This window comes from Flavobacterium sp. W21_SRS_FM6, assembly GCF_052119645.1.
Classification (GTDB): Bacteria; Pseudomonadota; Gammaproteobacteria; order Enterobacterales; family Alteromonadaceae; genus Paraglaciecola.
This window is the reverse complement of sequence record NZ_JBGQOM010000011.1, coordinates 57,672-115,342: the sequence shown is the minus strand read 5'-3', so window position 1 is coordinate 115,342 and position 57,671 is coordinate 57,672. Positions and strand designations below refer to the sequence as shown.

Sequence of the window (57,671 nt, the reverse complement as noted above, 5' to 3'; positions counted from 1 at the left end):
ATTATATTGTTATCGAAGGCTAATTTAAGAATGTCCGGCGCATGGTCTGCCGCTAATAAAAAGGCCGATTCTATGGGGATAAACAACAGCACGTAATCCAAACTGCGCAATCCTTTTAAGTCTTGGTAATCCTTTTTGCCCAACTCTTTAATGTGACTGCGCAATGAATTCACATGTTCTTTTAAATGTAATGCACGCGCTAATTCATCGTCTTGTTGATTGAAATAACGTTCGTAAGCCGCCAAAGACACTTTTGAGTCAATCACCACATCTTTGTCATTGGGTAGATGCACCACTACATCAGGTTGATAACTTTTACCTGCTTCATTTTTTAACGCAACTTGCGTGTCAAATTCATGGCCTTCCCGCAGACCTGATTCTTTGAGTATACGTTCAAGCACCACTTCGCCCCAATTACCTTGGGTTTTGTTATCGCCTTTAAGGGCTTTGGTTAGCGCCGCCGCATCTTGGGTGATCTGAAGATTTAACTCTTTTAGCCCCATGATCTCGGTTTTAAGTGAGGCTCTCTCCTGCCCTTCTTTTACATATTGATCGGTGACTTGACGCTTAAAACCCTCAATCTGCTCTTTTAAAGGCGACAGTAAACTGTCTAAGCCAGCTTTGCTGGCCTGACTAAATTTTTCGTGTTTTTGCTCAAATATCTTATTGGCTAAATTCTCGAATTGACTTTGCAAACGCTGCTCAGCTGACTCAAGCAACTGCAGTTTTTCTTGACTGGCGATTTGCTCTTGTTCAAAACGCGCCGCTTGAGATTCAAGCTGAGTACGCAGCTCTGCAGCTAATTGATTTGCTTGCTGGTACTGGTGTTGCCATTGCTGTTTTTCATGCTCTAACTGACTCATGCGCTCAACCTGTTGGCTTAACTGGCCTAATCGTTTTTGGTCAAGCATTTGCTGATTGCGTGCTTGGTTTTGCTGTTCGAGCAAAAGAACGAGTTGTTTATCTTGCTGGCTTATTTGGTGTTGTAAGTGCTGTATTTCTTGCTCAGCTAAGGTTCGTTGTTGTGACAAACTATTTACCAAGTGCTTTTTAGCCATTAATCCTTTAACCAGCGCACCAAGCACACAGCCGAGAAGCACGAGCGCGGCGAGATAAATAAAAAGTAAGGGATCAGTGGATGCAGGTAAGTGTGGCATGTAAGACTCTTTTAAATAAAAGGAGAAACAGCAAGAACAAAGAAAAGAGGCCCGAGAAACAACAGTGGTTTACTCGGGCAAAAACAATAAAACTAATTACGCGTTTGCTTCAGCAATTTTGACTTTCCAAATAGCTGGGCCAGTTTCATGGGCATTAGCGCCCGTGCTATCAACCGCAACAGTGACTGGCATATCTTCCACTTCAAACTCATAAATGGCTTCCATTCCTAAATCTGCAAAGGCCACTACACGAGACTTTTTAATGGCCTTAGACACTAAATAAGCGGCGCCGCCCACAGCCATTAAATACACAGCTTGATGTTTAGCGATGCTTTTCACGGTTGCTGGACCACGCTCGGCCTTACCTATCATGCCGATCAAGCCTGTTTTTTCTAACATCATGTCAGTCCATTTATCCATTCGGGTAGCCGTAGTAGGACCTGCGGGTCCAACCACTTCAGAACCTACCGCATCAACAGGCCCAACGTAATATATAAAACGATTAGTTAAATCAACGCCTTCAGGCAAACCTTCACCATTTTCCATCATGGTTTGAATACGTTTATGAGCAGCATCACGGCCTGTTAACATCTTGCCAGACAACAACACCGTCTCACCGACTTTCCATTGCTTGATATCTTCTTTGGTAACGGTATCTAAATTCACTCTACGAGTGTCGTTACTTACTTCCCATGTCACTTTTGGCCAGTCTTCTAATTTCGGAGGCTCAAATGACGCAGGACCAGAACCATCAAGATGAAAATGCACATGGCGAGTTGCCGCACAGTTCGGAATCATCACCACTGGCTTTGACGCCGCATGGGTTGGCATTGACTTGATTTTAATATCAACCACAGTCGTTAAACCGCCCAAACCTTGAGCGCCAATACCCAGATCATTCACTTTTTTGAATATATCTAAGCGGAGTTTTTCTTCTGTTGTTTGCGCACCGCGCTCCATCAACTCGTGAATATCAACAGGGTCCATTAAGCTTTCTTTGGCCAGCACACCGGCTTTTTCTGCCGTGCCACCAATACCTATGCCTAACATTCCTGGCGGACACCAACCCGCGCCCATAGTAGGCAATGTTTTCACTACCCACTCAGCAATATCATCACTGGGGTTTAGCATAACCATCTTAGATTTGTTTTCTGAGCCGCCGCCTTTGGCCGCGATCATCACTTCGATATGTGCGCCAGGCACCAAATCAATATGCACAACTGCCGGCGTATTGTCTTTAGTATTGGTACGTTTACCTGCGGGATCACTAACGATGGATGCTCTTAGAGGATTATCAGGATTTAAGTAAGCCCTGCGCGTACCTTCATCAACCATTCCTTGAACTGTTAAATCAGTTTTATCCCACTGCACTGCCATACCCACTTTAACAAAACAGGTTACAATACCGGTGTCTTGGCATAAAGGACGCTTGCCCTCAGCCGACATGCGCGAGTTAATTAAGATTTGCGCCATGGCGTCTTTGGCCGCCTGGCTTTGTTCTTTGTCATAGGCTTTTTCAACTGCTTTGATGTAATCAAGTGGGTGGTAGTAAGAAATATATTGCAACGAATCTTCGATACTATCGATAAAGTCTTGCTGACGAATAACAGCCATAATTGCCTCTTAATATGCAAGGTTAATTGAACAACAATTGTCGTTCACAGGTTTAGGTTATGATAACCTCTGCAGAAAATTAGCTCCATGATAAATCAACACTTTTCAGTATTCTCTCTACACTTGTTTACCCTAAGTAATTGTGTTGTTTAATTAATATTCAGGTAATTGAAATAATCTATGTTGCAAACCCAAGTGCCTAAATTGGCCATTTATCCCTTAGCGATTCCTTCAACGGTCAAGCTCAGCACTCTTTTTAGCGCATTTTCAAGCCAAGCATGGTCCATATTGCTTGACTCTGCGAATAGCCAACATATAGATGCGCGCTTCGATATTATGGTGGCAAACCCTGTCGCCACTATTATTAACAAACAGCAACAAAACACGGTTTGGCAAAAAGACTACGTAAGCTATCAAACCAACGACAACCCTCTTCATCTTATTCAAACCTTGCAGCAAGCGTACTTTAACCTTATTCCCACGACAGATGAGCAGTATGCTGAACTGCCTTTTCTAATCGGTGCGGTAGGCTATTTTGGTTATGACTTAAGCCACTGTTTTGAAAACTTACCTAAACAAAAAATTACCGATTACCAAGCGCCAGATATGGCAGCAGGCATTTATACTTGGAGTGTCATCAAAGACCGTGTGAACGGCTTATTTTATCTTTGTGCTGCGGATCATTATCCTCACCCTGAGCCGCTATTTTTTGAGCAATTAGTGAAAAATGAAGGTAGCAAACCCTCTTTTAAATTAACGGGGGATTGGCAAGCAAACATGACCTCTGAATTTTATAAAGGTCAATTGCAGCAAGTTGATGAATATCTGCGCGCTGGAGATTGCTACCAGATTAATTTTGCTCAACGTTTTAGTGCACACTATGAAGGTGATGAATGGCACGCGTATTTGGCACTTACTGAAGCCAACAATGCGCCCTTTTCAGCGTTTATTCGCTTACCAGAATGCTGCATTTTAAGTATTTCGCCCGAGCGATTTTTGGCGGTTAAAAATGGCCACGTTGAGACTAAGCCAATCAAAGGTACTAGGCCACGCTCAGCCGATCCTGTAATTGATCAACAATCAATTGACCAGTTACTAAGCGCCGACAAAGACCGCGCAGAAAATTTAATGATTGTCGATCTCTTACGTAACGATTTAAGTAAGCATTGCAAACCTCATACAGTAAAAGTACCTAAGTTGTTTGAAATAGAAAGCTTTGCTGCCGTGCACCACTTGGTCAGCACGGTCACAGGTGAATTAGCCAACGACAGCTCCATCTACGCCCTTTTTCAAGGTGCATTTCCAGGCGGCTCAATCACTGGCGCTCCCAAAATTAGGGCCATGCAAATCATCAATAAACTTGAGCCTAATGAACGCAATATTTACTGCGGCAGTATCGGCTATTTTGGCTTTCGTGAGGATATGGACACCAGTATTTGTATTCGCACCTTGTTGTGCGAAAACGGTAACATTTATTGCTGGGCAGGTGGCGGTATTGTGCTTGACTCAGTACCTGGAGATGAATACCAAGAGAGCCTTGATAAAGTTGCAAAAATATTGCCTATACTCGCCAGCTTAGAGTAAGGTAAGGCATAATCATTGAAGTTAGTATGTGATGAATAAGCAGCAGTTTCTCAATCAATTTCACCATATCAGACAAGTGACCGCTGAACACGACTTTCCTTTAAAAGAGGCCGGGCGCCCTGCCTCTGTTCTTATTCCGATAGTTGAATATCCCGACAGTTTAAACGTGATTTTTACTGTGCGTGCTGCTCATTTAAAACACCATGGTGGACAGATCAGTTTCCCAGGAGGCAAACAAGAACCCACCGATAAAAATTTACTCCACACAGCGCTGCGTGAAACCTACGAAGAGATTGGTATTTTTCCTGAGCAAGTAGAAATTATCGGCCAGTTGCCCCTGTATCGCACCATTAGTCGTTATGAGGTTGTGCCTTTCATCGGTTTTGTTCAGCCGCCCATTCAATTGCTACTTGATCATAATGAAGTAGCACAAACTTTTGAAGTACCGCTAAGCTATTTATTGGATCAAAATAATCATCTTATTCATTGGGTTAAACGTAAAAACGCCCATTACCCTGTTTATTTTATTCCCTGGCAAGATAAAAACATTTGGGGGGCAACAGCTGCTTTTATACGCAATTTAACCAATCACTTTTACATTGAATAGCAACTATTCTTTACGCCTAGGGCTGAACGACTATCACCTTGTCATTGCGCAGGTTATTGTCGGCTCATCATATTCCGCGCACAATTAGTTAATTAAAGGATGTGAAGAAATTTTATGATCAGTGTGTTTGATATGTTTAGTATTGGTATCGGCCCCTCTAGTTCTCATACAGTTGGCCCGATGCGCGCAGCAAAAGCTTTTTGTGAAGCTTTACAAGAAGCGGGCCTATTGGAAAAGACCAGCGAAGTCAGAACTGAGTTGTTTGGCTCTTTAGGCCAAACCGGTAAGGGCCACGGAACCGGTAAAGCCGTTATTTTAGGTTTACTAGGCCATGCACCTGAAACCATTGATAGCTCCCTCGTAGATGGCTACTTAAGTGAAATCCAGCAGAGCCAGACCTTACTGCTCAATGGTCTTAAATACATTGACTTTCCATCAGATGGAGCTGTCATTTTTCATCGTCGCAAAACGTTAAAACAACATGCCAATGGTATGACCATACACGCTATGCATGGTAAGGACGTGTTATTTTCACAAACTTACTTTTCAATTGGTGGCGGCTTTATCATTCGCGAACAAGATTTCGCTGAGCAAAAAGTAGCAGCCCTCTTACACGAAGAACAAAAAGTGCCTTTTGATTTTTCCAGTGCCGCAGAGCTACTGTCTATTTGCAAAGAAAATGGCTTTAGCATCAGTTCGTTAATGATGAAAAACGAGCAAGTATTTCAAGCAAAAGCCGAAATCATCAAAAAGCTGTGGCACATTTGGCAGGTCATGTATGAGTGTGTGCAAGTGGGGATTAATAGCGAAGGCATATTGCCGGGCGGCTTAAAAGTCACACGACGCGCCCCAGGTTTATATCGTCGTTTGCAAAGTGAACAAACAGCTGACCCTATGGTTGCAATGGATTGGGTGAATTTATTTGCGCTGGCGGTTAACGAGGAAAACGCTGCCGGAGGCCGTGTTGTTACCGCGCCCACCAATGGCGCGGCAGGGATTATTCCTGCCGTGCTTTGTTACTTTAACAAGTTTGTTAGACCCGTAGACCAAGAAATTGTCACACGCTATTTATTAACCGCTGCGGCCATCGGTATTTTATATAAAAAGAATGCGTCAATTTCTGGTGCCGAAGTAGGCTGTCAAGGAGAAGTGGGTGTTGCATGTTCGATGGCTGCGGGCGCCCTTACTGAAATTTTGGGCGGCTCTGTGGATTCAGTAGAAAATGCCGCCGAAATAGGCATGGAGCATAACTTAGGCCTAACTTGCGATCCTGTTGGTGGATTGGTGCAAGTTCCTTGTATAGAGCGCAATGCCATGGGTGCTATTAAGGCAATCAATGCTTCACGCTTGGCACTGAGAGGCAGCGGCCAACATAAAGTATCTTTAGATAAAGTGATCAAAACCATGTGGGATACAGGCAATGATATGAAATCAAAATACAAAGAAACCGCTCGTGGTGGATTAGCGGTTAATATTATTGAGTGTTGATAAAAGTAGCAAAGCCCTGCGCAGCATGGTTCAACAACACATAATAACGCTAAGGCAATGAAAAACGGCGTCTTTTTAAGCAAAGACGCCGTTTTCTGTTTTACTCTTTGCTTTTAGCCTGCTAAGCGAAAAGACGGGCTACACGCTATTTTCACTTAACGGGTAGCGTTAAGCCTTTAAACATTTTTTCTACTTCTTCATTATTTTTCAACATCATGGCTTTTTCTACCACTGATTTTGTTAAATGAGGGGCAAAACGTTCAATAAAATCATACATATAACTGCGCAAGAACGAACCTTTTCTGAAACCGATTTTAGTCGTACTGTATTCAAATAGGTGACTTGCATCGATTTTAACCAAATCAGAATCTAGTTTTTCATCGACCGCCATAGACGCGATAACACCAATACCCACACCTAAACGGACATAGGTTTTGATAACGTCTGCATCCGTTGCAGTGAAGACAATTTTTGGATCAAGGCCTGCTTTACTAAAAGCATGATCCAGTTCTGACCGACCAGTAAAGCCAAAAACGTAGGTCACCAGCGGGTATTTGGCGATGTCTTCAATTTCAATCGTGGTTTTTTTGGCAAGCGGGTGATCGCGATTCACGATGATACTGCGGTTCCAGTGGTAACATGGCAACATCACCAAATCGTTATATAAATGCAAAGCTTCGGTTGCAATAGCGAAATCAGCTTCGCCTTTAGCGGCCAAATCACTAATCTGTGACGGCGTGCCCTGATGCATGTGCAGTGAAACGCGGCTGTATTTGTTCATGAACCCTTTAATCACATCAGGCAAGGCGTAACGTGCTTGAGTGTGGGTCGTGGCAATATTTAACTTACCTTGATCTGGCAGCGTATGCTCACGCGATACCGCTTTGATACTTTCTACTTTGGCCAGAATTTCTCGTGAAATATTAATAACGTCTTGGCCTGCATCCGTCACATGCGTCAGGTGTTTACCGCTACGGCCAAAAATCTGTACACCAAGTTCGTCCTCCAACATCCTAACTTGCTTACTAATACCGGGCTGAGAGGTATATAAGCTTTCTGCTGTGGCGGAAACATTGAGGTTATTGTTTAAGACCTCAACGATATATCGAAGTTGTTGTAATTTCATGGCGGAGCCTTGCTGTTGACCTGCGGGGATTCTTTATACTTAAAGGTTATATAACGACGACAAAATGAATTCCATATTATTTTAACAAATCGCCCTATTTATTCTTAAATAATTTATTTTGAATTTTAAAAATAGAGCAACGAAAAACGCTTTTCATGTTAAAAGATGGTATAAATCGTTGTTATGTCAAGAATACTCCAGTTATATGCTAGTGTATTCATCGAACTGAAAATTAATTAATTTTGCCCATGAAAAATACTGACAACAGCATAGATTTCGCCACAGTGCTAGCCTCAGCAGTACATGATATGAAAAACTCACTGTGCTTGCTTATGCAATCTATTGAAGATTTATCTGAGTCAATTGGCCATGAAAACCAAACTTCAGCTCATCATCTGGCATCTGCACATTATGAAGCATCAAGATTGAATACTGGTCTAGTTCAGCTTCTATCTCTTTACCGTGCAGGATTAAACAGTTTGCCGGTAAATATCGATCAGCACTATTTAGAAGATATAGTTGATGAAATATTGGCAACCAATGAAAGCTATTTACAGCACAAAAAAATTAATTTAAAAGTAGAGCAGACAGACAATTTGGCTTGGTTCTTTGATGCAGATTTAATCTGTATCTTGCTTAACGACATGCTTATTAATGCAATGCGTTACAGTAAGCACAATATTTTGCTGCGGGTTTACAGTGAAAATGAAAGCTTAGTTTTTACTGTAGAAGACGATGGCCCTGGCTATCCTGAATCGATGTTGGCAGCGATGGAAATTACCATGCAACATTTTGATATTAGTCAGGGTAGAACAGGACTCGGCCTGTTCTTTGCCCGCTTAATTGCGCAAGCACATACAAAAGATGAAAAGCAAGGCGCTATTAGCTTAGAAAACGGTGGATCATTAGGCGGTAGCGTATTTACGCTAAAGTTACCCTAGGGTTGTTACGATAACCTATTGATAATAACAATATTTAGGCATGAGCCTTAATGAGAATTAATACGTGTTCCCTATAATAGTCATTTTAATTATTGCCTTGGTTTTGATTGCCGTTGTAGTCAATGCAATCCAGCAACACCGCAATAAAGTCGAGCTTGAACGACGCAATGAATTAGCCAAACATAAGTCTTTAGTTGATGACACTGAAGCGACGCTTTTGGCAGCTCAGCATATTCCAGTGACTCAGCGTCTTCTTTACATATTGCAGCGTCGAACCTTATTTAGTCTTAAAATGATTGAGCATTTACAGCCCACCGCCACGGATATAAAAGAACGCATTAAATCCTACGAAGCTACTTTAAAGGCCTTAAACGTTGAACAAGCACCTCCCTCAGATGACGCTTTTCAATTGCCACAAAACGACAAGCAAGTTGTACTGTTTATTCGTGGTATTAAAAATATGCGCGCAGTGCTACGTTCAGAATTTAAACGGGGCAAAGTAGACAGCCGTGTATTTGTGCAAGAAGATAAATTGCTTGAGCGTTTACAGTTGCGCGCTAACGTCGATACTCTGATTAGACGGGGTGATGTGGCCATTAAAAACAATCAAATGGGCTCTGCCAGACAATGTTTAGAAAAAGCCATTGGCGCCTTAGCAGCCCAACCAAACCAAGATGATTATACCATCACTCGTCAAGCCCAATTAGAAGAGCAATTGCGTGGTATACAAGATTCATTGCGCAGTGCCAATAGTAAAGACGTCAAAAAGAAACAAGAATCTGAGCGTAATGAACTCGATGAATTATTTGCCCAGAAGAAAAAATGGTAGGCAATAAGACTCAGTGAAAAGACTGAATATTGTCTATTACCCATTGCCAAAATGCCTCTCCTGCTGCAGACAAATTTCGCCGACTCGATTGAATCATGCCCACCTGTTTACTCAAACCACTATTTTTTAACTCTAGCGAATGCATACCTGAGCCTAACATCTGTTGTTTACATAAACATGGCACCACCGACACCCCTAGCCCATGGCTAACAAATTGTCCCAATGTCGCTAATTGACCAGCCTCGGCCACCACATTTAAATTAAAGCCAAGCTCTTGCACATGACGCTCTATCCATCCGCGCATCGCTGAATCTTTATTCATCGCAACAAAAGGATATGCCACGATATCTTGCCACTCAATATTTTCGAGCTTTGATAAAGGATGCTGACTTGGAAAAATCACCATAAAATGATCTGTAAATAACGGAAAGAAAATCGTGCCTTCTTGGCGCTCGTGTTCAAAGGTAAAGCCAATTTCTACCCTTCCTTCACGCACTTCTTTATAGACAGATTCCATTACAATATCCGCTATGGATAACTTGATATTGGGAAACTGAACTTGATACAGCTGCAGTATCTTTGGCAGTTGTCCGGCTGCAAAAGACGGCATAGCAGCTATTGCTAATTTACCTCGCCCCAACGAAAATAGAGTATGCAAGTCAGCGAAAGCTTCCTCCCAGTCATTCATCAATCTTAATGCAACAGGTAAAAATACGGCGCCCTCAGGACTGAGTTCAACCTTGCGGGTGGTGCGAGTAAATAAGGTACCACCCAGTTCAGTTTCCATTTTTTTAATCGCGCTTGATAACGCAGGTTGGGTAATAAACATTTTTTCAGCAGCTTCAGCAAAGGTTGCACACTTAGCAACACAAATGAAGGCCTGTAGTTGTCGATTAGAAATATTCATTTTATTAATAGATTTTATTTATCAATTCACTCATTAAATTAATTTTACTATTATTTTTTAGCATTTACACTGTATTAACAAATTAATAATTGGATCACGACATGGCTGGATTTAATAAAGTTGTTCACTCATACGCTGAAGCAATGGCGGGCTTAGAAAATAACATGACCATCATCGCCGGTGGCTTTGGACTATGCGGCATTCCTGAAGGTTTAATCTCTCAAATAAAAACCATGGGGACGACAGGACTCACCGTAGTATCGAATAACTGTGGTGTCGACGGTTTTGGTTTGGGTCTGTTACTTGAACAAAAACAAATCAAAAAAATGATTTCATCTTATGTAGGTGAGAATGCCTTGTTTGAACAGCAATTACTCAACGGCGAACTTGAGGTTGAACTTACCCCACAAGGCACTCTTGCTGAAAAAATGCGAGCAGGTGGTGCGGGTATTCCGGCTTTCTATACCGCCACCGGGTACGGCACCCCCGTAAGCGAAGGCAAAGAAGTCAGAGAATTTAACGGCCGCCCCTACATTATGGAAGAGTCGATTACCGGAGACTTTGCCATTGTTAAAGCTTGGAAGGCCGACCGTTATGGCAACTGTGTTTACCGCCATACGGCACAAAACTTCAACCCCATGGCTGCCACAGCGGGTAAAATTACCGTACTGGAAGTTGAAGAACTTGTCGAACCCGGTGAACTATCACCGAGTCAAATTCATACGCCAGGCATCTACGTTGACCGCGTTATTGTGGGTCAGTTCGAAAAACGCATTGAACGCAAAGTTCTTTCTTCATCATTGTAAAAAGAGGTAAATCCAATGGCATTAAATAGAGAACAAATCGCCAAACGTGTCGCCCAAGAATTTTGTGATGGAGACTACATTAACCTTGGCATCGGCATCCCTACTCTGGCAGCTAACTATGTACCAAAAGGCATTGAGGTGATGTTACAGTCAGAAAATGGCTTACTCGGAATGGGGGCCTACCCCACAGAAGAGCAAGTTGATGCCGACATGATCAACGCCGGTAAAGAAACCGTCACTGCAGCCACGGGCGCGTCAATTTTTAGCTCAGCTGAAAGTTTTGCCATGATCCGTGGCGGTCATGTTGACTTGACCGTACTCGGTGCCTTTGAAGTCGATAGCCAAGGTAATATTGCATCGTGGATGATTCCCGGCAAACTAATTAAAGGTATGGGCGGAGCAATGGATCTAGTGGCTGGTGCGCGCAATATTATTGTCACCATGACCCACGCCGATAAACATGGTAATTCGAAATTACTTGAAGCCTGCACGTTACCGCTAACTGGGGTTAATTGTATTAATCGTATTATCACTGATCTAGCGGTACTAGAGGTAAAAGACGGCGCATTTCATCTACTTGAACGAGCACCTGGTGTGTCAGTGGAAGAAATCGTTAGTAAAACTGCTGGCAAATTAATAGTGAAAGAGACCACCCCAGAGATGCAAGTGTAAAATTAGCTCCCCCTAAGGGGCGTTTGCTGAGTATAATTGCAATATTGACGATATAGAGATAGATCTTTTGCAATTTACTGACTTACCGCTGCACCATTCATTATTAAAAGCATTGGATCTCAAGGGCCTAACCGAACCGACTGAGATCCAACAACTTGCTATCCCTTATGGCTTAATGGGCCGTGACCTTATCGCCTCATCTAAAACAGGCTCAGGCAAAACCTTAGCGTTTTTATTACCAGCGGTTCACCGCGCATTAACCAAACCGGCATTAAGTCGCAGAGATCCAAGAGTATTAATCTTAGCGCCTACTCGCGAGCTAGCGAAACAGGTGTTTCTGCAATTAAAGGGCTTGCTGGGCAAGCAATCGCTGCGAGCTGCATTGGTTTTAGGTGGCGAGAATTTTAATGACCAAGTGAAAGCGTTAAAACACTACCCGCATTTTATTGTGGGTACGGCTGGACGAATTGCAGACCACATTGCCGGCAAGTCTTTATATTTAAATGGTTTAGAACTTCTGATAATGGATGAAGCTGATCGCATGCTCGATTTAGGTTTTGCTCCTCAATTGAAATTGATCGACAAAGCAGCCGATCACAGAAAACGCCAAACCATGATGTTTTCTGCCACTTTAGACAGTGCCGAGTTACATCACCTCACGCAAACCCTACTCAAAGCGCCGCAAAGAATTAGCGTTGGCTCGTCCGGTGAAGAACATACCGATATCCAACAACGTTTCTACTTTGCCGATAACGTGAGGCATAAAGAAGCACTGCTGAGCAAAGTCATTACCGAGAAAACCTATCGTCAAATTATCATTTTTACCGCTACACGTACTGATACCGAACGTTTATCAAGCCTATTAAACGAGCAAGGTATGCACAGCATCGCGCTAAGCGGTGATTTAAGCCAATCACAACGCAGCAATATCATGAATGAGTTTAGCCGTGGCCAACAACACATTCTAGTTACCACTGATATTGCCTCCAGAGGCTTAGATCTCCTTAATGTCTCTCTGGTAGTGAATTTTGACTTGCCCAAATTGGCGGATGAATATGTGCATCGAGTTGGTCGTACTGGCCGTGCAGGTAACAAAGGTCAAGCAGTATCGTTTATTGGCCCAAAAGATTGGTCTAGCTTTGTGGAAATTAAAGGCTTGTTAAATCAGAGCATTGAATTGAGCGAAATAGAAGGCCTCGTCGCTAAATTTAAGGGTCCACGGGTGCCTAAAGCCAAAGCCGCTTTAGGTCCACACGATCCCACTAAAAAATCAGTTCAAAGCGAGCAGAAAAAGGCAGCAAGACCTGCGCAAAAACGGGTAAATACTATGCAAGGTGTTGATGCAGGGCTTACCCCACCAAAACGTAAACCCAGAGCGAAAGTCGAAGACATTGAACAAGACGACGAAGAAGAATAAAAAAAAGGCGGATTAACCAACAGGATAGTCCGCCTTTTTCTTAATCGTGTATCGCTCGCGCTCAGTTCCAGTGCTCAGTAAAATCAAAACTGCTTTTGGAAGGTCGACTGATAGGATCAGCATTACCGGTGCCAACATATAAAAAACCAACGATTTCGTCTTGCTCTTTTAAACCAAAAGCGTCTTTCACGACTTTACTTTGCGCATATATACCCGTGCGCCATACATTGTCGTAACCTTGTGCTTTAGCCGCTAACTGCATCGCGTAAGCAGCACAACTTGCAGAAGCGACTTGTTCGACCCACGGTACCTTTTCATGTTCTTGTATTTGAGCAATGACAGCGATAACCATAGGCGCTCTAAGCGGCAATTGTGGAGCTCGAAGCACTTCTTTTTCACTGAGTTGCTCATCAAGTGCAGCTTGTTCAAATACATTACCTAAGCGTGTTAAACCAGCCTCTTGACACACTACAAACTTCCAAGGCGTTAAGCTCGCATGGTCTGGCACGCGCATCGCTGCGTGAATAATATTTTGCAGTTCTTGCTCATTAGGCGCCGGTTTTTGCAATCGTGGCTGCGATGTTCTGTTAAGTAATAAATCCAAAGCTTGCATAAAAACTCCCAATAAAGCTAAGCGTTACACTAATAAGTATGAGAAGTAAGACGCTGTCGATCAAACAAAATTCAATATCTACGGAGGAAAACTACCGCACATCCTTTCTTAACAAATAATCGGCACTGAATTATCGACCGCCTCAGTGAAAAATAACGACTGCAGCATAATGGAGTAACAAGCCGCAAACTTAACGCCATTAAAGTTGGAAGAGGTAAACCCACACCGTACTCACCGTCACCAAACCACTCCTCTATTATATTATATTAAAACCAATCAGCTTGTTATAGCGCGAGGTAGAGCCTAAATAATTAAGATGCCTCCTCTAGCACGAGGGTTTTATCTAGGGCTTTTTGCCACGGTTTGTAAAAACGTACAATATGCATGCTTTCTACCAATTAGACTCACTTGAAGGTTAAGAAAACCTTTGAAGTAAATAAATTTCAGATAACATCTGATTATTATGACGCTTAGATAAATCTCGCACGCATATTGCTATAGAAAAACATTCATGGCTTTTTTGTTGAGTAACACCACTAATGCAAAACTTTCTCTTACTATTCATCGCTGCATCACTCTTGCAAGGCTGTTCAAATTTACGTTTTGATGGTGCCGAAACCGGTTCAAACCAAGGTCAACAACAAGACTCAAACACGCCTAAGCCGCAATTTATGCACTTTTACGTAGAGCAACTCACTCGGCAACTGTTGGCAACGTCCAATAATATTGATCAGAAAAAATCCATTGCTGTCGGCACAATTTTACCTTCTACCTTAAAAAGCGGAAATAATCTGCCAGCTGACCCACAATTTGGCCTGCAAATACAAGAGAGCCTGCTCACTTTGGTCACACAAGCAGGATTAAGTGTAATTGAATACAAAACCATGCCCTCGATTAAAATTGGCAGTCAACATGACGTGATGTTAAGTAGAGACATTGAAACGTTAAACTCGCAAGTGAATGCAGACTATTTTCTAACCGGCACCTATACCGCAATGGAAGAGAGCACTATGGTAAACTTGAGGCTGATCGAGGTGCCATCAAACAAAGTAGTAGCGGCCGCCACAGACTACATTCCTGCAGACGCCATGTGGAGTAAAACGAAAGTCAGTTTAAAAGATAATCAAATTTATCGCGCTGCCTATTAAGCCTTAATATCGACCATCAACAGCACGATTGAAAGTGTACAATTGATAAGGTTTATGTAGCAGCAATAAGTGGCATGGGTGCGCCACTGTGAAATCGAAATGCATCGTCGGGATCTTCAATCAGCTGAGTTTCTATGGAGCCAAAAAACGTAACTCGCTCACTAATATCTTGGCCGGAAATTCTATCTGCTAAGTCTAAATAATCTTGAAAATGCCGAGCTTCAGAGCGTAGTAAAGACACATAAAATTTGTTTAGTTCATCATCCAAATAGGGCGCTAATTTAGCAAAACGTTCGCAAGAACGGGCTTCTATGTATGCTCCACAAATTAATTTATCAATTAATGCCGCTGGCTCATGGGTACGTACATGCTTCATCATTCCTTTCGCGTATCGCCCTGCCCTAACATTCGTGTATTCAATCCCCCTAGCCGTCATAATATCTAACACCTGCTGAAAATGATGCAACTCTTCTTTTATCAGTAACACCATTTTATCCACTAAATCTGCACCAAAGCTCACATCGTCACGGGCTTTAATCGCTTTTGACAATCCAGAATGTTTGCCAGTAAAACTGCCTTCAAAATCACGTCGATAAACAAAGTCTTCATAGGGTTTTAACCAAGCCAACAAAGCCTCGCCATTGCTCTTATCAACCGCATACCGACGAATTAAGAACAAGGCTGTCTGCGCGGCTTTAAGTTCACAATTACAATGATCAATTAATAAATCAGTGAGATTTTCAGGTTTAATGGCCTCATCTATCCAGCTTTGCGGCGTTGGGCATTGAAGGAAGGAATTTATTGGTTGTAAAAGTTTTTCTATGCTCATTATTTAATCAATTATTTCCATTTTTAATCTTAAGTCGTGAGAATAAATCACGACAAAACTATCATTATTTTTCAACTAACCCAGAGCTCGCATTACCGCTTGAGGCTCTTTGGCCACAACATTTAAAAGGGTCAAAGCGGGACCTTGGGGATTTCGGTCACCTCTTTCCCAATGACGGAGTGTCGCAACGCTAATACAAAATTTTGAAGCAAACTCCACTTGAGTTAAGCCCAGCCTATGGCGTATCGCTGCAACATCAACATGAGGTGGCTTTTGAGTCCTCTGCGCAACCTGTTTTCCACCCTTAAGTTCAATAGCCTCTTGAAGTCCCTGAGCTATACTTTCGAATGCGCGAGTCATTACTATTCTCCAGTACTGTCTTAACAATAATTTCAACCAATCTGCCATGAGCATTTCTATTAGCTTTTTGAAAAATTTTCAGGTTCGTTCTTTCCGAACATGGTCAAAAGATACAAAGGGCTGCGGTCATCATGGTAATAATATCTCACTCTAATACCACCTCTTTTGCCTTTGCTTCCTCTCCTCCTACGTATTTTACGAACACCTTATGTCCCTTCCATTCAATCTCCCAATTTCGGAATTTCTTAAGGTATTCAATTCAATATTTATACTCTGGTTCACTTCATGAAGATTCTGCTCGTTTACCCTAGTCGGCTAGTCTGGTAATCGTTGGAAGCATGTAAAAAATAATAATCCATTGGATTACACTAATCAAAGAAATCAGTGCCATTGTTAATTGAAAGAGTAACAACTAAATTGGAGATAAAACTATCTGCTATTTAATAGAAGCAAATTAGCTTAACTTTGATATCAGGAAAGTAAGATCAAAAGCGCACGCCAGTTTTTAATACCCTAATTAAATCTAGTTGTAGAACGTTATTTTTTGAATAAGTATTTGAAAGAGTACGACAAATAAGCGGTAACCAAATCTTAAAGCACACTGGATTTAGCCACAAATAAACACAATTTATTAATTTTTATAGGGTCAAACTTATCTAAGTACCAAGGGTGCTCCGCTTACAATAATAAGTATGCTCCATTTTTTACCTTAATCAGTTATCTGCCGGCTCTCCCCTGAGTCGCCATTGCCTTTCCCATCTCTGAATCAGACAAAAGTCGTTATCTACCATTCATCTATTGACTACTGGCTACTCATTGAATGACGAAGTGAGTGACACCGATGGGTTAAATTTCAAACAAAACTGTTGACTGTTTAATCAAGCTAAAACAAACTACTGTTAAAATATTGTTAACAACAAGTAAACTATTGGTTCTTTTGCGATTTTTACGACATCAGGAGTAGATATAAATGATATTAAACCACCTTTGGGGTCTGTATACCCACCCAAAAGAAGAATGGCATACCATAGATAAACGTCACGAAAGCTTTTTTTATAGTTTGAGTCATATCGCCATCATTTCCTTGATACCAACCTTAACCAGCTATTACTCAGCGGCACACCTTGGTTGGAGTATTGGTGTTGGCGACATTATCAAACTGACTCATCAAAGCGCAATGTTAATGAGTATAGGCATGTATTTTGGATTAATGGTTGGCGTTGTCGCGCTTGCTATTTTAATCCACGAATTAGCAAAGGCATTTGATGCCACTCCTACTTACACCCAGTCTTTAGAGCTTGCTGCCTATACTGCAACACCACTGTTTATGGTGGGTTTTGCGTCTTTCTATCCCGTATTATGGTTTGTGATGGCAATTGGCTTAGTTGGACTCACCTACTCTATTTATTTGCTCTATTCTGGCACCCCCATATTGATGCACATTCCTGAAGAAAAAGGCTTTATTTACGCCAGTTCAGTGGTGACCTGCGGACTAGTTCTTCTCGCAATCTTAATGGCAGCCTCGGTGATACTGTGGAGCGCCGGCATGGGTCCTGTGTATATGCATTGAGTCTCTACCATCCTAACAAGCCAAAAGGCCGCTGTTTAAGCGGCCTTTTGGTATTTGAATTAATAACGAGCTTAGACGTTAGTCATATTGTGCATTTCTAAATTACTTAATTCGGTTTGCAATCCAGAGGTTTTGGCCCCTTCATTTCGCTGTGTATCAATTCGCTCTAAATAAGCTTGATTCACGTCACCGGTAATATACTTGCCATCAAACACAGAGGTTTCAAAACGGGTAATTTGCGGATTAAGCTCGCTCACGGCGTCAACCAAATCTTGGATATCTTGGAAGATCAAGCCATCAGCACGGATAAGCTCACTGACTTCATCAATTTCGCGCCCATAAGCAATCAGCTCATTGGCCGAAGGCATATCAATGCCGTATACATTGGGGAAGCGAATTTCAGGTGCGGCAGAGGCAAAATACACTTTTTTAGCACCAGATTCGCGCGCCATTTCAATGATTTGCTCAGAGGTTGTTCCTCTCACAATAGAGTCATCCACCAGCAACACATTTTTATCTTTAAATTCTGATGAAATTGCGTTGAGTTTGCGACGCACTGACTTTCGGCGCATGGTTTGACCCGGCATGATAAAGGTTCGGCCAATGTAACGGTTTTTCACAAACCCCTGTCGATACGGTTTATTTAACTCTATGGCAATTTGCAAGGCTACATCAGTGGACGTTTCTGGGATCGGTATTACCACGTCGATATCGAGTTCAGCCCATTCTTTTGCGATCTTTTTACCCAGTTTACGGCCCATATTAACCCGTGAAGCATAAACAGAAATACCATCAATAAAAGAGTCAGGGCGGGCAAAATAAACAAACTCAAAGATGCAAGGTGAGTTAATTGGGTTGGTCGCACATTGCTGCGTGTGTAGTTCGCCCGCTTCAGTAATGTAAATGGCTTCTCCAGGTGCAACATCACGGATAAACGTAAACCCAACGGCATCTAGGGCAACACTTTCTGAGGCGACCATATATTCATCGCCAAATTCTGTTTTGCGTTTACCTAAAGCCAGTGGACGAATACCAAAGGGGTCCCGAAAAGCTAACATACCATTACCAATGATGGCGGCCACCACCGCGTAGGCACCGCGAATTTTTTTATGCACCGCAGCAACCGCTTTAAACACATCTTCTGGGGTAAGCACCAAACCGGTGGTATTTTGTAACTCGTGAGCAATAATATTGAGCAATAATTCAGAGTCAGAAGTGGTATTAATGTGGCGTCTAGACACTTTTGTCACTTCGTCAAAAAGTTCGTGAGCGTTAGTCAAATTACCATTATGGGCAAAAGCAATGCCGAATGGTGAATTGACATAAAATGGTTGAGCTTCAGCGGAGCTAGAGCTGCCTGCAGTAGGGTAACGAACATGACCGATTCCTAGTTGCCCTGTTAACTTCAGCATGTGGCGGGTATGGAAAACGTCTTTAACTAGCCCATTATCTTTACGTAAATTAAACCGTCCCTCATCCACCGTCACAATACCAGCGGCATCTTGACCTCTATGTTGCAATACAGTTAAGCCATCATAAAGCGCTTGGTTAACTGGGCTTTTACCAACAATTCCGACAATACCACACATGCAGATTACCTTTTTTAAACGGATTTTATAAAACTTGAGTTGCCTTGCAAATATTCGAAAAACCACTCAATGATTAAACTAAACTCAGGTACAAGTATAGAAGTTTGCCACCAATCTGAACTTGCTGACGGTGTAAATGTATCTAGAAAAAATAACAAAGCACTCACAATAAGCACGCCTCGAAGCGCGCCAAATATGGCACCTAATGCTCGGTCTGTTCCACTCAAACCAGTAAACTGTACCAGTTGAGCAATCAAATAATTAATTAAGCCGCCCAAGACAAGCGTCACAATGAACAAAATAGCAATAGCGACTCCGTTACGTATCATGGGGTCAGAAAAATGGGTAAGGTATAACGCTAAGTCAGCGTAAAATTGGCTTGCAATAAAAAATGCACTGAACCAAATCGCTAAAGAAATGGCTTCTTTGATAAAACCGCGGATCAAGCTAATGACGGTGGAGATTAAAATCACACCTAAAATGGCGAAGTCTATCCAATTCATAAGATTCGTATTTCTAAGCTCTTGAGGCTATGGTTCGATGACTTATCGACCAAAGGGCTAAAATCGCGCGCATTCTATCAAATGGACAGGTCAAAATCTTGCTTATTTTTATGTCAATTTTTTAAAAACAGCGATTTCTAATACTCGTTTATTGAACAGTAAATGGCGTTACCCGGCCTTGTAAGGCAGTAATTTCTTTTAGGTGAGGAAGCACTTTCTCGAGTTTATCTTTTTGCAACTCCGGGCCCACAAACACTTTGGTTAACAAACCTGAGCTTGTTTGCACTGGACGACTAAAAGCACGATAACCGCTTTGTTCTAATTTGGTCAGTAATTCACGGACATTTTTTTGGTGTCTAAAGCTACCTAATTGAACCACCCAGCCTGCACTGGCTAAGGATTTAGGTTGCTCATTATCAACCACGGTTTCTTTTGCCAAGGAACTGGACTCATCTGAAAGGCCAGTAATTTCAGCTTCTTTAGGGCTAACTTGCTGTTGAATTTCCACAGGACTGGAAGACACTTCTGGCTCATCCACCGCAGATTCATTGATGATTTCAATTTGACGTGATGCGCTTAATTGCACTTTTTGCGTATCGAAAGATTCAGGTGCAAGCACTTTTTTAATACTGGGTTTGGTTGGCAATTCAACAAACAAATCTTGCTTGGACTCTTTTTTACCGTCTAATAAATCCGGTAAAAATATGACCGCGATTGCCACTAGAATAACCGTGCCAACCAATCTATTTTGTAAGGCAGAAGACACCTTAATTTTCCTCAACCAAGGTTAACACCTCTGCCACGGTATAAAATGAACCAAACACCACGATAAAATCTTCCTTTTGAGCGTTTTTGCATGCTGCCTCAAAGGCACTCGCCACTGACGCAAAGTCTAACACCAAATTGGCTTGGCTTAACACCGAAACTATTTTGGCGGCTGGCGCACCTCTTGGAACAGTCAAAGAAGCACAATACCATTCATCTACTACTTCTATGAGTGGTTCAAGACTTTTTGCAATATCTTTATCCCCTAACATAGCCACAACGGCAATAACACGTTGATGAGATAAAGCTGCAATGTCATTGGCTAACAGCCTGGTAGCATGGGGATTATGCGCAACATCAAGCATGATGGTCGGATTGATTTGTAAAATTTGACGACGCCCACTAAGCCGAGTCTGAGCAAATACCTGCTCAATAAAATTTTGGCTTAAAGTCACACCGATGATGCTCAGCGCTTGCAGTGCCGTAGACGCATTTTGTGCTGGTATGAAGGGCACCGGCAAATTCTCAAAATGGTACTGGTCATTTTTCCAAGTAAAGCTCGTCGGTGTAGAAACAAAAGAAAAACCTTGGCCTTGCCACGCGGCTTTTACATTAAGCTCAGCGGCTGCCTTAATAAGGCTATTGGGCGGACTCGGTTCGCCAATGATCACAGGAATATTTGGACGAAAGATACCGGCTTTTTCCACCGCAATAGCCTCTCGGGTTGTGCCCAACCACTCTTGGTGATCTAAATCGATACTTGTGATGATAGCGATATTTGCATCAATAATATTCACCGCGTCTAAACGGCCACCTAAGCCCACTTCTAATAATAAATAATCACAATCACTCTGGGCCATCAGATAGAGCGCTTGGAGTGTACCAAACTCAAAATAGGTTAACGAAGTATCGCCTCTGGCATGTTCGATTGCAGCAAAGGCTGCGCAGTGAGCCTCAGGTGTTAACATCTTTCCCTGCACTCTAAGCCGTTCACGATAATCTATTAAGTGGGGAGAACTAAACACCGCAACACGTTTTTTTTGCAGCAATAAGGCCTGTTCAATCATCGCACAGGTCGTGCCCTTGCCATTTGTTCCTGCCACAGTGATAACTGTTTTATGGCTAAAATCAAGCTCCATACGTTTAAATACTAACGCGACTCTTTCGAGTCCCATTTCAATATTCTTAGGATGAATTTCGCTGAGATAAACAAGCCATTGTTCAATGGACCAGGCTGCTTGATCAGCAGCCTTTTGTAGAGAGTTTTTGTGCATTAGTGATGTTGATGATGAAGCTTAGACAATATTCCGTGTAATCTATCACGCATTTCACGACGATCAACTATCAAATCGATCGCACCTTTTTCTAATAAAAATTCACTGCGTTGAAACCCTTCAGGCAGCGTTTCGCGCACTGTTTGTTCAATAACGCGGGGGCCTGCGAAACCGATTAAGGCTTTTGGCTCTGCGACGTTGATGTCACCTAACATCGCTAAACTGGCTGACACACCACCCATAGTTGGGTCTGTTAGAACTGAAATATAAGGCAAGCCTTGTTCGCTCATCTTTGCCAAGGCAGCGCTAGTTTTGGCCATTTGCATTAATGACAATAACGCTTCTTGCATACGTGCACCACCACTGGTGGAAAAACACACTAAAGGCATATTGTGTTTTAAACAGGCCTCAACCGCTACTACAAAACGTGCACCAACAACCGAAGCCATAGAGCCGCCCATAAAAGCAAACTCAAAAGCAGCGGTTACTACCGGCATACCCTTCAACTTACCTTGCATGACGACTAAAGCGTCTTTTTCATTAGTGGCTTTTTGCGCTGCAGCTAAACGTTCTTTATAACGTTTTGAATCTTTAAATTTCAGGAGATCTTGAGGCTCTAAATTAGCACCAAGCTCTGTGCGATCACTTTGATCTAGAAAACTGTTGATGCGAGCACGTGCCGTAATACGCATATGATGATTACACTTGGGGCACACACCGAGCTGTTTTTCTAATTCAGACTTATATAACACAGCATCACATTCACCACATTTAGTCCATACACCTTCTGGTACGTTACTTTTTGTGGTTGACTTGTTGCGGGTTAATACTCTATCTATCCAACTCATATCTGAATCCTAATTGACTAATCGCCTACTTAAGACAATTAGCTTGGGTAATGGTTTAATTTGTTTAAGACTACTGGCCTTTATTGCCCATCATTAAAACACAACATCGTACCTTTACGAAAATAAAACTGGTCTAAGAAGTTAGTCCGCTAAAAACAATGGCCCTAAGGGTTTTCGAGGCAAATCAAAGGTTTCGGGATAACTCACATCAACCAGATATAAACCATTAGGTTTAGCCGTAGCACCGGCCTTGGTACGATCTTTTTCTTCAAGTAATGTTTTCAACCAATCAACGGGTTTTTCGCCGCTGCCAATAAGTAACAACGAACCTGTAATATTTCTAACCATATGATGCAAAAACGCATTGGCTTGGACATCAATCATAACATAGTCACCAAGCCGAGAAACAGTAATATGAGAGACACTTCTGACTGGCGTGTTTGCTTGACAGTTTACCGCCCTAAATGCACTAAAGTCCTGTTTTCCAACCAAATATTGTGCGGCTTCGTGCATCAATTCATGATCAAGAGGTGCAAAATGCGTGGTCACGCCACGCGCCAAAATAGCACTGCGTAAGGTGGAATTATGGATGATGTAACGGTAACGACGAGCAGTGGCAGAAAAACGAGCATGAAAATCATCAGAGGTGACTTTAAACCATCGAATACTGATAGTTTCTGGCAAAAAACCATTTATACCAATTGTCCAAGCACTGCGATGACGCACACTGTCAGTATCAAAATGGATCACTTGGCCGGTGGCATGCACACCTGCATCGGTGCGCCCCGCACACGTGACCTTGACCGGATGATTGGCTATTTTGCTAAGCCCCTCTTCCACTAACTGTTGAACAGTGAGAACAGTTTGTTGGCGCTGCCAACCATAAAAAGCACCGCCATCGTACTCCACACCTAAAGCTATTCGCATGACTCGTTTTTATTCCTGAATCGCAAAAGGCCGATATTGTATGCAAGTTATGGTTAAAAACCAGTGATTTCAATTAATTGTACAGATAATCTGAGTTATCAGTCACGCTTAAAATCCCCAGAGTGCAAATCATGCTTTTTCATCAATTTGTGCATGTCTGTTCTATTACGGCCTGCTAATTCTGCGGCCCGAGTAACATTTCCATCAGTCATTTTCAGCAATTTAAGTAAGTACTGCTGCTCAAAGGCATCTCTGGCTTCAGTTAGCGTTGGCCATTTTTGCTCAGATGCAGAAAGTGCTTGCTCTACTAGGTGTGAGGCAATTACTGACGTTTGCGTTAACGCTACACATTGTTCAACCACGTTAACCAGTTGTCTAACATTGCCAGGCCACAAACATGTAGTTAATAACTGCATGGCATCATCAGAAAACCGGCTGACCTTAACCTCATGACGCTCTGCGCTTTGTTTCAGTAAATAGCGAGCAAGTAGAGGAATATCTTCAGAGCGCTCCCGCAAACTGGGCAGGGTTATATTGACCACATTTAGACGATAATACAGATCCTCTCTAAAGTTCCCCTCTTCCATCTCGGTATTGAGATTACGGTGGGTAGCAGAGATTACTCTAACATTAATAGGAATTTGCTTACTGCTACCAACAGGCCTTATCATTTGTTCTTGCAAGGCTCGAAGTAATTTAACTTGCAAAGAAATTGGCATATCACCTATTTCATCTAAAAATAAGGTGCCGCCATCGGCTTCTTTAAACAATCCTTGGTGCTCGTTAACCGCACCAGTAAACGAGCCTTTAGCATGGCCAAATAATTCACTTTCAAGAAGATTTTCAGGCAAGGCACCGCAGTTTATAGCCACAAAAGGTTTGTTGGCTCGTTTGCTGGCTTTGTGAATGGCATTAGCTAGTAATTCTTTACCTGTGCCACTGGCGCCGCTAATTAGTACGCTAACGTCTCTTTGCGCGACACGATACGCTTGATCTAGCAACTGCTCCATTTGCAACGAACGGGTGATGATTTGTTCGCACCATTTACCTTTTTGTAAGGTTTGAGTTTGGCTCACTGCTTTGTTTAATAACGCTCTGAGTTCATCGTGATCAATCGGCTTAGTTAAAAAGCCAAAGACTCCGCGTTGAGTTGCTTCAACAGCATCTTGAATGGTGCCATGCGCCGTCATCAAAATGACCGGTATGTCTTTACCAATTGACATAATTTCTTCAAACAAACTAAGGCCGTCAAGGCCAGGCATGCGCAAATCGCTGAGCACCACATCAACATTTTGGGTATTTAATAGCCTTAATGCATCCTTTCCACTTTCAGCACTTGTTACCGCATATCCTTCACCGCGTAAGCGAATGGCCATGAGTCGCAACAAACTTTCATCATCATCAACCAATAAAACACTAGGTTGTACTATTTCTTGCTGGCTCATAGCTGGTCTCCATTGTCGTTAGCCATAATTGATGCTTCTATTTTCAATAATTGCTCTATTTGATTTTTCTGTTTTTCAATCATTAGTTTTTGTTCTTCGTTGGCTTGTGACAAATTACTATTCACTCGACCTAAGGTCACTAAGGCGGACTCCAACTCAAGTAAATCTTGGCTCGGTTGGTAGACCATTACTTTTACAAACTGCTGCATTTCCTCTGATAGTTCAGGTAACAAAATCTCTATCCAGCGTTGAGCTCTGAGTCTATCGTTATAGGGCGTCTCTTTACCTTGACTGAGAAGAATCTTTTTTAACAATGAGTTTGGAGCAGCATCAAGGCGCTCTATTTCCGCTTTTCGTTGCAACCACGTTAACGTTTCGAGTTCGCTTCTATAATTGAGCCAAAATGGAATATTACAATTATGCTCAATTTGAGACGTTTCAGCGCGAGCCACACAAAACGACAAAAGCTCTTGGTTTTCTGCCTCGCCGTTTACCTGATTATGCTCGTTTTCGGTGGGCTGTTTATGGGGCAATAATTCGCAGGCGCTAAGTCCAAATACAACGACAAACACAAAACTTAAGCGCTTTGTCATACACTTTCTCCATCCAAAGGAATGCTGACTCTGATGCAAAAATCAGCTTGCTCGATATCAATAATTTCCGCTTTACCATGCATCATACGGGCACAATCTGCAACAATAGACAAACCTAGGCCCGAGCCCACTACGCGGTCATTACGTTTAGTATTTCCTCGACTGAATGGTTGAAATAAAGACTGGCGCATTTCAAGTGGTACTCTCTGCCCTCGGTTTGCGACTTCTAAAACTTGGACTGTTTCGTGCCTATATAAACGAATGGAAATAGGACGGCCTTTACTGCCATGTGCGAGCGCATTAGATAGCAAATTGTCTAAAATTCTTCTAATCAAATGCACATCAGCATAAATGACGTCTAGTTCAATAGAAAGTTCAAGCGAATTATTATTCTGCTGAATAGCGAGAGAATTATCAGTAATAAATTCTTTGAATAAAAATTGTGAATCTATCGATTCAACAATGGGTTTGGCTTGTTGCAATAATAAATTGTAATCAAGTAGCTGAACAATTAATAAATTAAGCCTTTCCGTACTACTATTTAGCAAAGAAACCACTTCTGTTTGCTGCTCATTCAATGGCCCTACCACTTGTTCACTAAGCAATGAACACCCCTCTTTTATGCTCGCTAAAGGTGTTTTTAACTCATGGGAGGCATGCCTGAGCAAAGCGTGCCGTAAATGCTCTAATTGCACTAAGCGAGAAGAGAGCTCATGTAATTTTTGTTCAAGAACAATCAGCTCTTTTGGTCCCGATTTAGAAACAGGTGGCAGCTCGTCCTCCTGGCGTGAGATAGCGCGAATCACTAGCTCTAACTTTTCGACCGGGTTAATAATGACTTTTGTGCCAAATATAATCAGCACTAAAGAAACACCAACTAACAGCACGGTGAGCCAAACTTGAATTTGTAATACAGAGTTAACATAGTCCTGCTGAGCTAAAATTCGAACATCAAGCATTGATTCAATTTGATCGGACAAATCGCCTAGGTTTGCTTTGAACTCGGCTAACTGGGCATCAAGCAATAGCTGGTCTTGATCACCCGCATACAACGCCAACCACCCTAACCGTTCAGATAGATGATGACAGCTCTGCTGTTCATTCAGCTCTTTACAAATCATGGACTGCAGCTCAACAAAGCGCTCTATGGACTTATCCGCCAAATTCTTTAAGGCCTCATTGTGTAATACATTGTATTGCTTAAATAAACGTTCGATATCGACAGACAAGCCTTCCATTTTACTCAGTCGCCTGACAACTGAGACAGAGTACTGCGCCTCGGAATTGGCTATTTTACCCATTTTACTCAAGGTAAATTGGCTGTAGGTTAGGAGCATTAGTAAAGGGACTAATACTAAAATAAAACTCACAACGGTGAGCTGGCGCAAAGAGCCAAGTTGCATTGCACGTCCTATGGAAAGTTTCAAAGACGTGCAGTCTGCATAATAAAAAAAGATCGTACAAGGCGATCTTTTCGTTGTTCGTAAATCATGGCTTATTCGATACTCGCAACTTTCATTTGTTTAGCGATTTTAGCGAACTCTTCAAGTTCATTTTTGCTAATAAAACCATCTAAGTCTTTATCGATAGAACCAAATATCGCCAGCAAGTTTGGATCCGCAACGGACTCTTTTATACTTATCAAACCGTCCTGATTTTTGTCTAAATCAGTGATTTTAGCTTCATCTGCAGAAACACAAACACTACCAAGCACAGTACAAAAAATGACAGCTACTAATTGTGATTTGGTAAATTGATAATAATGTTGCATACATTCTCCTTTTATCACGTTCGCCAAAGGCAACATTTCGTAAACACACATTAAGAAATGAGAACAATGGGAAAAAGAGGCGTCCATGCCCTAATGGAGACTACAATAAGTCGACCAAAGAAGTAGGCATCATTGGTTGTAAACGCCATTACCACCAATAATATGATATCCGTGCCTACCATCTTCATCACTTTTACTATCCGTACATCCTAATTGAGGAACCAGTCAAAAAGGCAGTGATGATAAGCTGACTTATCAGGCTTTATGCCAACAATATTTTTGCTATTACAATCAATCAGTTAGATTCGCTAAACGCCATGACAGAGGCTTGGTAGCGCGCTTTGGCGAAAGCCAAACGGGCTTTATGTCTGAAAAAAGAGACTACAACAGATTGATGACTACAAAGCGTATTAAAATCAGCTAGTTAGCTCGTCTTAAATATGCGACCTTGACTAATAATTGAACGTATTAGCTATTATTTTCCTGAACAGCGAGTTTACTTTGTATAAATTGGCTATGGGGAATGTAAAGCAGTTCGGCTATTTTACGAATGGTATATTCTTCGTCGGGGGCTAAAACATGGTCGGCATATGCAATGGTCCATAAAGAATCAAGTATCGCTCTTTTTTGCAAGGGTTCGCACAAGTCGTTCAAAGTCTTAGTGAACTTTTGAAAATCAACGGCTTCTTCAGCCTGTACTTGGCTCATCTCACAAAGGTGTTCAAGCTCAATCTTTGATAGTGTAAAATGTTGACTCAACTGATTACGATAGCTTTCTTGTTCAACTTCAGTGAATTGTCTATCAGCACGCATAACCTCATACAGTAAAACAGCGGTCGCCAACTCAATATTCAGTGCCTGATCGGTTTGGGCATTAATTTCCCATTGGCTATTGAACCAATTTTGGATTTGTTTAAACATATTTCGCTACTCATAAAATGATGATTGCAGTGTCGAACGAATGAAATAGAAACAGCTGACAACGTATGCAACCTTTCCCTAAACTACTGTGGGTATTAACCCAAATTTATCAAGCCTTCAGCAGATTTATGACCGATTAAAGAGAATAACAAACTAGCAGATTTATTCTTCTTCATACATTAAATAGTGACTTTCATGCATGCCAAGGGCTTGGTAAGTTTGCTGTGCAACCACATTTTCTTTTTCTACATAAAGTCTAAAACCACATATATTACCTTGCGTTTTAGCCAACTCCTTTACCTTGGTATAAAGTTGCGCATAGATACCTTTTCGTCGATGTTCAGGCACAATATAGACACTTTGGATCCACCAAAAAACCGCATTGCGCCAATCACTCCATTCAGTAGTGACCATTAAGCTGCCCACCACTTGGTCGGCGGTTTCTGCAACTAAGTAGTATCCTTTATTCACATCCTTTACCAAGGCACTCACACCACTAGTCAACACCTTAGTATTTAAACGTTTTTGTTCTGTCTCAAAAGCCATGTTTAGATTAAATTCAACGAGGGATGGAATATCATTTTCGTCGGCAACACGTATATTTAACTGCATGAGTTTCCTATATTTTAAAAACAACTTTCACGGTAGAACCGCCATTTGAATGCTCAATCGATTGGCATAGTTCACTTAGCATGGGAAGTCCACGGCCAAATGAATCATCATGTTCACACGTCTTTTTGAGGCTAGCGGGATCAAAGCCCTTTCCTGAATCACTAATTTGGATAACTAGCACATTATCTTGTGGCAAATATTGCACAAGAATATTAACAGTACCTGATGCCAAATTATCTAATTTCTCTTGGCGAGTCGCAAAATACTGAAAAAAACCTTCATTAGTGGCTTTTAACTTTGAGTCTAAATCCAATACACCATGATCAATGGCATTATTGTATAATTCGCTGATTACGGTAAAAAGCGCAGAATGAATACCGTACAAACCTAATTGACTGGTTAATAATCGGATTAGCTCGGCAATAGGATCTTGAGCTTTGATTAAGTGATGATCCAAACAAAGTTCGATTTTAAAGGGTAGCTGAGAGGCAAGTTGCACGTGGGTAAAGGGCTTCAATTCTTGACAGGTATAAATAACCAATGTGATGTCATCTTTTCGCTCACTGCCGCCCTCATAAACATCAATTTTATTTAATAGGGTGTGCACATCGCTTTGAGGATCTGCCAACAGCCAAGACTCAATACCAGCATCGGTAAGCATCTTGCCTGCTAAATCACAAACTTCAACTACCCCGTCACTAAAACCAATTAATCTATCGCCGTACTGAGCGTCAAATCGGTCTATTTCACACTCAAACTCATTTGGCTCAAGTATGCCCAAGGCCATATGTTTTGAACTAAATTTTTTAACGATATGCCCCCCTTCGTTTTGCAAAATCATGTCTGGCATACCGCCGTTCCAAACATCAATTTGTTTGCCAGAACTATTAATCTCAACCAGGATTGCCGCAAAAAACATCTCATCTGGCAGTAGCTCTAGCAAGGTTGCATTCAAGGTTTCGGTCATTTCACTGATTGACAGGCCTTTATTTGACATTGTTTGAAATGCCTTTGCTACTGGCAACGCGCCAATTGCAGCCGCCAAGCCATGTCCGGTAAAATCACCAAATAAGAAATAAAAGCCGCCACTGGGACTAGTATGACATAAGAACATATCACCATTAAAACTACCTGCGGGCTGCATAACAAAATCGATGATGTCACGAAGTTCTGGTTGAACCTTCAAAGCATTAGCAAAAATATGTTCTACAATTTTATGCTCTCGCTCAACCGAGTTGCGATAAAACGACAACTGCTGATTTTGCTCAATGGTTTTCTTACTGAGAGAACGTGTTCGGGCGTGAGCTCTAATTTTTGCGGCCAAAATGATTTTATCAAAAGGCTTGGTCACAAAATCATCTCCGCCCACTTCTAAACAGCGGGCTAAGGCTTCTTCGTCTTCAATCGCACTGATAAAAATAATAGGCAGATACACATCGCCTGCTAAGGCCTTTAATAAAGGAGCAACTTCGTAGCCGTCCATCACAGGCATCACAATATCGAGTAACACTAAATCTGGCTTAATTCTTTTTGCTAGCGTCAGGGCTTCAAAGCCATTTTCAGCTTCATAACAATCAACATAACCCTGCTGTTCAAGCATATGGACTAACAAAAACCGATTTAGGGCATCGTCATCGACAACTAATATTCGCATATTTATTTACACGACTTAGAGAATTTCAAATTTTTTATCAAAACGGGCTATCTGTAATATTTTCAAAACTTGAGGGCGGCATTTTACAATTTTAAACGACGTGACTTGATCACTTAAACTGCGGTGCATATTAAGCAACATACCAAGAGCCGAACTGTCCATGTATTCGGTTTTTTGTAGATTGATAACCACTGAAGTAAATTTTTTAGTTTGATCGTTATAGGCAATCCTAAAGTCCTGAACCTTACTGAAATCAAACTTCTCTTCAATAAAGATGGTCAGTTGCTTACCGTCAGTAGAGAATTCTTTTTCTAAACTCATTATTTACTCCAGCTTTTTTTATAAAGAGAACGTTAGTTATTAAATAACAGTTTAATCAGTTTGCCTATAATGTTTCTGGCTTTTTTACTACAATGGCTCGGTTATTTAATTAGAGTGACTTATAGGTAGTGAGTATGAGTGACAATAGAGTAGTCTATAGTACAGACGTAGGTCGAATTCAGCCCAAGGCAGAACCTAAGCTTGTTGCTAAAAGTGATGGCATTGTGCGAATAAGGCGGGAGACTAAAGGCCGCAAAGGTAAGGGTGTTACTACTGTATCCGGTATTGCCTTGGCAGAGCCCGAATTAAAAACCTTGGCCACAAAATTGAAAAAACTGTGTGGCACAGGTGGTGCATTAAAAGATGGCATTATTGAGATCCAAGGCGACAATAGAGATAAATTAAAGGTCGAACTTGAAAAGCTCGGGCATGTTGTCAAGTTAGCTGGTGGTTAAGCGTTTACATTTTATATCGGAGTTTTAATGAGGCAGTTATCTTTAGCAGATTTAAGTATTATTTTGGTTGAGCCATCAGATACCCAAAGAAAAATTATTATCAAAAAATTAGCCGATGAAAACGTGCAACATGTCGAGGCTTACGGAACTGCGGAAGAAGCAATCTCAGCAATTCAAAAAAGTCCGCCTGACCTTATCGTCAGTGCAATGTATTTTGAAGACGGTACTGCACAAAAAATCTTGACCCCACTGAAAAATAATATTGATTTGGCCGATATTCCCTTTATGTTGGTTTCAAGTGAAAGCCGCGCAGAAAAACTGGAAGAGTTTAAACAAGCCGGCGTTGCCGCCATTTTGCCCAAGCCTTTTTCGACAGAAAATCTGAGTAAAGCGTTAAATGCCTCCCTCGATTTAATCAATGCCGACGAGCTTGAATTAGATTTATTTGATGTTGAACAACTCAGAGTTCTCTTGGTAGACGATAGTCGGCTAGCCAGAAATCATATTCGCCGAGTACTAAAAAGTTTAGGCATGCAACAAGTGATGGAAGCTGAAAATGGCGCAGAAGCCCTGACCTTGCTAAAAGATCACACGTTTGACTTGGTTTTCACCGACTACAACATGCCTGAAATGGATGGCAGAGAATTGTCTGAGTTTATCCGATTCAATCCAGAAACTGCGCACTTACCTATCATTATGGTAACGAGTGAATCGTCCAATAGCCTGCACATGGCTAATATCAGACAAACCGGTATAAACGCCCTGTGTAATAAACCTTTTGAACTGAAAGAAGTGCGCAACACTATCGTTAAATTAATGAGTAAATAACAAATCTTCACCTAATACCCTGTTTATTAGCGAGTAACAAAGCCCAAAAGTAGCGTAGCTACTATTGGGCTTTTTGCTATTTAGACCTTAAAACGTCCCAGAATGGTGTGCGTATGAGCTGCGGTTTTGGCTAAACTCTCTGATGCTTGGCTCGTATGCTGCGCACCCAGCTCCAAATCCGTTGCTAGTTCGCTGATTTTATTCACATTACTTAATACTGAATTAGTGGTTTGATGTTGCTCTTCTGTGGCCGCTGCAACAACCTCTGATAACTCAATGACTTGTCTTAAATTAACAGATAGTTCATCAAGGGCAATGGTAACCAAGTCAACAAGATGTATTCCACCATCAGCTGCGGCTGTGGCTCGCTCCATTGATGTTACCGACTTGGTCGCTGAGATATTCATAACTTCTACTAACTTAGAAATTTCAGCTGTGCTTTGCTGTGAACGATTCGCCAAAGCCCTGACTTCATCAGCTACCACCGAGAAACCTCTTCCAGCCTCACCTGCTCTGGCTGCTTCTATCGCGGCATTTAAGGCAAGTAAATTAGTTTGATCAGCGATACTCGTAATCACATTTAAAAACGAAGTAATTTGATTGACTTCACTTTTAAGGCCGCCAATAACTTCATTTGAATCAGCCAATAATCCAACCAGTAATTTAATATTCCCCGCTGCCATATCCGCTCGTTCCATATTTTCGTTAAGGCTTTTCTGGGCTTGTAAACTCTGAACATTGGTATTGTTGGTGGATTGACTCACCTCTTCAACAGCCACGGTCAATTGATTCATGGCCGTTGCAACAAGATGAGTTTGGTCCCGCTGTTGCGCCGTTTTAGACACACTTGAATTAGTAATTACACTTAATTCTTCAGAAGCTGATGCTAGGGTATCCGCATCCAACTTAACTTGGACGACGATCTCTCTTATTTGTTTAACAAACTGATTAAATCCAAAAATAATTCTATCTATTTCAGGAATGTTGACGGGGCTGATCTTAACTGTTAAATCGCCATCACCTGATGCAAGACCATCACATATTTTGCCTAAATGATTTAATGGACTGACTAATTTTGCTGCTAACCATAGTGTAATTAACACCGATAGAGCCAACAGCCCTAAACCGACAAGCAAAATAGAAGTTAATAACGATGAAGATAATTCTTTTGCGGGCGCGAGTGCCTCTTCTACATCAATTTCAGCCAAAACCGCGATTGTATGCTCACCGACATTAATCGGCATATAAGCGGAAAAAACATCAACTCCTCGATAATCAGTAACAATTTCAAAGCCACTTTTGCCGGCCAAAGCTTGTTGAGCAGATAATGAGCTTACTGGTTGAACACCTACAGACGTTCCTTTGGTTTGGGCCTCTTCGGCTTCCTTGGGAAATTTCGCTTTAATGGCTTTGATGTAACTACTTTGGTCTTCAATAAAAAACCGACTTTCTGTTAACAAATCGCCTTTTTTACTGACTAAATACGTTTCTCCTGATTCTCCAAATCCCCGTGACTGCCATTTTAACTGATGAGTCGCTATGCTATTTATCTTGTCCATGGGCATCTGAAAAATCAACACCGCGATAATTTTACCGTTTACATATATAGGCGCAGAGACAAAACCAGCCAGAGCATTATAAGACGGGAGATAAGGTTCAAAATAACTCACCGACACTTGATTAGGTTCAGCCTTTAACCCAGCATGAAATACTTCAGCAATCTGTGAATTAGCATAAGGTCCGCTTTTCAGGCTCGTTGCAAAATCAAGCTCTTTAAATACGCTGTATACAATATTACCGCTTGCGGCATCCGCAATAAATATATCGTAATAACCGAATTCGTTTAAGAATTGCCTGAATTCAGGGTGATATTTTTTGTGTGCATCTCCATAGGTTGAACTTTGCTTTAAATCAACTAATCCGTCTTTTTGGCCTAGTTCAAATGATGAATTGGCAATAAAATCGTGCTGCAAGGCCAAACCATTATCACTAACCTGAGATAATAAACTACTAGCAGAATTAATTTTATCTGTATTGAGGTTTTGGTACTGACGGGTGAAATCTACATCGTAGTACGACTTCAAGGTATTGAGTTCGCCGCTGCTTAGTTCACCTCGTTCTTCAGCATATTCATTATAAGCGGGCACAAAGGCCAAAGCCGCGCTGACAGTAACAGAGCTGCTGGCTTTGCTCCTGACTTGTGACTCAATAAAATCAAAATAATCAGTGATAGCCTCAGCGGTTTGCACATTTTGCGAGATTAAACGTTTTTCCGCCGCCGAAGTTAGAGAGTCTGTTGATTTATTGGCGGCAATATTAATTGACACTAGACTCACTAATCCGACCGATATCATTAAAATAACGACAATTACCCAGATCAATCGCATTTTTAATGACATTATACTTCCTCAGTTTTTAACAATTTGAATCAACCTTCAGGTTAATTTGGAGATGCTTTCGAGTGATTAATATCAAATCAGTACCAAATTATTTCTTGAAGCTTATTCACTCCACGTTCTATCGTCATCTGCTTTTAATAACAACTTTTTGCTGTCAATTAACGATTGTTTGGAATAATCGCCAAACCACGCGCCAATTTGCAAAAATTGTTTTATAAATTCACGCTTATCGTTTGCTTCTACTAAGGTCAGTGCCTGAGCAAATTGTTGCGCAAATTTACTAAGTAGCCTGACACTGTCTTTGTTATCAAAAATAATATCGGCATAAAGTGCAGGGTCTTGAGCAAACAATCGCCCTACCATCGCTAACTCCAATCGGTAAATGGGAGAGCTGAGCGAAACCAGTTGTTTTAAATCAGGGTTTTCGCTGGCTAAATGAGCACCAAAAACAAAACTACAAAAATGCCGCATTACCTGGATAAACACCATAGCGTCATCATGATCCTTGGCATCGCTATGTTGTAAAATCGCTCCCCAAATCGTCATTTGTTGTAACAACCACTGGTACTTAGTTTCGTCACGACCATGACAGACCACTACAACTTGTTTAACCAAACTAGGCACATCCGGGCCAAACATGGGATGTAAACCGAGAACAGGACCACTATGGGCGTTTAACATGGCATTAAGTGGTTTTTGTTTCGTACTGGTGATATCCACCAATAAACAATCTTTAGGCAGGTTTTGCAGACGACTAATAATTTCTTCAGTCATCTGAATCGGTACAGCAACCAAAACTAATCCAACATCTTCAAAAATAGCATCACTGTTTTGCCAATCGGCTTTTTCAAGTACAGTGACGGAGTAGCCACTTCTTGTAAACATGTCTACAAAGATACGGCCTAAGGCACCTGCTCCACCAACTACCACTATCTTTTTGATCTCGGGATTAGTACAAAGATAATTGACATTTTGCGTATGGTAAGACTCACGCATTATGCGCCTTAGCAAGTCTTCTACTAAGGTTGGCGACACCCCCTGAGCTTCCGCTTGCTCACGTCGCTTGCTGATCAATTCAGCCTCGCGCTCAGGCACATAAATAGGCAAGCCTACACGACTTTTATACTGCCCCACTTGCGCAGTAATTTTTGCCCGTTGTGCCAATAGCTCAACCATTTGACTGTCTATTTTGTCAATTTGTATTCGCAATTCATCGAGCGAGATGCTGGGTTCCGTCATGTTACTTCCTGACCATTATTTATCGTTCATCTTATTTAAGCGCATCGGCAGCACAGTTATCAATTTATCTCTGATGTGATTGATAGTCTCGTCTGTGGAATGCCAATCAATACATCCGTCGGTAATAGAAACGCCGTACTCAAGTTCTTCAGGCTTTTTGCCCTCACTGCTTTGATTACCATGATTTAAATGGCTTTCTAACATTATACCTATTACCGATTGGTTACCCTCTAAGATTTGATTTACCACATTTTGTGCAACCAGCGGCTGACGTCGAAAATCTTTACTTGAGTTGGCATGACTGCAATCGATTACTAAACCGGCGCTTAGCTTCGCTTTTGCCATTTCAGTTTCACAATCGGCCACACATACTGAGTCAAAATTGGGCTGTTTACCACCACGTAAAATAATGTGACCGTCTGGGTTGCCTTGCGTTTGAATTATACTCACTTGTCCATCGCCATTAATGCCCATGAAACTATGACCAGAAGCGGCTGATTGCAGCGCATTAATTGCAATACCTAAACTACCATCCGTGCCATTTTTAAACCCAACGGGCATAGACAAACCACTAGCCATTTCTCGATGGGTTTGTGACTCAGAAGTGCGAGCGCCTATCGCAGACCAACTGAACAATTCAGCGAGATATTGAGGACTAATCGGGTCAAGTGCCTCTGTTGCTACAGGCAGTTCAAGTTCTGCTAACCAAATTAACAGTTCACGTGCTTTACGCAAGCCAGTTTCAATATCAAAGGTGCCATTAATATGCGGGTCGTTGATTAAGCCTTTCCAGCCTACTGTGGTACGAGGTTTTTCAAAATACACCCGCATGACAATATATAAGGTGTCTTTGCATGATTCATGTAACTCTTTCAATTTTAGGGCATATTCTTTTGCCGCCTCGATATCGTGAATTGAACAAGGGCCGCAAATCACTAGAAATCGATGGTCACGACGATGAATAATGTCGCTAATGACTTTACGAGAAGACTGAATGATTTCCAGGGAATGCTGGCTCACAGGAAGCTCAGACTTTAAAACAGAGGGTGTAACTAATACTTGCTCTGAAGTGATGTTTATATTGTTAATACTATCGCGGAACATAAATTACTCTTTACTTTGACTTAGCAATGACTGGGAATTATAGATGAGATACTTGTAAATACTGAGGAAAATCTAACTAACAATAGACCGTACAAAATAATTTACACAACCGAAAAATCTATATCTAAAAACAGGGTTGACTTTTTAACAGGGCAGAGTTTTACATGCAAGCGATTATTCAAATCAGCTGTAAAAAAGCCTTCAGCCGATTGATTTTCGTACAAATTAACACAATCATTTTGATTCTCTACCTTACTCATTCAGTTAGCTCTACTCAAATTTGATAGTGTGCATTGATATCTGGTTATACCAGTAATTCTAAGGCTGGCTTAAGTAGGTTTTTAGTAGGTTAAAGTTAGCTTCGGTTTGTTGGGCTTTTTGTGTTTCGCCGCCTTTGTCTGGATGATGTAAATGCTGATATTTGCGATACACTGTTTTGACTTGCCGTAAATCACTATCAACATCAAGCTCAAAATACTGAAAAGCCGCTTTAACTTCATCAAGAGCAATGGAAACACTTCCCTTTCCCATCGCAGTCCAAAATTGAGTTAATAGTTGTTCTACATCATGACCTGAGGTAGTACTAAAGTTACGCCAATCTAAATAATAGGCTTGCAGACTATCTAATTCGGTCAATCCTTCCTTTTGACTCTGATAAGGCTGCAATTTGATAAGAGTAGAATGGATCTCAATATCGGCGATTTGCTCTTTCAAATATAGACTTCTCAGCTGATATAAACTGTGAAACAAAACAAAGTGACTTTGAAATAATAGTAAAGGCTCTGACAAGCAGTTTTTATCGAACAAAGCAAAAGGTGCTTGTTGCAACAAATCAAACAACTCATATTCGCTCTTACCTTCTGGATATTGCGATAAGATGCTGGCTAGGGCATTTTCTAAATTAGCGTGGCGCAAATCTAGCTCCTTTAATACTTTTTGTTGCTAAGCAAAACGATACAGTCTTGAAATTATTACATAAATTCACCAGCATGTTGGGGAAGGTAAGTAACTAATTCGGATTTAATGCGACGTAGCTAAAAATGAATCATCGAGTGAGGCGCATCGTGTTAAGTTCATTATTTAGCCTCAACATTACTTTGCTCGTAGTACTCGTGTTTTTATCTACATGTTTGGCGTTTGTTTAATCAACGCTAAGGGATAAAATAGGCCTGCACTTTTTTACTTAGCTTAAGTCTGCTATTGGCTTTTATTGAGGGTGTGTTAAACAGCATCGGGTTATTGGCGGAGCAATTCTTTGACGCTAAGGTGCCAAACATAACTCAACCTATCTATACCTGTCGCCAGCTAAAGTAAAAGACTTTCACAGTGAGCGCAATAATCTTGCTGGAACCCCGCTCACCAAACTATTGGCTGGCACGTTTTTAGTCACCACAGCGCCGGCGGCAATCACTGAATTATCTCCAATAGTCACACCATCGAGTATTTTTACCCCAGCGCCCAACCAAACGTTATTGCCTATCGTAATTTGTCTGGCGCTTTCAATACCTTTTCTACGTTCTAGTGCATCAAGTGGGTGGGTTGCGGTAGAAATAATAACGCCCGGCGCAATCATCATATCATCGCCAATAGTGACGGGGGCGGCATCTAAAATGACCAAACCATGGTTAGCATAAAAATTGTTTCCTACCCGAATATTATAACCATAGTCACAATAAAACGGCGGCTCTATCCAGGCGCTTCCTACTGCACCAAACAAATCTTTAATGATACGGCGCGCGCCTTTTCGCTCATCGATATCGTGTTGATTAAAAAGCTGACATTGTTTTTTTGCCTGAGCACGCTCTTTTTGGAGCTGCTTATTGCTCGGAAAATAAGCCAGACCTTGTAACATTTTTTGCTTTTCACTCAATTCGTTTTCAGACATTAGCTAAGTCACCTACCATGGCTAAGGCGAGGGCTTCTGCCACTCTGATACCATCAATGCCTGCCGACCAAATGCCTCCAGCATAACCTGCGCCCTCTCCTGCTGGATACAAGCCTCTTGTATTTATACTTTGATAGTCATCGCCTCGTTTTATACAAATCGGCGAAGACGTACGGGTTTCTACCCCTGTCAACAAACCGTCCTTTTTGGCAAACCCTTTTATTTGCCGATCAAAAGCAGGGATCGCTTCTTGGATTGCTTTTGTCACATAGTCAGGCACAACCTTACTCAGATCAGTTAGGGTAATACCTGGGGTATAAGAGGGTTTAACATCGCCCAACTCACTACTGGCTTTGCCTGTTAAAAAATCCCCAATCAATTGAGCAGGCGCATGGTAATTTTCGCCCCCTACTTGATACGCTAATGCTTCTAATTGACGCTGCAAAGCAATACCTGCCAGTGGATGGCCTGGGTAGTCTTCTTCAGGGGTAATGCCCACCACGATAGCACTATTGGCATTGCGTTCATGCCGCGAGTACTGGCTCATACCATTAGTGACCACTCTGCCCTCTTCAGAGGCCGCAGCAACAACGGTACCACCGGGGCACATACAAAAGCTGTAGACAGTACGGCCATTATGACAATGATGAACCAATTTATAATCAGCCGCCCCCAATATTGGATTACCGGCGTTGTCACCAAAGCGGCAACTATCAATCATTGATTGTTCGTGCTCAATTCTAAATCCGATAGAAAAAGGCTTAGCTTCAATATAAACACCTTGCTCATACAACGTTTCAAAAGTATCTCGCGCACTATGACCAATGGCTAAAACCACATGTTTGCTGGCTAAGTAATCACCTGTTGATAAGTGCAAACCTTGTAACTGTCCTGCCTGAATGTCCAGTTTTTCAACTCGAGTACTAAACCGGATTTCACCACCTAAGGCAATAATGTTGGCTCGCATTTTTTCGACCATATTAACCAGTTTAAAGGTACCTATATGGGGCTTACTGACATACATGATTTCTTCTGGTGCACCTGCGGCAACAAACTCGTGCAGCACCTTACGGCCATAATGTTTACGATCTTTAACCTGACTGTACAATTTTCCGTCTGAAAATGTACCTGCCCCACCTTCACCAAACTGCACATTAGATTCAGGATTTAAAGGCTGTTTACGCCAGAATCCAAAGGTATCTTTAGTGCGTTCACGGACAGCTTTTCCTCTTTCTAACACAATAGGTTTAAAACCCATTTGGGCTAATATTAATGCAGCAAACAAACCACAAGGCCCCAATCCTACTACTACAGGTCTGGCGCTTAATATTGCGGGCGCTTGTGCGACAAATTTATAACTCATGTCTGGCGTGACACGTACGTGCTGATCTTTAACAAATTGTCGAAGTAACGCGTCTTGTTCCCTCACTTCAACATCAAAAGTGTAAATCAATTGAATGTCCTTTTTATTGCGAGCGTCGTAGGCCCGTTTAAAGACATCAAAGGAGAGTAATTGCGCCTTACTAATTTTTAATTTATCTAAAATGGCCTGTTCAAGCGCAGCTTGATCATGATTTAAAGGTAATTTAACTTCAGTAAGACGTAACATAAAAAATCCAAATAGAAAGGCCGGACAGCCTATCTGTCAGGGCATCACTATTTTAAGCTAGCTTGAGCGTATAAGGTAGGCTAAATGATCATCTTAGGCATATTTAAGCTAAAGTGCCTTGTGTTTTCACATAGCTACTTTATGATCTTAGGCATAGTAACTGAGCAACACATTTCGTATTCTAATTATGACCTTTGTAGTGACCGACAATTGTATAAAATGTAAATACACTGACTGCGTGGCAGTATGCCCTGTAGACGCTTTTTTTGAAGGAGAAAACTTTTTAGTTATTGATCCAGATATATGCATTGATTGCGCATTATGTGTACCAGAGTGTCCTGCAGATGCTATTTTTCAAGATACTCACTTAAACGAAGAACACCTACCCTATTTGAGTATCAACGCTGAATTATCAAAAGTTTGGCCAAACATAATTGAATTGAAAGCGCCGCCTGAAGATGCGGACGAATGGAATGGTGTGAAAAACAAGTTATCTATGTTGCTACCATAAACACAGTAAAACTCATAAAGCAAAAACCCGCCAATGGCGGGTTTTTTTATAAGTTAACGGTAACGCGAAATTAATTTTAGTTAAGCTTTTCTTTGATACGTGCAGAACGACCAGAACGGTCACGCAAGTAATAAAGTTTAGCACGACGAACATCGCCACGACGTTTCACTTCAATAGAACTGATTGCCGGGCTGTGTGTTTGAAATATACGCTCAACACCTTCGCCGTCAGAAATCTTACGAACTGTAAAAGCAGAGTGTAGGCCACGGTTACGCTTAGCGATTACAACGCCTTCGTAGGCCTGAAGACGCTCTTTTTCGCCTTCTTTTACGCGTACTTGCACAACTACTGTGTCACCAGCGCCAAACGCAGGAACATCAGTTTTAAGCTGAGCTTCTTCAATTTTCTTGATGATATCTTGATTAACTTTACTCATCATATCCTCTCATCCTAGATTAACTGTCGTTTTGCTGCAGAACTTGTCGCTGGTATTCAGCTAACAAACGTTGCTGCTCCTCAGTCAGAGCTAGGTCGTTTAATAATTCAGGGCGTCGTAGCCAGGTTCTACCTAACGACTGTTGTAAACGCCACTGCCTGATTTTGTCGTGATCACCACTTAACAACACCTTAGGAACCAGCTTTCCATCGAGATTTTCAGGCCGAGTATAATGGGGACAATCGAGCAAACCGTCGCTAAACGAATCTTGCTGAGCCGATTGTTCATGCCCAAGTACACCTGGCACCAACCTCGATATCGCATCCATTAAGATCATTGCTGGTAATTCGCCACCACTTAACACGTAATCACCAATTGACCATTCCTCGTCAACTTGGCTTTGGATTACCCGTTCATCAATACCCTCGTATCGACCGGCAACTAGTATCAAGCTTGTATTTTCAGCAAGCTTTCTTACACCAGCTTGATCCAGCTTTTTCCCTTGTGGAGAAAGGTAAATCACTTTCGTTTTTTCTCCTGCAGCAGTTTTTGCTGCAAGAATTGCGTCTTTTAAAGGCTGAACCATCATCAGCATGCCAGGTCCGCCACCATAAGGCCGGTCATCTACAGTTCGGTGTTTGTCATGCGTAAAATCACGAGGATTAAAACACTCAACTTGCACCTTGCCGTTTTTCACGGCTCGCCCTGTAACACCTTGCTGGGTAAACATCTGCAACATTTCTGGAAACAGCGTGACTACCGCAAACTTACGTTGTTCGTCCTGAGATTGTGACTGCATTAAAACGCAGGATCCCAATCAACTTTGATGGTTTTCACCTCACGATCCACTTGTTTGACAACTTGGTCAAGCAAGTAAGGGACCATGCGTTCTTTTTGACCAAAAGCATCATTTAAATTGGCTTTAATCAACATTACGTCGTTTGCGCCCGTTTCAAATAATTCTTTTACCACACCCAAGCTGTAACCTTGTTCCGTTACGACTTGCATGCCGACTAACTCACGCCAATAAAAATCATCATCCGCCAATTGAGGTAGCTGTTGTGCTTTAATTGAAATTTCAAGATTTTTGATGCTTTCCGCATCATCTCGAGTTTCAACCCCAACCAGCTTGGCAACTAGACCTTTATTGTGGGTTCGCCACTGGTCAACAACATATTCTTTTAGCTCTTGCCCTTGACCTAAAAGCCAAGGAGAGTAAGCAAACACGCCGTCCTGTTCATGGGTATAAGTGGTAATCTTGACCCAACCTTTAACACCATAAGGTGCACCGATTTTGCCAACAACCAATGTGTCAGACGAGTGACTCATTTAACCCTCTATCTTGTTTTGCAACAGCAATTAAGCTGCTACTTTTTGAGCGTCTTTTACCAAGCGAGATACGCGCTCAGATAAGCTTGCGCCTACCCCAACCCAGTACTCAACACGGCCAAGGTCTAAGCGTAAACGCTCTTCAGAACCTTGTGCAGTAGGATTGAAAAAGCCTACTTTTTCAATGAAACGACCATCGCGTGAACGACGGCTGTCTGCCACTACCACTTGATAAAATGGACTCTTTTTTGCACCACCACGCTGTAAACGAATAGTAACCATATTTGCCTCAAACTCGTTGTAGCGTTAACGTTAACTTAATGTACCTTTTAAACAGGCATTTATTGCCAGATAAAAGGACGCGGTATTGTACGGATCTGAGCACCTAATGCAAGCCTTTCTCACGCTTCAGGCTTCAGTAAATTAGAAATTTAATGGGAAGATACTTAACATTTTAAATTTAAGCAGGAATAACGCAGAGCTCACTAATAAAAAATCTGAACGAGGGGCGGTAAAAGTAAAAATCCAATCCTCGAATTAACTCATTCACTGTTTAGCATTCAGAGCTAAAAGTAACGTTATGAATCAATTTTACAAAATGAAAAAGGGCCGCAACGTATTACCGTTACAGCCCTCTATTTATATGGTGCGGATGGAGGGACTCGAACCCTCACAAGCTATGCTCACCACCCCCTCAAGATGGCGTGTCTACCAATTCCACCACATCCGCGTATAAAAACTTTTAGTTTGGAACGTCTGCTGCTTCGTTTTGTTCTGCTGCGATTGGCACATCGCTTGTTGACTCAGTTACTGTCGCTGGTACATCAGAATCGATTGCAGGTTCAACTACTGCAGGAACATCGATATTTTGCCAATCATCCAAACTTTTTTCTTTGTCTGCTGTTTGGCTACCTAAGATAAGGCTGATAACAAAAAACAAAGTGGCCAATATAGCCGTTGTGCGCGTTAAGAAATTTCCAGATCCGGTTGAACCGAATACCGTATTTGAGCCGCCACTACCGAATGAAGCGCCCATATCTGCGCCTTTACCTTGTTGGATTAAAACAAATCCAATCAACATGATGGCTACGATTACATACACAACGATTAAAATTTCGTAAAACATTTTTTGCCTCTATTGCTTTGCTGCTAAGCAAATACTTAAAAAATCTTCTGGATCTAAACTAGCACCGCCAATTAATCCACCATCTACGTCTTGCTGACTAAATAACTCTTTGGCATTACTGCCTTTGACACTACCGCCATATAAAATTCTAATTTTTTCGGCGATATCGCTGTTCTTTTTGGCTAGATGCTCACGTAAAAAATGATGAACTTCTTGCGCTTGTGCTGGACTGGCCGTTTTACCCGTACCTATTGCCCAAATTGGTTCATACGCTAAAACAAGCTTTGAAAATTCATTAACGCCGATTTCTTGCACAACTGCGTCAATTTGTTCTGCTAAAAAAGCAAAAAGATTGCCACTGTCTCTAATTTCTTCCGTTTCACCCACACACAAAATGGGCGTTAAATCAGCTTCTAGTGCTTTTTTAACTTTCGATGCAACAACATCATTTGTTTCAGCATGTCCGGCCCGTCTTTCTGAATGACCAAGAATGACGTACTGGCAACCACACTCTTTCAGCATGGATGCGGCGATCTCTCCAGTATGAGCACCACCATCAAACTGGCTCATATTTTGAGCCCCTAGTGCGTTCAGACCACCAAACATACCTAAATATGGAAAGGGCGGACAGATAACAACCTCAAGGTGTGCCAAATCAGCAGTCGCTAGACTATCTTCAAGTAGTTGGATTAACGGTTTGTTTCCGTTCATTTTCCAGTTACCAGCAACGATGGGTTTACGCGTTGAATTTTGCACTATCATTCCTTAGGCCGCTTATAAAAAAGCGCGCGAGATATTAACCAACAGAACCTAAATATACAAGCACCAAGCTTGATATTTAAGTTCTAAAACGCTTATTCGATTACTTTACGTACAGCATCGGCTATATATTCAGCCCATTGACTGGACGCACCTGCATCATGTGCTTCAACCATGACACGAATTAACGGCTCTGTACCACTTTTTCTGAGTAGAACTCGGCCTTTGTCTCCAAGATTTTTTTCAGCCTCGGCGGCAGCTTGTTGAACTAGTACATGTTCAAGAGGATCTTGACCGTCAGTAAATCTGATATTAAGCAACGTTTGCGGATATTTTTCCATTCCTCTTGCTAACTCGTTCAAGGTCATGTGTGCCCGTAACATTGCAGCCAATACTTGCAAACCAGCTATAATACCATCGCCTGTTGATGCAGCAGCCAAATTAAGAACATGCCCGGAACTCTCTCCACCAATAGACCATCCTTTTTGTTGCAGTAGTTCCATCACATATCTGTCACCCACTTTACTGCGTACAAACGGCACACCTAGCGTAGCCAGAGCTACTTCTAGGCCTAGGTTACTCATTACCGTCCCAACCACCCCGCCTTTTAATTGCCCTGATTTGAGCACATCACGGGCAATCATGTATACAATTTGATCACCGTCGAGCACGTTCCCTTTGTGATCTACCAACATTAAACGGTCACCATCACCATCTAAAGCAAAACCAAGATCCGCTTGATGCTCAAGTACACTTTCAGTGACAGCTTTCATTGAGGTCGCACCAACCTTCTTATTAATATTGAGTCCGTTTGGCTCAGTACCAATTTCGATAACTTCAGCGCCTAATTCACTCAACACATTTGGTGCAATGTGATACGTGGCACCATGGGCGCAATCAACCACTATTTTCAAGCCTTTTAGTGACAACTCAGAGGGAAAGTTACCCTTACAAAATTCTATGTAACGGCCTGCTGCATCATTGATTCGACTGGCTTTACCCAACTTATCAGAGGCTACGCATTCCATCGGTTTTTCCATTTGGGCTTCGATGGCTAACTCGATATCGTCGTCCAGCTTCATGCCATCTGCCGAAAAAAACTTAATACCGTTATCATAATATGGATTATGTGAAGCGCTGATCACGATGCCTGCTTCACATCTAAATGTTTTGGTTAGATACGCGATTGCTGGGGTAGGCATCGGACCTAATAAACCAATACTGATCCCTGCAGCAGATAAACCTGCTTCTAATGCTGATTCCAACATGTAACCAGAAATACGGGTATCCTTACCAATAAGTACTTTATTAGTGCCCTGCCCGGCCAATACCTTACCGGCAGCCCACCCTAACTTCATAACAAATTCAGGATTAATTAAACTTTCGCCTACTTTGCCCCGAATTCCATCAGTGCCAAAATACTTTCTATCGCTCATCACGATTATCCTTATAGGTGTTCATCGTTGTTAAGATTTTAATCGCATCGACTGTCTCTCGAACATCATGGACGCGAATTATTTGTGCCCCTTGCTGCACGGCTAACAATGCTCCGCTGATACTGCCCGCTAAACGCTCATGCACAGGTCTATTAATGACCTCACCGATCATGGTCTTTCTTGACAAACCAATCAGCATACCCGCGCCCAACTGCTTTAGCTTAGCTAAGTTGGCTAATAGCTGGTAGTTGTGCGCAAGTGTTTTACCAAAGCCAAAACCTGGATCTATCAATATATCTTGATGCGCAATACCCGCCTCTATACATTGACTTATCCTTTTTTGTAGAAAGTCAGTGACATCACTGACCACATTCTGGTAATTCGGAGACATTTGCATAGAGCGAGGTTGACCTTGCATATGCATTAAACAGACAGGAATTTGGGCGTGGGCAGCGGCCTTTAATGCCTCATCTTCTTGCAGGGCCCTTACATCGTTAATCAATCCAGCTCCTGCCTTTACCGCTGCTTTCATGACTTCAGCTTTGCTGGTATCAACAGAGACAACAGTATCAAAACGCTGCTTAAGCGCTTCAATAATAGGTACAACGCGGTCGAGCTCTTCTTGCACAGAAACAGGTTTAGCGCCAGGACGAGTAGACTCTCCCCCAACATCAATAAAACTAGCCCCTGATTCAATCATTCGCTGAGCTTGGCGTATCGCCTCATCGGCCAGAACAAAGGCACCACCGTCGGAAAAGGAGTCAGGTGTAACGTTGAGAATACCCATCACTTTGGGGCTAGATAAATCTACAAATTTATCGTTAAACTGCATCGATAATGTATGTCCATTGTCTAAATATTTTGAGTTTCAGTTAATAAAAAACGCTTTGAGGGTATACCCTCAAAGCGTTTAATTAATCCATTTAAAGCGATTAACTCGTTGCATCACCTGGCTTGCCAACTGGCGTTGATGGTTTATCTTGTTTCTTTTCACCATCCACTACAGTCGCACCACCTGTGGGCTTGTTACTGTCGTTTTTCTTTTCGTCCTTTACCCAATCAGCAGGAGGACGCACTTCACGTCGAGCCATTAAATCTTCAATCTGCAATGCATCAATCGTTTCGTATTTCATTAAGCAATCTTTCATCGCTTCCAAAACGTCTCGGTTTTCGGTGAGAATTTTTTCAGCACGTGCATAGTTGCGGTTGATGATGTCTTTCACTTCTTCATCAATGGCTAACGCTGTTTGGTTAGACATTCTTAATGATTTTGAAGAAGAACGGCCTAAGAATACTTCACCCTCTTCTTCCGCGTACAATAATGGACCCATTTTTTCAGACAAGCCCCATTGCGTCACCATTTTGCGAGCTAAATCACTTGCACGTTCAATATCATTTGATGCACCAGTGGTAACACCTTCATTGCCAAGTGTCATTGCTTCGGCGATTCGACCACCGAACAAACTTGAGATCATACTCTCCAAATGACGTTTGCTGTGGGAATACCTATCTTGCTCAGGTAAATACATGGTCACACCCAGCGCTCTGCCGCGAGGTATGATCGATACTTTATAAACAGGATCATGCTCAGGTACTAATTTGCCTACGATAGCGTGGCCCGCTTCATGATAAGCCGTATTAGTTTTCTCTTCCTCAGACATCACCATGTTTTTTCGCTCAGAGCCCATCATGATTTTATCTTTGGCTTTATCAAACTCTTCCATCGAGACAACACGCTTACCAGTACGAGCAGCAAATAGAGCAGCTTCGTTGACTAAGTTAGCTAAATCAGCCCCAGAGAAACCAGGAGTACCACGAGCGATGACGGCCGGTTCAACATTATCGCCACAAGGCACTTTACGGATATGCACTTTTAATATTTGCTCACGACCACGAATATCGGGCAAGCCAACGATTACTTGACGGTCAAAACGACCTGGACGCAGTAATGCAGGATCTAATACGTCTGGACGGTTAGTCGCTGCTATGACGATGATCCCTTCGTGACCTTCAAAACCATCCATCTCAACCAACATTTGATTCAATGTTTGCTCACGCTCGTCATGACCGCCGCCCAAACCGGCACCACGTTGACGACCAACCGCATCGATTTCGTCGATGAAAATGATACAAGGTGCAGACTTTTTAGCTTGTTCGAACATGTCACGAACACGAGATGCACCAACACCCACAAACATTTCAACGAAATCTGAACCAGAAATAGTAAAGAAAGGGACTTTTGCTTCACCAGCAATGGCTTTAGCCAACAAGGTTTTACCTGTTCCAGGAGGACCAACCATCAAAACACCTTTAGGGATCTTACCGCCAAGTTTTTGAAATTTACTTGGGTCGCGCAAGAAATCTACCAGTTCTGATACGTCTTCTTTGGCTTCGTCACAACCAGCTACATCAGCAAACGTTGTTTTTATTTGATCTTCACCCAGTAAGCGCGCTTTACTCTTACCAAAAGACATTGCACCACGGCCACCGCCGCCTTGCATTTGACGCATGAAGAATATCCACACCCCGATGAGTAAGATCATGGGGAACCAAGAAATAAAGATAGTCGTTAGGATTGATGATTCTTCAGGTGGCTTACCAAAAACCGCAACATTGTTTTCAACCAAGTCATCCATCAGTTTCATATCAAGATAAGGAATGTAGGTAACAAACTCTTCGCCGTTACGCTTTACACCACTTATTGCACCTGAATCTTTGTCAATGGTGGCACTGTTAATATTGCCAGACTTAACCTCACTTAAAAAACGTGTGTAATCTGTCTGTACCTTGCTAGTTTCATTGCCTGAAAAATTTTGGAATACAGACATCAGTACTACCGCAATTACCAGCCATAAAATTAAGTTCTTCGCCATATCGCTCAAGTTAATTAACCTCTATTGTTTCAATTCTGCTGAGTCTGAACACAGACCATCAGGTTACTATAATTTATAGCCCGTCGCTACCAGATAAACTTCTCGTGAGCGTGCTCTTGAAGACTCAGGCTTACGAGTTTTGACCACAGTAAACGCTTGTTTAACCGCTTTGAAATATTCATCAAAGCCTTCACCCATAAACACTTTTACGATAAAACTGCCGTTACGTTTCAATACTTGATGACACATGTCCAACGCAAGTTCGACCAAATACATTGACTTAGCTTGATCAGCTGCGTCGTTGCCACTCATATTGGGCGCCATGTCAGACATAAGGACATTTACGTTTTTACCGCCAATTTTGTTCAATAATTCGTTTAATACCGCTTCTTCTCTAAAATCACCTTGTAAAAACTCAACGCCAGCCAGTGAATCCATCGCCAAAATATCACAGGCGACAACAATACCGTCGTCCCCAACAAGGTTAGCGGCATACTGAGACCAACCGCCAGGCGCAGCACCTAAATCGACTACGGTCATACCCTCTCTGATCAAATTGTCTTTCTGATGAATTTCTTCAATCTTAAACACAGCTCTAGAGCGTAAACCTTGCTTTTTGGCTTGTTGTACGTATTTGTCTGCAAAATGTTCTTGCAGCCAACGACTACTGCTAGCCGATTGTTTTTTCTTTGTCATTGATTTGCGTTGATATTAGGAATAACCGAGTTATGGCGTTAGAATAGCGCTTTTCAACCATTCGTATTGAATAATTTTGTAAGAAATATTACACCATGACTTTATCAAATAAACAAAAGCAACATTTAAAAGGCTTAGCGCATTCGCTAAAACCTGTAGTGCAATTAGGACAACATGGCCTGACAGAAGGTGTGTTAGCCGAAATCGAAGGTGCCTTAGCTCATCACGAGTTAATAAAAGTTAAAGTACCAACAGATGACAGAGAAGAAAAAAAATTGATTATGGATACTATCGTTCGCGAAACCAAATCGATCAAACTTCAGGTGATTGGTCACATCTTGATTATTTATCGACAAAGCGATGATAGGAAAATTGAGTTACCTAAAAAGTAGTCTCATAAACTTACGACGCCAAAAGTTAAATTGGATACTGAGATAAATACCTCAGTATCCATTCGTTTTTAGTGGTGATGGCCACCGTCACCGTGAGCGTGACCATGTTCCAGTTCTTCTTCAGTTGCGGCTCGAACGTTTACGACTTCTAATTCAAATTGTAAGGTTTTGCCCGCCAGTGGATGGTTTGTATCGACGGTTGCCATAAACTTACCCACTTTAACGATCGTGACTTGTCTTTGGCCTTGATCGGTGTTAACAACCGCTGACATTCCAGCAGACCATTTCTTAGCACCTTGTAGGTGTTTAACCGAAACCCGTTGTTCACTATTTTCCAGTAATTCACCAAAGGTCTCACTGGCAGGTAATTCAACAGAAAGCTTATCTCCTGCCTGCTTGCCTTCTAAGCTTTTTTCAATGCCTGGCATCATGCCGTTATGACCATGTAAGTAGGCTACTGCTGCTTGCTCACCGTTACTTTCTACTTCCGTCCCATCAAGCTCTTTGATGACATAATTAAATTGAACAACACTGTCTTTGGTAATTTGCATGATTCTACACTTTGCGATTGAGTAAGGTTTTAAAACGCAGAATAGTAGCAGATCCGGCTTAAAAAGCAGTAAGCTGACGTAAGTAATTTCTTATTCAAACAGAATATATTTTTAATTGTCTACCCGACATATGCGTTTAAGCTGGCTGGCAGCTCGTATTAATCCTCGCCGCCACTGACAATATTGGCGATATTCAATAAATTGAGCACCGCAGTGTAATTAATCGAACCTTTGGGATAACGGCCTTTACTATTAAGTTGACCTGCTTCTTTATTCATTAACAATTCTAAGGCTTGTTCCACCGTTTCCACAGCATATATATGGAACTTACCGCTTTTTACCGCCGCGATAATTTCTTTATCTAACATCAAATTTATCTGATTTGATTTGGGAATAATCACGCCCTGCTTGCCACTTAACTCTCGGTGTTGGCAGAGCTTAAAAAAACCTTCAATTTTCTCATTTACACCGCCCACTGATTGCACCTGGCCGTATTGATTAATTGAACCTGTAATGGCTAAATCTTGCCGAGCAGGTATTTTGGTTAAGGCAGAAATTAAAGCAATCAGTTCAGCAAGCGAGGCGCTGTCGCCGTCGATATGGCCATAGGATTGTTCAATGGCAATATTAGCCGATAAGGTTAAGGGAAATAATTGCGCATACTTATGACCTAAATACCCCGTTAGTAAAAGAACCCCTTTTGAGTGAATTGGCTGACCAAGTTCAACTTCGCGTTCAATATCTACTACGCCACTTGAGCCAGCATAAACAGTAGAGGTGATACGAGCGGGGGTACCAAACATACAATCACCCACTTCTAATACGGTCAATCCATTGACTTTACCTACATCAACACCGTCGGTGGCAATCAGTATTTGCCCTTGTTTAATATCATCTAACACCGCTTCACTGACCCTGCCGGTACGATAGGTTTTCGCTGCCAGCGCAGATTCTATATGCGTCACATCTAGTTGGGTAACGCCAGCCTTGCGACAAAAATAAGCGGCTTCATGTAACAACTCAATGACTTCAGAAAAGCGGGCGGAAAGCCTATTCTGGTGCTCAGCCAAGCGAAGACTAAATTCAACTAAGCGATACATCGCTTTGGCAGATATATCACTCAGGCCTAATGTTGTAACTTGGTTGCGTACTCGACCAACAAAATCAAATAGATTTTTCTTTTCAAGGGGTATTTCATGGTCAAAATCGACCAATACCCTGAAGAGTTCGTAAAACTCATCATCGTATTCTTGCAAGGTGTAATACAAATCTCTTGAACCCAACAATACTACTTTAACGTTGATGGGTATTTGTTGTGGATTTAAGGTGATTGAATTAACCATTCCTGTATCATGTTGCGGTATATCCATTTTTAACATGCCTGATTTCAGCACCAGTTTTAAGGTTTCCCAAGCAAAGGGTTGTTCTATTAGCTTATCGACGTCTAACAATAAATAACCTCCGTTGGCCTTGTGCAACGCACCGGGGCGTATCATACGGTAGTTAGTGTAAACCGAACCTTGTACGTTGGTGTACTCAATACGCCCAAAGAGATTTTGATGTGACGGATTGGGCTCGTATATCAGTGGAGCGCCATCATTTATAGCATGAGACACCAAAATATTCGGTAGGTATTGCTCTTCCAGTACGGTGCGCCTATCAAAATCATCACTGCGCTCGTCGGACTTTTCGTCTTTTTTCTCCTCAGCAAGTAATTCAACAATGGTTTCTACCAAGTGCGGCTTTAGTTGGCGGAGGAATTTAAGAATGGCAAGATCAGCCGCATATTTATGTTCTAACTTTTTTAACAAGGGCTTTATTCCCTGCTCTGCTGTAGCGTTTTTTAAGGCTCTTAACTTTTCAGATGATGCACGCTTCCATTTTGGCAGCTCTATTAATGCTTCACTTAAACTGTCTTCTAATTCATCGATAAGTTTGTAAAAGTGAAGGCGTTGCTCTTCGCCCAACTCAGCAAAATCTTTGTCAGTCAGTATGTTGCCATCAACCACAGGTGAAAAAGTGATCACTCCACCTTCTTCGAATAAGCTCACACCTTTACGCTGAGCAAGTGATTCTACCTCATCTATGGCTTTGTCATAGCCTTGTTCAAATTCACGGGCAATAGCCGCTTTTTTGCGTTGATAACCTGGGTTATCAAATGCCGCCGGAAAAGTATCAAGCAATTCATCGAGTAAGGTATTGAGCTCTTTGTATAAGCGCTTACTTTCGCCAGCAGGGAGCCTTAGGGCAAAAGGTTCACGCTCATCTTCAAAATTATTGATATAACACCAATCGTCTGGGGTCTCGGTATTGGTAACGTACTTATCAATATATTCACGCACTAAGGTAAAGCGGCCTGTTGCTTGCTCCCCCATTACATATAGATTGTAACCTCTGGCATTAATGTCCAAACCAAAAGCAAGTGCATCGCGAGCCCGATCTTGTCCTATAAAAGTAGAGTTGAGCGCATTATTGTCTTTTAAGGCTTGATTGATAAGACGACGACTAGGTTTAGCCGACAACTGCTGCAAAGTTAACGCATGTTGGTTAAGCATAATGTCCATTTACTACAAAATTTTGCGTAGTGAAACGCGGATTAAAGGAGGTGTCAAACACAAAGCAAGCATTGTAACTCGATTTTTAAAACATTTAAAAAATACCTGCTTTAAAATAATGCAGAACAAAAACTGAAAACTAATTAATCTGCACAAAACCGCACAAAATTTGCGCAGTTAAACACGAATAACTGACTCATGACCAAAAACATCGAATTAAGCGCTCCTAAACCTGCTTAAGCTATTGTTTATGTTAGTAGCGCTAAGGTATTCTAACAGGCTAAATTTTCATTTTTATCAACGCCGCGGAAGTCTTTTTTAATGGCACAAAAACAATACCAACCTCAACAAATTGAAAAAGAGGTACAAGCATTCTGGGAAAGCAATAACACTTTTAAGGCTGTTGAACAGCCAGAAAAAGAAAAGTTTTATTGTTTATCTATGTTTCCATACCCAAGTGGTCGCTTGCACATGGGCCATGTGCGAAATTATACCATCGGTGATGTCATTAGCCGTTTTCAGCGCATGCAAGGTAAAAATGTATTGCAACCTATGGGTTGGGATGCCTTTGGTTTACCCGCTGAAAACGCCGCAGTAAACAACAATACCGCGCCTGCCAAATGGACCTATGCCAACATCGAATATATGAAAACCCAGCTCAAGTCTTTGGGCTTTGGTTATGATTGGGATAGAGAAGTCGCTACTTGCAAACCTGATTACTATCGTTGGGAACAGTGGTTTTTTACTCGCCTGTATGAAAAAGGCTTGGTTTATAAAAAAAATTCTACGGTAAATTGGGATCCCATCGACCAGACGGTTCTTGCTAACGAGCAAGTGATCGACGGTCGAGGCTGGCGCTCTGGTGCTCTAGTTGAACAAAAAGAAATTCCACAGTGGTTTATCAAAATCACTGATTACGCTGAAGAGCTGGTGAATGACCTTGAACAGCTAACTGAATGGCCTGACCAAGTACGTACCATGCAAAAAAATTGGATTGGTCGTTCCGAAGGTGTGGAAATTACTTTTGACTTAGTTAACGCCGTTGCCGGAGCCACCTCGTTTGATGTTTACACAACACGCCCAGATACCCTTTATGGTGTGACCTATGTGGCAGTAGCGGCCCAGCACCCTATCGCCCTCGAAGCAGCCAAAGACAACATTGAATTGGCGCATTTTATTGACGAGTGTAAAAACACCAAGGTTGCTGAGGCAGAATTAGCCACCATGGAGAAAAAAGGCTGCGCGACAGGTTACTACGCAATTCACCCTCTTACCGGTGAAAACGTGCCAATTTGGGTCGCAAACTTTGTGTTGATGGGATATGGCTCAGGTGCAGTGATGGCAGTTCCTGGTCATGATCAACGAGATTGGGAATTTGCGACTAAATACCATCTTACTATCAAACAAGTCATTACCTCACTCGAGACTGACACCATTATAGATTTAGGCAAAGCAGCCTTCACTGAAAAAGGCTTATTGGTTAATTCACAAGAATATGATGGACTCAACTCGGCTGAAGCTTTTGAACAGATTGCTACTAAGCTCTCAGAGTTAGGCAAAGGTAAAAAAACAGTTAACTATCGTTTACGTGATTGGGGGGTTTCAAGACAACGCTATTGGGGCACACCCATCCCAATGTTAAATCTTGAAGACGGCCAAGCGGTACCTGTACCTGCTGAGCAATTACCGGTTGTGCTGCCTGAAGATGTGCAAATGAATGGGGTTATCTCCCCTATTAAGGCCGATCCACAATGGGCGAAAACGCAATACCAAGGCCAAAACGCCTTACGAGAAACCGACACCTTTGACACCTTTATGGAATCATCTTGGTACTACGCTCGTTATGCGTGTGCTCAAAATGATCAAGCTATGTTAGATCCAAGTCAAGCCAACTATTGGTTACCTGTTGATCAATACGTGGGTGGTATTGAACATGCGATTTTACACTTATTGTATTCACGGTTTTTTCACAAATTATTACGTGATGAAGGACTGGTAGAATCAGACGAGCCGTTTAAACGCTTATTGTGTCAAGGCATGGTATTAGCTGATTCGTTTTATCGTGAGGACGAAACTGGCAAACAAGTCTGGTACTCACCTGCTGATGTGATCAGTGAAAAAGATGACAAAGGTCGTATTGTACGTTCAGTATTGGCCGCTGACGGTCAAGAAGTCAAACACGGCGGCATGACCAAAATGTCGAAGTCAAAAAATAATGGTATCGACCCTCAGCAAGTTATTGATGTTTATGGCGCGGACACCATTCGTGTATTTACTATGTTTGCCGCACCACCGGAACAAACCCTCGAATGGATTGATTCTGGGGTTGATGGCTCACATCGTTTTGTTAAGCGTCTATGGAACCTAACACAAGAGCATCTTGAATTAGGTGAGGTAGCCACTTTAAATGTAGCGTTACTCACAGCAGAACAAAAAAATCTGCGCCGCTTAGTGCATAAAACCATTGAGAAAGTGACCGATGACGTAGGCCGTCGTCAAACCTTTAACACCGCAGTGGCTGCAATTATGGAATTGCTCAATCATTTGCAAAAGGCGCCACAGGTTGAAGCCCAAGATAAAGCGGTAGTACGTGAAGGTATCAATGCCATCGTATTGTTACTTGCCCCTATCGCCCCACATATTTGTCATGTTTTGTACAAAGAGCTTGGGTTCGATGGCGAAATTGAGACAGCAGCTTGGCCAGTAGTTGATGCCGCTGCCTTAGTTGAAGACGAAAAATTGGTGGTTGTGCAAGTTAACGGTAAAGTAAGAGCTAAAATTACCATTGCCGCCGATGCGACGCCGGAACAAGTGGAGGCTTTGGGTTTACAAGAACACAATGTGGTTCCTTTTGTTGAAGGTAAGACGATACGTAAAGTGATCTATATACCTGGCAAATTACTTAACATCGTCGCAAATTAAATAAAGGTAAATATTCGGTGCTAGTTACGCTTTTTAAAGGTTTTATCGCCGGGGGATTGTTAATTGCCCTGACCGGTTGTGGCTTCAGCCTGCGCGGAGCGTTCCATTTGCCCGCAGAGATCCAGACTGTGCAGTTAAGCTCAGTGGCGCACAATGCGTCGCTCGAGCGCGCCTTGGCCAAACGATTAAAGCCCTATTGGTTGCAGATGGTAGATAATAGTGGTGCGACTGCAGACTTAACTATCACCTTGTTGCCCGATGAATTAGATCGCCGTTTACTCTCGCTGTTTCAAACAGGTCAAGTTGCCGAATACGAGTTAGTCTATACCGTGAAATATCAGCTGCAATTTGCCCACAGTGAGATGCAAGCAATTGAGTTTACGGTTACCCGCGAATATCAGGATGATCCTGACGCAGTATTGGCTAAATCTCGAGAATTAGATCTGGTTTTAGGCGAAATGCGTCAACAAGCAGCCGATCGCATTATTCGCCAAATATCGACCAGTTACCCACACCGCAACGCTAACTCGCCGTTGTAATGCAAGTTTATCCCAACCGATTAAAAGCGGCTTTAGCGCAGCGTTTAACGCCATTTTATATGGTGTTTGGTGATGAACCCCAGCAAAAAATGGAAACGCTACAAGCCATTCGTGAAGTGGCGTTACGACAAGGCTTTGATGAGCGACAATCGCTTACGGTTGATAGCCAATTTAATTGGAATAACTTAGTTGAAGCCACACAGACCCTGTCCCTGTTTTCGAGTAAGCAATTTATTGAGCTTGAATTGCCCACAGGCAAACCCGGTACTGAAGGCAGTAAAATACTCAGCATGCTTGCCACGCAAAGTAGTGACGATTTACTCGTTGTGATCCATGGCGCTAAAATTGGTAAGGATGTGCAATCGAGTAAGTGGTTTAAGCTATTAGATAAAAATGGGGTATATGTCCCCTGTTACCCACTTGAAGGTAACTCGCTGCAGCAATGGCTAAGCCAGCAGATGCATACAGAAGGCTTGCAGGCGTCAAAAGAAATATGTCAGTTATTGGCAGACTATTGTGAGGGAAACCTACTCGCTGCTAAACAAGAGGTGCAAAAACTCGCTTTGTTGTATCCCGCCGGTAATCCTTCCTTAGAACAAGTCGAACAAGCCGTGGTGGATCAAAGTCGCTTTACCGTGTTTCATCTAATTGATGTATTGTTAGCGGGCGATGCTCAAAAAGCCTTAAAAATGCTCTATCGACTGGAAAGTGAAGGCATCGAGCCTACGATTATTTTGTGGGCTCTGACTCGTGAATGGCAAACCATACAAGCCTTGTTGTTTGCTCAACAAACTGGCCAAGCATTAAATTGGAATCAACATCGTATATGGGGTAATCGTCAGGCCTTGTACTTATCAGCACTTCAACGTCTAGATTTAGCGCAAATGCACGCCTTACAGAAAAAACTGACTACCCTTGATTTTGCCATCAAGCAGTCGCAAATTTTGAGGCCTTACGTCGAACTGTGCCATTTATGCCTGATGTTTATTCCGTTTAATCTTGAGGCCTTTCCTCTTGATTATGGATTGAGTGATTGATGTCACTCGCTCCCGCTATTGGTTTATTTGGCGGTACGTTTGACCCCATTCATAACGGCCATATAGAGCCTGTTATGGCGGCGGCCAAGCAGGTCAATT

Annotated in this window: 57 protein-coding genes and 1 tRNA gene (2 of these 58 cut by a window edge); 18 read left to right on the top strand and 40 right to left on the bottom strand. The window is 42.0% G+C overall.

The features are described from left to right. Window positions 1-1,157: the 5' portion of a DNA recombination protein RmuC gene (rmuC, locus tag ACEN2L_RS17135; RefSeq protein ID WP_441745337.1), read on the bottom strand. The gene continues 325 nt to the left of window position 1, outside the view; the window shows 1,157 of its 1,482 coding nt (coding positions 1-1,157); its start codon is at window positions 1,155-1,157; the stop codon falls past the left edge of the window. A gap of 96 nt (window positions 1,158-1,253) precedes the next feature. Further along, entirely contained in the window at window positions 1,254-2,771 is a 1,518-nt protein-coding gene (locus ACEN2L_RS17130; protein ID WP_441745336.1) for a fumarate hydratase, read from the bottom strand. 180 nt (window positions 2,772-2,951) lie between these two features. Between ACEN2L_RS17130 and pabB the strand changes: the two genes are divergently transcribed. The 3 genes from pabB to ACEN2L_RS17115 all read left to right on the top strand — a co-directional run bounded on the left by pabB (window position 2,952) and on the right by ACEN2L_RS17115 (window position 6,450). Next, on the top strand, window positions 2,952-4,355 hold the full coding sequence (gene pabB / locus ACEN2L_RS17125; protein WP_441745335.1) for an aminodeoxychorismate synthase component I: 1,404 nt from the start codon (window positions 2,952-2,954) through the stop codon (window positions 4,353-4,355). 31 nt (window positions 4,356-4,386) lie between these two features. Continuing rightward, a complete protein-coding gene (locus tag ACEN2L_RS17120; protein WP_306021769.1) occupies window positions 4,387-4,962 on the top strand; it encodes a CoA pyrophosphatase in 576 nt (191 codons plus the stop codon). Window positions 4,963-5,076: 114 nt separating this feature from the next. Then, on the top strand, window positions 5,077-6,450 hold the full coding sequence (locus tag ACEN2L_RS17115; RefSeq protein WP_441745334.1) for an L-serine ammonia-lyase: 1,374 nt from the start codon (window positions 5,077-5,079) through the stop codon (window positions 6,448-6,450). A 151-nt stretch (window positions 6,451-6,601) separates the two neighbouring features. Here the strand turns inward: ACEN2L_RS17115 and cysB are convergent, their stop codons facing one another. Beyond that, window positions 6,602-7,576: an HTH-type transcriptional regulator CysB gene (gene cysB, locus ACEN2L_RS17110; protein WP_306021767.1), complete on the bottom strand. Its 975-nt coding sequence runs from the start codon at window positions 7,574-7,576 to the stop codon at window positions 6,602-6,604. A gap of 308 nt (window positions 7,577-7,884) precedes the next feature. Between cysB and ACEN2L_RS17105 the strand changes: the two genes are divergently transcribed. Together ACEN2L_RS17105 and ACEN2L_RS17100 are read left to right on the top strand one after the other, a co-directional pair. Then, entirely contained in the window at window positions 7,885-8,517 is a 633-nt protein-coding gene (locus ACEN2L_RS17105) for a sensor histidine kinase (protein WP_441745333.1), read from the top strand. Window positions 8,518-8,581: 64 nt separating this feature from the next. After that, window positions 8,582-9,346, top strand: coding sequence for a hypothetical protein (locus tag ACEN2L_RS17100; protein WP_306021765.1), 765 nt, complete (start codon window positions 8,582-8,584; stop codon window positions 9,344-9,346). Between the two features lie 10 nt (window positions 9,347-9,356). On the opposite strand, the gene ACEN2L_RS17095 is transcribed toward ACEN2L_RS17100, so the two are convergent. After that, a complete protein-coding gene (locus ACEN2L_RS17095) occupies window positions 9,357-10,253 on the bottom strand; it encodes a LysR family transcriptional regulator (RefSeq protein ID WP_441745332.1) in 897 nt (298 codons plus the stop codon). Between the two features lie 101 nt (window positions 10,254-10,354). Between ACEN2L_RS17095 and ACEN2L_RS17090 the strand changes: the two genes are divergently transcribed. The 3 genes from ACEN2L_RS17090 (at window position 10,355) to ACEN2L_RS17080 (ending at window position 13,148) form a co-directional block, all read left to right on the top strand. Continuing rightward, window positions 10,355-11,059, top strand: coding sequence for a CoA transferase subunit A (locus tag ACEN2L_RS17090; protein WP_441745331.1), 705 nt, complete (start codon window positions 10,355-10,357; stop codon window positions 11,057-11,059). A gap of 15 nt (window positions 11,060-11,074) precedes the next feature. Beyond that, the gene (locus tag ACEN2L_RS17085) at window positions 11,075-11,731 is read left to right on the top strand and encodes a CoA transferase subunit B (protein WP_306021762.1); all 657 of its coding nucleotides are present in this window, start codon (window positions 11,075-11,077) and stop codon (window positions 11,729-11,731) included. Window positions 11,732-11,798: 67 nt separating this feature from the next. Further along, window positions 11,799-13,148, top strand: a complete 1,350-nt coding sequence (locus ACEN2L_RS17080) for a DEAD/DEAH box helicase (RefSeq protein ID WP_306021761.1) — start codon at window positions 11,799-11,801, stop codon at window positions 13,146-13,148. Between the two features lie 61 nt (window positions 13,149-13,209). On the opposite strand, the gene ACEN2L_RS17075 is transcribed toward ACEN2L_RS17080, so the two are convergent. After that, on the bottom strand, window positions 13,210-13,761 hold the full coding sequence (locus tag ACEN2L_RS17075; protein WP_441745330.1) for an NAD(P)H nitroreductase: 552 nt from the start codon (window positions 13,759-13,761) through the stop codon (window positions 13,210-13,212). Window positions 13,762-14,300: 539 nt separating this feature from the next. Here ACEN2L_RS17075 and ACEN2L_RS17070 point away from each other — a divergent pair. Continuing rightward, the gene (locus ACEN2L_RS17070) at window positions 14,301-14,909 is read left to right on the top strand and encodes a FlgO family outer membrane protein (RefSeq protein ID WP_441745329.1); all 609 of its coding nucleotides are present in this window, start codon (window positions 14,301-14,303) and stop codon (window positions 14,907-14,909) included. A gap of 52 nt (window positions 14,910-14,961) precedes the next feature. Here the strand turns inward: ACEN2L_RS17070 and miaE are convergent, their stop codons facing one another. Together miaE and ACEN2L_RS17060 are read right to left on the bottom strand one after the other, a co-directional pair. Next, window positions 14,962-15,738, bottom strand: a complete 777-nt coding sequence (gene miaE, locus ACEN2L_RS17065) for a tRNA isopentenyl-2-thiomethyl-A-37 hydroxylase MiaE (RefSeq protein WP_441745328.1) — start codon at window positions 15,736-15,738, stop codon at window positions 14,962-14,964. Window positions 15,739-15,813: 75 nt separating this feature from the next. Continuing rightward, entirely contained in the window at window positions 15,814-16,098 is a 285-nt protein-coding gene (locus tag ACEN2L_RS17060) for a helix-turn-helix domain-containing protein (protein WP_306021447.1), read from the bottom strand. A 970-nt stretch (window positions 16,099-17,068) separates the two neighbouring features. Between ACEN2L_RS17060 and ACEN2L_RS17055 the strand changes: the two genes are divergently transcribed. After that, complete coding sequence (locus tag ACEN2L_RS17055) at window positions 17,069-17,668, top strand: Yip1 family protein (RefSeq protein ID WP_306021448.1); 600 nt, start codon at window positions 17,069-17,071, stop codon at window positions 17,666-17,668. Window positions 17,669-17,739: 71 nt separating this feature from the next. Here the strand turns inward: ACEN2L_RS17055 and purF are convergent, their stop codons facing one another. The 14 genes from purF to ACEN2L_RS16985 form a co-directional block, all read right to left on the bottom strand. Further along, the gene (purF, locus tag ACEN2L_RS17050; protein ID WP_306021449.1) at window positions 17,740-19,257 is read right to left on the bottom strand and encodes an amidophosphoribosyltransferase; all 1,518 of its coding nucleotides are present in this window, start codon (window positions 19,255-19,257) and stop codon (window positions 17,740-17,742) included. Between the two features lie 14 nt (window positions 19,258-19,271). Further along, the gene (locus ACEN2L_RS17045) at window positions 19,272-19,760 is read right to left on the bottom strand and encodes a CvpA family protein (protein WP_441745327.1); all 489 of its coding nucleotides are present in this window, start codon (window positions 19,758-19,760) and stop codon (window positions 19,272-19,274) included. A gap of 148 nt (window positions 19,761-19,908) precedes the next feature. Then, window positions 19,909-20,526: an SPOR domain-containing protein gene (locus ACEN2L_RS17040; RefSeq protein WP_441745326.1), complete on the bottom strand. Its 618-nt coding sequence runs from the start codon at window positions 20,524-20,526 to the stop codon at window positions 19,909-19,911. Between the two features lies 1 nt (window position 20,527). Further along, window positions 20,528-21,799 carry a bifunctional tetrahydrofolate synthase/dihydrofolate synthase gene (folC, locus tag ACEN2L_RS17035; protein WP_441745325.1) on the bottom strand — a complete coding sequence of 424 codons (1,272 nt, stop codon included), beginning with the start codon at window positions 21,797-21,799 and terminating at the stop codon, window positions 20,528-20,530. Then, a complete protein-coding gene (gene accD, locus ACEN2L_RS17030; protein ID WP_441745324.1) occupies window positions 21,799-22,647 on the bottom strand; it encodes an acetyl-CoA carboxylase, carboxyltransferase subunit beta in 849 nt (282 codons plus the stop codon). Before accD ends, folC begins: the two co-directional genes overlap by 1 nt. A 141-nt stretch (window positions 22,648-22,788) precedes the next feature. Continuing rightward, window positions 22,789-23,574: a tRNA pseudouridine(38-40) synthase TruA gene (gene truA, locus ACEN2L_RS17025; protein WP_441745323.1), complete on the bottom strand. Its 786-nt coding sequence runs from the start codon at window positions 23,572-23,574 to the stop codon at window positions 22,789-22,791. Between the two features lie 98 nt (window positions 23,575-23,672). Continuing rightward, on the bottom strand, window positions 23,673-25,019 hold the full coding sequence (locus ACEN2L_RS17020) for a sigma 54-interacting transcriptional regulator (protein WP_306021455.1): 1,347 nt from the start codon (window positions 25,017-25,019) through the stop codon (window positions 23,673-23,675). Beyond that, window positions 25,016-25,612, bottom strand: a complete 597-nt coding sequence (locus tag ACEN2L_RS17015; RefSeq protein WP_441745322.1) for a hypothetical protein — start codon at window positions 25,610-25,612, stop codon at window positions 25,016-25,018. Before ACEN2L_RS17015 ends, ACEN2L_RS17020 begins: the two co-directional genes overlap by 4 nt. Further along, window positions 25,609-27,015 carry a sensor histidine kinase gene (locus ACEN2L_RS17010; RefSeq protein WP_306021457.1) on the bottom strand — a complete coding sequence of 469 codons (1,407 nt, stop codon included), beginning with the start codon at window positions 27,013-27,015 and terminating at the stop codon, window positions 25,609-25,611. Before ACEN2L_RS17010 ends, ACEN2L_RS17015 begins: the two co-directional genes overlap by 4 nt. A gap of 92 nt (window positions 27,016-27,107) precedes the next feature. Then, window positions 27,108-27,383, bottom strand: a complete 276-nt coding sequence (locus ACEN2L_RS17005; protein ID WP_441745321.1) for a hypothetical protein — start codon at window positions 27,381-27,383, stop codon at window positions 27,108-27,110. A 468-nt stretch (window positions 27,384-27,851) separates the two neighbouring features. Next, window positions 27,852-28,304 carry a TerB family tellurite resistance protein gene (locus tag ACEN2L_RS17000; RefSeq protein WP_441745320.1) on the bottom strand — a complete coding sequence of 151 codons (453 nt, stop codon included), beginning with the start codon at window positions 28,302-28,304 and terminating at the stop codon, window positions 27,852-27,854. 162 nt (window positions 28,305-28,466) lie between these two features. Continuing rightward, window positions 28,467-28,916 (bottom strand): GNAT family N-acetyltransferase, encoded by a 450-nt coding sequence (locus tag ACEN2L_RS16995; protein ID WP_441745319.1) that lies wholly within the window; start codon window positions 28,914-28,916, stop codon window positions 28,467-28,469. A gap of 7 nt (window positions 28,917-28,923) precedes the next feature. Then, window positions 28,924-30,570 (bottom strand): SpoIIE family protein phosphatase, encoded by a 1,647-nt coding sequence (locus ACEN2L_RS16990; protein ID WP_441745318.1) that lies wholly within the window; start codon window positions 30,568-30,570, stop codon window positions 28,924-28,926. A 15-nt stretch (window positions 30,571-30,585) separates the two neighbouring features. Then, window positions 30,586-30,891, bottom strand: coding sequence for an STAS domain-containing protein (locus tag ACEN2L_RS16985; protein WP_306021462.1), 306 nt, complete (start codon window positions 30,889-30,891; stop codon window positions 30,586-30,588). Window positions 30,892-31,025: 134 nt separating this feature from the next. On the opposite strand from ACEN2L_RS16985, the gene yciH reads away from it, so the two are divergent. Together yciH and ACEN2L_RS16975 are read left to right on the top strand one after the other, a co-directional pair. Continuing rightward, entirely contained in the window at window positions 31,026-31,346 is a 321-nt protein-coding gene (gene yciH, locus ACEN2L_RS16980) for a stress response translation initiation inhibitor YciH (RefSeq protein WP_306021463.1), read from the top strand. A gap of 27 nt (window positions 31,347-31,373) precedes the next feature. Beyond that, window positions 31,374-32,174 carry a response regulator gene (locus tag ACEN2L_RS16975; protein WP_306021464.1) on the top strand — a complete coding sequence of 267 codons (801 nt, stop codon included), beginning with the start codon at window positions 31,374-31,376 and terminating at the stop codon, window positions 32,172-32,174. Between the two features lie 80 nt (window positions 32,175-32,254). On the opposite strand, the gene ACEN2L_RS16970 is transcribed toward ACEN2L_RS16975, so the two are convergent. The 6 genes from ACEN2L_RS16970 to ACEN2L_RS16945 all read right to left on the bottom strand — a co-directional run bounded on the left by ACEN2L_RS16970 (window position 32,255) and on the right by ACEN2L_RS16945 (window position 40,410). Next, window positions 32,255-34,573, bottom strand: coding sequence for a methyl-accepting chemotaxis protein (locus tag ACEN2L_RS16970; RefSeq protein WP_441745317.1), 2,319 nt, complete (start codon window positions 34,571-34,573; stop codon window positions 32,255-32,257). 102 nt (window positions 34,574-34,675) lie between these two features. Next, on the bottom strand, window positions 34,676-35,812 hold the full coding sequence (gene tyrA / locus ACEN2L_RS16965) for a bifunctional chorismate mutase/prephenate dehydrogenase (RefSeq protein ID WP_441745316.1): 1,137 nt from the start codon (window positions 35,810-35,812) through the stop codon (window positions 34,676-34,678). 15 nt (window positions 35,813-35,827) lie between these two features. Continuing rightward, window positions 35,828-36,916 (bottom strand): 3-deoxy-7-phosphoheptulonate synthase, encoded by a 1,089-nt coding sequence (locus ACEN2L_RS16960; protein WP_306021467.1) that lies wholly within the window; start codon window positions 36,914-36,916, stop codon window positions 35,828-35,830. A 318-nt stretch (window positions 36,917-37,234) separates the two neighbouring features. Continuing rightward, a complete protein-coding gene (locus tag ACEN2L_RS16955) occupies window positions 37,235-37,831 on the bottom strand; it encodes a DNA-J related domain-containing protein (RefSeq protein WP_441745315.1) in 597 nt (198 codons plus the stop codon). Window positions 37,832-38,237: 406 nt separating this feature from the next. Beyond that, on the bottom strand, window positions 38,238-38,801 hold the full coding sequence (locus tag ACEN2L_RS16950; protein ID WP_441745314.1) for a sugar O-acetyltransferase: 564 nt from the start codon (window positions 38,799-38,801) through the stop codon (window positions 38,238-38,240). Beyond that, the gene (locus ACEN2L_RS16945) at window positions 38,794-40,410 is read right to left on the bottom strand and encodes an NAD(P)/FAD-dependent oxidoreductase (RefSeq protein ID WP_441745313.1); all 1,617 of its coding nucleotides are present in this window, start codon (window positions 40,408-40,410) and stop codon (window positions 38,794-38,796) included. Before ACEN2L_RS16945 ends, ACEN2L_RS16950 begins: the two co-directional genes overlap by 8 nt. 187 nt (window positions 40,411-40,597) lie before the next feature. Between ACEN2L_RS16945 and fdxA the strand changes: the two genes are divergently transcribed. After that, window positions 40,598-40,921 carry a ferredoxin FdxA gene (gene fdxA / locus ACEN2L_RS16940; RefSeq protein WP_306021471.1) on the top strand — a complete coding sequence of 108 codons (324 nt, stop codon included), beginning with the start codon at window positions 40,598-40,600 and terminating at the stop codon, window positions 40,919-40,921. Window positions 40,922-40,997: 76 nt separating this feature from the next. Here the strand turns inward: fdxA and rplS are convergent, their stop codons facing one another. The 11 genes from rplS to rlmE form a co-directional block, all read right to left on the bottom strand. Beyond that, window positions 40,998-41,360 carry a 50S ribosomal protein L19 gene (gene rplS / locus ACEN2L_RS16935; protein ID WP_441745312.1) on the bottom strand — a complete coding sequence of 121 codons (363 nt, stop codon included), beginning with the start codon at window positions 41,358-41,360 and terminating at the stop codon, window positions 40,998-41,000. 16 nt (window positions 41,361-41,376) lie between these two features. Next, complete coding sequence (trmD, locus tag ACEN2L_RS16930; protein WP_441745311.1) at window positions 41,377-42,156, bottom strand: tRNA (guanosine(37)-N1)-methyltransferase TrmD; 780 nt, start codon at window positions 42,154-42,156, stop codon at window positions 41,377-41,379. Beyond that, window positions 42,156-42,686 carry a ribosome maturation factor RimM gene (gene rimM, locus ACEN2L_RS16925; protein ID WP_441745310.1) on the bottom strand — a complete coding sequence of 177 codons (531 nt, stop codon included), beginning with the start codon at window positions 42,684-42,686 and terminating at the stop codon, window positions 42,156-42,158. Before rimM ends, trmD begins: the two co-directional genes overlap by 1 nt. Before the next feature lie 30 nt (window positions 42,687-42,716). Next, window positions 42,717-42,968 carry a 30S ribosomal protein S16 gene (gene rpsP / locus ACEN2L_RS16920; protein WP_306021474.1) on the bottom strand — a complete coding sequence of 84 codons (252 nt, stop codon included), beginning with the start codon at window positions 42,966-42,968 and terminating at the stop codon, window positions 42,717-42,719. Between the two features lie 362 nt (window positions 42,969-43,330). Continuing rightward, a tRNA-Leu gene (locus tag ACEN2L_RS16915) sits at window positions 43,331-43,416 on the bottom strand. Window positions 43,417-43,428: 12 nt separating this feature from the next. Beyond that, window positions 43,429-43,812, bottom strand: a complete 384-nt coding sequence (secG, locus tag ACEN2L_RS16910; protein ID WP_306021475.1) for a preprotein translocase subunit SecG — start codon at window positions 43,810-43,812, stop codon at window positions 43,429-43,431. A 9-nt stretch (window positions 43,813-43,821) separates the two neighbouring features. Continuing rightward, entirely contained in the window at window positions 43,822-44,568 is a 747-nt protein-coding gene (gene tpiA, locus ACEN2L_RS16905) for a triose-phosphate isomerase (protein ID WP_441745309.1), read from the bottom strand. A 98-nt stretch (window positions 44,569-44,666) separates the two neighbouring features. Next, window positions 44,667-46,007 carry a phosphoglucosamine mutase gene (gene glmM, locus ACEN2L_RS16900; protein ID WP_306021477.1) on the bottom strand — a complete coding sequence of 447 codons (1,341 nt, stop codon included), beginning with the start codon at window positions 46,005-46,007 and terminating at the stop codon, window positions 44,667-44,669. Further along, window positions 45,997-46,839: a dihydropteroate synthase gene (folP, locus tag ACEN2L_RS16895; protein ID WP_441745308.1), complete on the bottom strand. Its 843-nt coding sequence runs from the start codon at window positions 46,837-46,839 to the stop codon at window positions 45,997-45,999. Before folP ends, glmM begins: the two co-directional genes overlap by 11 nt. A 100-nt stretch (window positions 46,840-46,939) precedes the next feature. Beyond that, window positions 46,940-48,880 carry an ATP-dependent zinc metalloprotease FtsH gene (gene ftsH, locus ACEN2L_RS16890; protein WP_441745307.1) on the bottom strand — a complete coding sequence of 647 codons (1,941 nt, stop codon included), beginning with the start codon at window positions 48,878-48,880 and terminating at the stop codon, window positions 46,940-46,942. A gap of 66 nt (window positions 48,881-48,946) precedes the next feature. Then, entirely contained in the window at window positions 48,947-49,576 is a 630-nt protein-coding gene (gene rlmE / locus ACEN2L_RS16885) for a 23S rRNA (uridine(2552)-2'-O)-methyltransferase RlmE (protein WP_441745306.1), read from the bottom strand. Window positions 49,577-49,671: 95 nt separating this feature from the next. Here rlmE and yhbY point away from each other — a divergent pair, with 95 nt between their 5' ends. Beyond that, a complete protein-coding gene (yhbY, locus tag ACEN2L_RS16880; protein WP_306021481.1) occupies window positions 49,672-49,968 on the top strand; it encodes a ribosome assembly RNA-binding protein YhbY in 297 nt (98 codons plus the stop codon). A gap of 68 nt (window positions 49,969-50,036) precedes the next feature. Here yhbY and ACEN2L_RS16875 read toward each other — a convergent pair whose 3' ends face one another. Together ACEN2L_RS16875 and ACEN2L_RS16870 are read right to left on the bottom strand one after the other, a co-directional pair. Continuing rightward, window positions 50,037-50,519, bottom strand: coding sequence for an FKBP-type peptidyl-prolyl cis-trans isomerase (locus tag ACEN2L_RS16875; RefSeq protein ID WP_441745305.1), 483 nt, complete (start codon window positions 50,517-50,519; stop codon window positions 50,037-50,039). Window positions 50,520-50,677: 158 nt separating this feature from the next. After that, a complete protein-coding gene (locus tag ACEN2L_RS16870) occupies window positions 50,678-53,074 on the bottom strand; it encodes a Lon protease family protein (RefSeq protein ID WP_306021483.1) in 2,397 nt (798 codons plus the stop codon). A 321-nt stretch (window positions 53,075-53,395) separates the two neighbouring features. Between ACEN2L_RS16870 and leuS the strand changes: the two genes are divergently transcribed. The 4 genes in view from leuS to nadD are tightly spaced (at most 17 nt apart) and all read left to right on the top strand, a layout consistent with a single transcriptional unit that may run on beyond the window. Beyond that, a complete protein-coding gene (gene leuS / locus ACEN2L_RS16865) occupies window positions 53,396-55,996 on the top strand; it encodes a leucine--tRNA ligase (protein WP_441745304.1) in 2,601 nt (866 codons plus the stop codon). A 17-nt stretch (window positions 55,997-56,013) separates the two neighbouring features. After that, a complete protein-coding gene (locus ACEN2L_RS16860; protein WP_441745303.1) occupies window positions 56,014-56,535 on the top strand; it encodes an LPS-assembly lipoprotein LptE in 522 nt (173 codons plus the stop codon). After that, complete coding sequence (gene holA / locus ACEN2L_RS16855) at window positions 56,535-57,572, top strand: DNA polymerase III subunit delta (protein ID WP_306021486.1); 1,038 nt, start codon at window positions 56,535-56,537, stop codon at window positions 57,570-57,572. Before ACEN2L_RS16860 ends, holA begins: the two co-directional genes overlap by 1 nt. After that, window positions 57,572-57,671, top strand: the 5' portion of a protein-coding gene (nadD, locus tag ACEN2L_RS16850) for a nicotinate-nucleotide adenylyltransferase (RefSeq protein WP_441745302.1). Its footprint extends 572 nt past the window's final position; the window shows 100 of its 672 coding nt (coding positions 1-100); its start codon is at window positions 57,572-57,574; its stop codon lies off the right edge, out of view. Before holA ends, nadD begins: the two co-directional genes overlap by 1 nt.

What these genes read in the sequence shown, in the direction of transcription:
- holA (WP_306021486.1), top strand. Translation starts at nt 56,535, where the DNA reads ATGCAAGTTTATCCCAACCGATTAAAAGCGGCTTTAGCGCAGCGTTTA.
- ACEN2L_RS17095 (WP_441745332.1), bottom strand. Translation starts at nt 10,253, where the DNA reads ATGAATATTTCTAATCGACAACTACAGGCCTTCATTTGTGTTGCTAAG.
- ACEN2L_RS16970 (WP_441745317.1), bottom strand. Translation starts at nt 34,573, where the DNA reads ATGTCATTAAAAATGCGATTGATCTGGGTAATTGTCGTTATTTTAATG.
- ACEN2L_RS17045 (WP_441745327.1), bottom strand. Translation starts at nt 19,760, where the DNA reads ATGAATTGGATAGACTTCGCCATTTTAGGTGTGATTTTAATCTCCACC.
- ACEN2L_RS16870 (WP_306021483.1), bottom strand. Translation starts at nt 53,074, where the DNA reads ATGCTTAACCAACATGCGTTAACTTTGCAGCAGTTGTCGGCTAAACCT.
- ACEN2L_RS17010 (WP_306021457.1), bottom strand. Translation starts at nt 27,015, where the DNA reads ATGCAACTTGGCTCTTTGCGCCAGCTCACCGTTGTGAGTTTTATTTTA.
- truA (WP_441745323.1), bottom strand. Translation starts at nt 23,574, where the DNA reads ATGCGAATAGCTTTAGGTGTGGAGTACGATGGCGGTGCTTTTTATGGT.
- ACEN2L_RS17120 (WP_306021769.1), top strand. Translation starts at nt 4,387, where the DNA reads ATGAATAAGCAGCAGTTTCTCAATCAATTTCACCATATCAGACAAGTG.
- ACEN2L_RS17105 (WP_441745333.1), top strand. Translation starts at nt 7,885, where the DNA reads ATGAAAAACTCACTGTGCTTGCTTATGCAATCTATTGAAGATTTATCT.
- glmM (WP_306021477.1), bottom strand. Translation starts at nt 46,007, where the DNA reads ATGAGCGATAGAAAGTATTTTGGCACTGATGGAATTCGGGGCAAAGTA.
- ACEN2L_RS17075 (WP_441745330.1), bottom strand. Translation starts at nt 13,761, where the DNA reads ATGCAAGCTTTGGATTTATTACTTAACAGAACATCGCAGCCACGATTG.
- pabB (WP_441745335.1), top strand. Translation starts at nt 2,952, where the DNA reads ATGTTGCAAACCCAAGTGCCTAAATTGGCCATTTATCCCTTAGCGATT.
- miaE (WP_441745328.1), bottom strand. Translation starts at nt 15,738, where the DNA reads ATGAGCATAGAAAAACTTTTACAACCAATAAATTCCTTCCTTCAATGC.
- ACEN2L_RS17000 (WP_441745320.1), bottom strand. Translation starts at nt 28,304, where the DNA reads ATGTTTAAACAAATCCAAAATTGGTTCAATAGCCAATGGGAAATTAAT.
- ACEN2L_RS17060 (WP_306021447.1), bottom strand. Translation starts at nt 16,098, where the DNA reads ATGACTCGCGCATTCGAAAGTATAGCTCAGGGACTTCAAGAGGCTATT.
- ACEN2L_RS17070 (WP_441745329.1), top strand. Translation starts at nt 14,301, where the DNA reads ATGCAAAACTTTCTCTTACTATTCATCGCTGCATCACTCTTGCAAGGC.
- secG (WP_306021475.1), bottom strand. Translation starts at nt 43,812, where the DNA reads ATGTTTTACGAAATTTTAATCGTTGTGTATGTAATCGTAGCCATCATG.
- fdxA (WP_306021471.1), top strand. Translation starts at nt 40,598, where the DNA reads ATGACCTTTGTAGTGACCGACAATTGTATAAAATGTAAATACACTGAC.
- yhbY (WP_306021481.1), top strand. Translation starts at nt 49,672, where the DNA reads ATGACTTTATCAAATAAACAAAAGCAACATTTAAAAGGCTTAGCGCAT.
- ACEN2L_RS16945 (WP_441745313.1), bottom strand. Translation starts at nt 40,410, where the DNA reads ATGTTACGTCTTACTGAAGTTAAATTACCTTTAAATCATGATCAAGCT.
- ftsH (WP_441745307.1), bottom strand. Translation starts at nt 48,880, where the DNA reads ATGGCGAAGAACTTAATTTTATGGCTGGTAATTGCGGTAGTACTGATG.
- ACEN2L_RS17115 (WP_441745334.1), top strand. Translation starts at nt 5,077, where the DNA reads ATGATCAGTGTGTTTGATATGTTTAGTATTGGTATCGGCCCCTCTAGT.
- tyrA (WP_441745316.1), bottom strand. Translation starts at nt 35,812, where the DNA reads ATGACGGAACCCAGCATCTCGCTCGATGAATTGCGAATACAAATTGAC.
- ACEN2L_RS17015 (WP_441745322.1), bottom strand. Translation starts at nt 25,612, where the DNA reads ATGACAAAGCGCTTAAGTTTTGTGTTTGTCGTTGTATTTGGACTTAGC.
- accD (WP_441745324.1), bottom strand. Translation starts at nt 22,647, where the DNA reads ATGAGTTGGATAGATAGAGTATTAACCCGCAACAAGTCAACCACAAAA.
- ACEN2L_RS16975 (WP_306021464.1), top strand. Translation starts at nt 31,374, where the DNA reads ATGAGGCAGTTATCTTTAGCAGATTTAAGTATTATTTTGGTTGAGCCA.
- ACEN2L_RS17005 (WP_441745321.1), bottom strand. Translation starts at nt 27,383, where the DNA reads ATGCAACATTATTATCAATTTACCAAATCACAATTAGTAGCTGTCATT.
- rpsP (WP_306021474.1), bottom strand. Translation starts at nt 42,968, where the DNA reads ATGGTTACTATTCGTTTACAGCGTGGTGGTGCAAAAAAGAGTCCATTT.
- ACEN2L_RS17085 (WP_306021762.1), top strand. Translation starts at nt 11,075, where the DNA reads ATGGCATTAAATAGAGAACAAATCGCCAAACGTGTCGCCCAAGAATTT.
- ACEN2L_RS16960 (WP_306021467.1), bottom strand. Translation starts at nt 36,916, where the DNA reads ATGTTCCGCGATAGTATTAACAATATAAACATCACTTCAGAGCAAGTA.
- ACEN2L_RS17130 (WP_441745336.1), bottom strand. Translation starts at nt 2,771, where the DNA reads ATGGCTGTTATTCGTCAGCAAGACTTTATCGATAGTATCGAAGATTCG.
- ACEN2L_RS16950 (WP_441745314.1), bottom strand. Translation starts at nt 38,801, where the DNA reads ATGTCTGAAAACGAATTGAGTGAAAAGCAAAAAATGTTACAAGGTCTG.
- folP (WP_441745308.1), bottom strand. Translation starts at nt 46,839, where the DNA reads ATGCAGTTTAACGATAAATTTGTAGATTTATCTAGCCCCAAAGTGATG.
- leuS (WP_441745304.1), top strand. Translation starts at nt 53,396, where the DNA reads ATGGCACAAAAACAATACCAACCTCAACAAATTGAAAAAGAGGTACAA.
- ACEN2L_RS16990 (WP_441745318.1), bottom strand. Translation starts at nt 30,570, where the DNA reads ATGCGAATATTAGTTGTCGATGACGATGCCCTAAATCGGTTTTTGTTA.
- ACEN2L_RS17055 (WP_306021448.1), top strand. Translation starts at nt 17,069, where the DNA reads ATGATATTAAACCACCTTTGGGGTCTGTATACCCACCCAAAAGAAGAA.
- cysB (WP_306021767.1), bottom strand. Translation starts at nt 7,576, where the DNA reads ATGAAATTACAACAACTTCGATATATCGTTGAGGTCTTAAACAATAAC.
- trmD (WP_441745311.1), bottom strand. Translation starts at nt 42,156, where the DNA reads ATGCAGTCACAATCTCAGGACGAACAACGTAAGTTTGCGGTAGTCACG.
- ACEN2L_RS17090 (WP_441745331.1), top strand. Translation starts at nt 10,355, where the DNA reads ATGGCTGGATTTAATAAAGTTGTTCACTCATACGCTGAAGCAATGGCG.
- rimM (WP_441745310.1), bottom strand. Translation starts at nt 42,686, where the DNA reads ATGAGTCACTCGTCTGACACATTGGTTGTTGGCAAAATCGGTGCACCT.
- purF (WP_306021449.1), bottom strand. Translation starts at nt 19,257, where the DNA reads ATGTGTGGTATTGTCGGAATTGTTGGTAAAAGCCCAGTTAACCAAGCG.
- yciH (WP_306021463.1), top strand. Translation starts at nt 31,026, where the DNA reads ATGAGTGACAATAGAGTAGTCTATAGTACAGACGTAGGTCGAATTCAG.
- ACEN2L_RS17020 (WP_306021455.1), bottom strand. Translation starts at nt 25,019, where the DNA reads ATGAGCCAGCAAGAAATAGTACAACCTAGTGTTTTATTGGTTGATGAT.
- rplS (WP_441745312.1), bottom strand. Translation starts at nt 41,360, where the DNA reads ATGATGAGTAAAGTTAATCAAGATATCATCAAGAAAATTGAAGAAGCT.
- ACEN2L_RS16985 (WP_306021462.1), bottom strand. Translation starts at nt 30,891, where the DNA reads ATGAGTTTAGAAAAAGAATTCTCTACTGACGGTAAGCAACTGACCATC.
- folC (WP_441745325.1), bottom strand. Translation starts at nt 21,799, where the DNA reads ATGCACAAAAACTCTCTACAAAAGGCTGCTGATCAAGCAGCCTGGTCC.
- ACEN2L_RS16995 (WP_441745319.1), bottom strand. Translation starts at nt 28,916, where the DNA reads ATGCAGTTAAATATACGTGTTGCCGACGAAAATGATATTCCATCCCTC.
- rlmE (WP_441745306.1), bottom strand. Translation starts at nt 49,576, where the DNA reads ATGACAAAGAAAAAACAATCGGCTAGCAGTAGTCGTTGGCTGCAAGAA.
- ACEN2L_RS16875 (WP_441745305.1), bottom strand. Translation starts at nt 50,519, where the DNA reads ATGCAAATTACCAAAGACAGTGTTGTTCAATTTAATTATGTCATCAAA.